At 66.6% G+C, this 56,675-nt stretch carries 51 protein-coding genes, 1 tRNA gene and 1 pseudogene (2 of these 53 only partly in view); 23 read left to right on the top strand and 30 right to left on the bottom strand.

The annotated features are described in order from the left end of the window. A protein-coding gene (locus tag G6N43_RS30215; protein ID WP_234810113.1) for a DUF3159 domain-containing protein crosses the window boundary here: on the top strand, window positions 1–719 show its 3' portion. 109 nt of this gene lie to the left of the window's left edge; only the last 719 of its 828 coding nucleotides appear in the window; the start codon falls outside the window, past its left edge; its stop codon occupies window positions 717–719. Window positions 720–723: 4 nt separating this feature from the next. On the opposite strand, the gene G6N43_RS30210 is transcribed toward G6N43_RS30215, so the two are convergent. Beyond that, a complete protein-coding gene (locus G6N43_RS30210; RefSeq protein WP_083152740.1) occupies window positions 724–1,143 on the bottom strand; it encodes a hypothetical protein in 420 nt (139 codons plus the stop codon). Window positions 1,144–1,274: 131 nt separating this feature from the next. Here G6N43_RS30210 and G6N43_RS30205 point away from each other — a divergent pair. Beyond that, window positions 1,275–2,704 (top strand): annotated as a pseudogene (locus tag G6N43_RS30205) (serine hydrolase domain-containing protein). A gap of 24 nt (window positions 2,705–2,728) precedes the next feature. Here the strand turns inward: G6N43_RS30205 and G6N43_RS30200 are convergent. Next, window positions 2,729–2,926 carry a hypothetical protein gene (locus G6N43_RS30200; RefSeq protein ID WP_110810414.1) on the bottom strand — a complete coding sequence of 66 codons (198 nt, stop codon included), beginning with the start codon at window positions 2,924–2,926 and terminating at the stop codon, window positions 2,729–2,731. A gap of 260 nt (window positions 2,927–3,186) precedes the next feature. On the opposite strand from G6N43_RS30200, the gene G6N43_RS30195 reads away from it, so the two are divergent. Then, window positions 3,187–4,380, top strand: a complete 1,194-nt coding sequence (locus tag G6N43_RS30195; RefSeq protein WP_083152742.1) for a glycosyltransferase family 4 protein — start codon at window positions 3,187–3,189, stop codon at window positions 4,378–4,380. Then, entirely contained in the window at window positions 4,377–6,497 is a 2,121-nt protein-coding gene (locus G6N43_RS30190; RefSeq protein ID WP_083152806.1) for an amylo-alpha-1,6-glucosidase, read from the top strand. Before G6N43_RS30195 ends, G6N43_RS30190 begins: the two co-directional genes overlap by 4 nt. Before the next feature lie 6 nt (window positions 6,498–6,503). On the opposite strand, the gene G6N43_RS30185 is transcribed toward G6N43_RS30190, so the two are convergent. Beyond that, window positions 6,504–7,520 carry an AbrB family protein gene (locus tag G6N43_RS30185; protein ID WP_083152743.1) on the bottom strand — a complete coding sequence of 339 codons (1,017 nt, stop codon included), beginning with the start codon at window positions 7,518–7,520 and terminating at the stop codon, window positions 6,504–6,506. 175 nt (window positions 7,521–7,695) lie between these two features. Here G6N43_RS30185 and G6N43_RS30180 point away from each other — a divergent pair, with 175 nt between their 5' ends. Then, the gene (locus G6N43_RS30180; RefSeq protein ID WP_163658276.1) at window positions 7,696–8,625 is read left to right on the top strand and encodes a TauD/TfdA family dioxygenase; all 930 of its coding nucleotides are present in this window, start codon (window positions 7,696–7,698) and stop codon (window positions 8,623–8,625) included. Between the two features lie 27 nt (window positions 8,626–8,652). Here G6N43_RS30180 and G6N43_RS30175 read toward each other — a convergent pair whose 3' ends face one another. The 6 genes from G6N43_RS30175 to G6N43_RS30155 all read right to left on the bottom strand — a co-directional run bounded on the left by G6N43_RS30175 (window position 8,653) and on the right by G6N43_RS30155 (window position 13,594). Beyond that, window positions 8,653–9,060, bottom strand: a complete 408-nt coding sequence (locus tag G6N43_RS30175; protein ID WP_083152744.1) for a hypothetical protein — start codon at window positions 9,058–9,060, stop codon at window positions 8,653–8,655. 102 nt (window positions 9,061–9,162) lie between these two features. Next, window positions 9,163–10,308 (bottom strand): BTAD domain-containing putative transcriptional regulator, encoded by a 1,146-nt coding sequence (locus tag G6N43_RS30170; protein ID WP_083152745.1) that lies wholly within the window; start codon window positions 10,306–10,308, stop codon window positions 9,163–9,165. Window positions 10,309–10,315: 7 nt separating this feature from the next. Further along, window positions 10,316–11,182, bottom strand: a complete 867-nt coding sequence (locus G6N43_RS30810) for an NHL repeat-containing protein (RefSeq protein WP_234810114.1) — start codon at window positions 11,180–11,182, stop codon at window positions 10,316–10,318. 161 nt (window positions 11,183–11,343) lie between these two features. Continuing rightward, the gene (locus G6N43_RS30805; protein WP_234810115.1) at window positions 11,344–12,156 is read right to left on the bottom strand and encodes a serine/threonine-protein kinase; all 813 of its coding nucleotides are present in this window, start codon (window positions 12,154–12,156) and stop codon (window positions 11,344–11,346) included. 235 nt (window positions 12,157–12,391) lie between these two features. Further along, window positions 12,392–12,934 (bottom strand): cupin domain-containing protein, encoded by a 543-nt coding sequence (locus G6N43_RS30160; RefSeq protein WP_083152746.1) that lies wholly within the window; start codon window positions 12,932–12,934, stop codon window positions 12,392–12,394. A 9-nt stretch (window positions 12,935–12,943) separates the two neighbouring features. Beyond that, on the bottom strand, window positions 12,944–13,594 hold the full coding sequence (locus G6N43_RS30155) for an HD domain-containing protein (protein WP_083152747.1): 651 nt from the start codon (window positions 13,592–13,594) through the stop codon (window positions 12,944–12,946). 87 nt (window positions 13,595–13,681) lie between these two features. On the opposite strand from G6N43_RS30155, the gene G6N43_RS30150 reads away from it, so the two are divergent. Beyond that, the gene (locus G6N43_RS30150) at window positions 13,682–14,668 is read left to right on the top strand and encodes a GlxA family transcriptional regulator (RefSeq protein WP_179967946.1); all 987 of its coding nucleotides are present in this window, start codon (window positions 13,682–13,684) and stop codon (window positions 14,666–14,668) included. Window positions 14,669–14,698: 30 nt separating this feature from the next. On the opposite strand, the gene G6N43_RS30145 is transcribed toward G6N43_RS30150, so the two are convergent. Further along, window positions 14,699–14,769, bottom strand: a tRNA-Gly gene (locus G6N43_RS30145). Window positions 14,770–14,826: 57 nt separating this feature from the next. Here G6N43_RS30145 and dcd point away from each other — a divergent pair. The 4 genes from dcd to G6N43_RS30125 all read left to right on the top strand — a co-directional run bounded on the left by dcd (window position 14,827) and on the right by G6N43_RS30125 (window position 20,280). Continuing rightward, on the top strand, window positions 14,827–15,399 hold the full coding sequence (gene dcd / locus G6N43_RS30140; RefSeq protein ID WP_083152748.1) for a dCTP deaminase: 573 nt from the start codon (window positions 14,827–14,829) through the stop codon (window positions 15,397–15,399). A 179-nt stretch (window positions 15,400–15,578) separates the two neighbouring features. Further along, complete coding sequence (locus tag G6N43_RS30135; RefSeq protein WP_083152749.1) at window positions 15,579–16,940, top strand: ammonium transporter; 1,362 nt, start codon at window positions 15,579–15,581, stop codon at window positions 16,938–16,940. A 244-nt stretch (window positions 16,941–17,184) separates the two neighbouring features. After that, window positions 17,185–18,831 carry a DUF7159 family protein gene (locus G6N43_RS30130; protein WP_083152750.1) on the top strand — a complete coding sequence of 549 codons (1,647 nt, stop codon included), beginning with the start codon at window positions 17,185–17,187 and terminating at the stop codon, window positions 18,829–18,831. Window positions 18,832–18,930: 99 nt separating this feature from the next. Next, window positions 18,931–20,280, top strand: coding sequence for a UDP-glucose dehydrogenase family protein (locus G6N43_RS30125; RefSeq protein ID WP_083152751.1), 1,350 nt, complete (start codon window positions 18,931–18,933; stop codon window positions 20,278–20,280). On the opposite strand, the gene G6N43_RS30120 is transcribed toward G6N43_RS30125, so the two are convergent. Continuing rightward, complete coding sequence (locus tag G6N43_RS30120; protein ID WP_083152752.1) at window positions 20,258–20,878, bottom strand: TetR/AcrR family transcriptional regulator; 621 nt, start codon at window positions 20,876–20,878, stop codon at window positions 20,258–20,260. The two genes, G6N43_RS30125 and G6N43_RS30120, sit on opposite strands and share 23 nt — an antisense overlap. An 87-nt stretch (window positions 20,879–20,965) precedes the next feature. On the opposite strand from G6N43_RS30120, the gene G6N43_RS30115 reads away from it, so the two are divergent. The 4 genes from G6N43_RS30115 to rfbA are packed head-to-tail and all read left to right on the top strand — an operon-like array spanning window position 20,966 to window position 24,291. Next, window positions 20,966–22,288, top strand: a complete 1,323-nt coding sequence (locus tag G6N43_RS30115) for a cytochrome P450 (RefSeq protein WP_083152753.1) — start codon at window positions 20,966–20,968, stop codon at window positions 22,286–22,288. A gap of 4 nt (window positions 22,289–22,292) precedes the next feature. Further along, a complete protein-coding gene (locus G6N43_RS30110; RefSeq protein WP_083152754.1) occupies window positions 22,293–23,045 on the top strand; it encodes a maleylpyruvate isomerase family mycothiol-dependent enzyme in 753 nt (250 codons plus the stop codon). 35 nt (window positions 23,046–23,080) lie between these two features. After that, entirely contained in the window at window positions 23,081–23,428 is a 348-nt protein-coding gene (locus G6N43_RS30105; RefSeq protein ID WP_083152809.1) for a hypothetical protein, read from the top strand. Continuing rightward, window positions 23,428–24,291, top strand: a complete 864-nt coding sequence (rfbA, locus tag G6N43_RS30100; protein WP_083152755.1) for a glucose-1-phosphate thymidylyltransferase RfbA — start codon at window positions 23,428–23,430, stop codon at window positions 24,289–24,291. The genes G6N43_RS30105 and rfbA overlap by 1 nt, the downstream gene beginning before the upstream one ends. On the opposite strand, the gene G6N43_RS30095 is transcribed toward rfbA, so the two are convergent. The 8 genes from G6N43_RS30095 to G6N43_RS30060 form a co-directional block, all read right to left on the bottom strand. Next, entirely contained in the window at window positions 24,245–25,501 is a 1,257-nt protein-coding gene (locus G6N43_RS30095) for a YibE/F family protein (protein ID WP_179967945.1), read from the bottom strand. The genes rfbA and G6N43_RS30095 overlap by 47 nt on opposite strands. A 21-nt stretch (window positions 25,502–25,522) precedes the next feature. Continuing rightward, a complete protein-coding gene (locus tag G6N43_RS30090; protein ID WP_083152757.1) occupies window positions 25,523–25,942 on the bottom strand; it encodes a DUF4383 domain-containing protein in 420 nt (139 codons plus the stop codon). Between the two features lie 384 nt (window positions 25,943–26,326). Continuing rightward, the gene (locus G6N43_RS30085; protein ID WP_083152758.1) at window positions 26,327–27,001 is read right to left on the bottom strand and encodes an IF2 family translation initiation factor; all 675 of its coding nucleotides are present in this window, start codon (window positions 26,999–27,001) and stop codon (window positions 26,327–26,329) included. 26 nt (window positions 27,002–27,027) lie between these two features. Beyond that, complete coding sequence (locus G6N43_RS30080) at window positions 27,028–27,585, bottom strand: CsbD family protein (RefSeq protein WP_083152759.1); 558 nt, start codon at window positions 27,583–27,585, stop codon at window positions 27,028–27,030. A gap of 188 nt (window positions 27,586–27,773) precedes the next feature. Next, complete coding sequence (locus tag G6N43_RS30075; RefSeq protein WP_179967944.1) at window positions 27,774–29,048, bottom strand: pyridoxal phosphate-dependent aminotransferase; 1,275 nt, start codon at window positions 29,046–29,048, stop codon at window positions 27,774–27,776. A gap of 38 nt (window positions 29,049–29,086) precedes the next feature. Next, a complete protein-coding gene (locus tag G6N43_RS30070; protein ID WP_083152760.1) occupies window positions 29,087–32,032 on the bottom strand; it encodes a (Fe-S)-binding protein in 2,946 nt (981 codons plus the stop codon). Between the two features lie 139 nt (window positions 32,033–32,171). After that, window positions 32,172–34,697, bottom strand: coding sequence for an isoniazid response ATPase/transcriptional regulator IniR (gene iniR / locus G6N43_RS30065; RefSeq protein WP_083152761.1), 2,526 nt, complete (start codon window positions 34,695–34,697; stop codon window positions 32,172–32,174). A gap of 3 nt (window positions 34,698–34,700) precedes the next feature. Beyond that, window positions 34,701–36,506 carry an Hsp70 family protein gene (locus G6N43_RS30060; RefSeq protein ID WP_083152762.1) on the bottom strand — a complete coding sequence of 602 codons (1,806 nt, stop codon included), beginning with the start codon at window positions 36,504–36,506 and terminating at the stop codon, window positions 34,701–34,703. Window positions 36,507–36,737: 231 nt separating this feature from the next. Between G6N43_RS30060 and G6N43_RS30055 the strand changes: the two genes are divergently transcribed. The 4 genes from G6N43_RS30055 to G6N43_RS30040 all read left to right on the top strand — a co-directional run bounded on the left by G6N43_RS30055 (window position 36,738) and on the right by G6N43_RS30040 (window position 41,985). Then, window positions 36,738–37,259, top strand: coding sequence for an Rv0340 family IniB-related protein (locus G6N43_RS30055; RefSeq protein ID WP_083152763.1), 522 nt, complete (start codon window positions 36,738–36,740; stop codon window positions 37,257–37,259). Window positions 37,260–37,512: 253 nt separating this feature from the next. Then, entirely contained in the window at window positions 37,513–38,508 is a 996-nt protein-coding gene (locus G6N43_RS30050; protein WP_083152764.1) for an IniB N-terminal domain-containing protein, read from the top strand. Window positions 38,509–38,619: 111 nt separating this feature from the next. After that, window positions 38,620–40,464, top strand: a complete 1,845-nt coding sequence (locus tag G6N43_RS30045) for a dynamin family protein (protein WP_083152765.1) — start codon at window positions 38,620–38,622, stop codon at window positions 40,462–40,464. Window positions 40,465–40,491: 27 nt separating this feature from the next. After that, window positions 40,492–41,985 (top strand): dynamin family protein, encoded by a 1,494-nt coding sequence (locus tag G6N43_RS30040; protein WP_083152766.1) that lies wholly within the window; start codon window positions 40,492–40,494, stop codon window positions 41,983–41,985. A gap of 60 nt (window positions 41,986–42,045) precedes the next feature. Here G6N43_RS30040 and G6N43_RS30035 read toward each other — a convergent pair whose 3' ends face one another. From G6N43_RS30035 to G6N43_RS30005, 7 genes are all read right to left on the bottom strand, one after another. Continuing rightward, window positions 42,046–42,516: a hypothetical protein gene (locus G6N43_RS30035; RefSeq protein ID WP_083152767.1), complete on the bottom strand. Its 471-nt coding sequence runs from the start codon at window positions 42,514–42,516 to the stop codon at window positions 42,046–42,048. Between the two features lie 19 nt (window positions 42,517–42,535). Next, window positions 42,536–42,979, bottom strand: coding sequence for a hypothetical protein (locus G6N43_RS30030; RefSeq protein ID WP_308206531.1), 444 nt, complete (start codon window positions 42,977–42,979; stop codon window positions 42,536–42,538). Between the two features lie 38 nt (window positions 42,980–43,017). Continuing rightward, entirely contained in the window at window positions 43,018–43,962 is a 945-nt protein-coding gene (locus tag G6N43_RS30025; protein ID WP_083152768.1) for an LLM class F420-dependent oxidoreductase, read from the bottom strand. A gap of 28 nt (window positions 43,963–43,990) precedes the next feature. After that, window positions 43,991–44,542: a hypothetical protein gene (locus G6N43_RS30020; protein WP_083152769.1), complete on the bottom strand. Its 552-nt coding sequence runs from the start codon at window positions 44,540–44,542 to the stop codon at window positions 43,991–43,993. Between the two features lie 23 nt (window positions 44,543–44,565). Continuing rightward, window positions 44,566–45,186: a TIGR03085 family metal-binding protein gene (locus tag G6N43_RS30015; RefSeq protein WP_083152770.1), complete on the bottom strand. Its 621-nt coding sequence runs from the start codon at window positions 45,184–45,186 to the stop codon at window positions 44,566–44,568. Between the two features lie 49 nt (window positions 45,187–45,235). After that, window positions 45,236–45,574 (bottom strand): hypothetical protein, encoded by a 339-nt coding sequence (locus G6N43_RS30010; protein WP_110810416.1) that lies wholly within the window; start codon window positions 45,572–45,574, stop codon window positions 45,236–45,238. A gap of 175 nt (window positions 45,575–45,749) precedes the next feature. Beyond that, window positions 45,750–48,107: a heavy metal translocating P-type ATPase gene (locus tag G6N43_RS30005; RefSeq protein ID WP_234810117.1), complete on the bottom strand. Its 2,358-nt coding sequence runs from the start codon at window positions 48,105–48,107 to the stop codon at window positions 45,750–45,752. A 369-nt stretch (window positions 48,108–48,476) separates the two neighbouring features. Between G6N43_RS30005 and dnaK the strand changes: the two genes are divergently transcribed. From dnaK to G6N43_RS29985, 4 genes are read left to right on the top strand one after another with little or no spacing between them, the layout of a single operon-like run. Then, the gene (gene dnaK, locus G6N43_RS30000) at window positions 48,477–50,342 is read left to right on the top strand and encodes a molecular chaperone DnaK (protein WP_083152772.1); all 1,866 of its coding nucleotides are present in this window, start codon (window positions 48,477–48,479) and stop codon (window positions 50,340–50,342) included. Continuing rightward, window positions 50,339–50,944: a nucleotide exchange factor GrpE gene (gene grpE / locus G6N43_RS29995; RefSeq protein ID WP_083152773.1), complete on the top strand. Its 606-nt coding sequence runs from the start codon at window positions 50,339–50,341 to the stop codon at window positions 50,942–50,944. Before dnaK ends, grpE begins: the two co-directional genes overlap by 4 nt. 26 nt (window positions 50,945–50,970) lie before the next feature. After that, complete coding sequence (gene dnaJ / locus G6N43_RS29990) at window positions 50,971–52,149, top strand: molecular chaperone DnaJ (RefSeq protein ID WP_083152774.1); 1,179 nt, start codon at window positions 50,971–50,973, stop codon at window positions 52,147–52,149. Between the two features lie 6 nt (window positions 52,150–52,155). Beyond that, complete coding sequence (locus G6N43_RS29985) at window positions 52,156–52,539, top strand: heat shock protein transcriptional repressor HspR (protein WP_083152775.1); 384 nt, start codon at window positions 52,156–52,158, stop codon at window positions 52,537–52,539. Window positions 52,540–52,544: 5 nt separating this feature from the next. Here G6N43_RS29985 and G6N43_RS29980 read toward each other — a convergent pair whose 3' ends face one another. Continuing rightward, entirely contained in the window at window positions 52,545–53,447 is a 903-nt protein-coding gene (locus G6N43_RS29980; protein ID WP_083152776.1) for an aldose 1-epimerase, read from the bottom strand. 38 nt (window positions 53,448–53,485) lie between these two features. Here G6N43_RS29980 and G6N43_RS29975 point away from each other — a divergent pair, with 38 nt between their 5' ends. Next, entirely contained in the window at window positions 53,486–53,923 is a 438-nt protein-coding gene (locus tag G6N43_RS29975) for a nuclear transport factor 2 family protein (RefSeq protein WP_083152777.1), read from the top strand. Here the strand turns inward: G6N43_RS29975 and G6N43_RS29970 are convergent. The 3 genes in view from G6N43_RS29970 to G6N43_RS29960 are tightly spaced (at most 52 nt apart) and all read right to left on the bottom strand, a layout consistent with a single transcriptional unit that may run on beyond the window. Then, complete coding sequence (locus tag G6N43_RS29970; RefSeq protein ID WP_234810118.1) at window positions 53,914–54,975, bottom strand: NAD(P)-dependent alcohol dehydrogenase; 1,062 nt, start codon at window positions 54,973–54,975, stop codon at window positions 53,914–53,916. The genes G6N43_RS29975 and G6N43_RS29970 overlap by 10 nt on opposite strands. 52 nt (window positions 54,976–55,027) lie before the next feature. Next, complete coding sequence (locus G6N43_RS29965) at window positions 55,028–56,194, bottom strand: FAD-binding oxidoreductase (RefSeq protein ID WP_083152778.1); 1,167 nt, start codon at window positions 56,192–56,194, stop codon at window positions 55,028–55,030. 16 nt (window positions 56,195–56,210) lie between these two features. Further along, a protein-coding gene (locus tag G6N43_RS29960; RefSeq protein ID WP_083152779.1) for a hypothetical protein crosses the window boundary here: on the bottom strand, window positions 56,211–56,675 show its 3' end. It continues 543 nt past the right edge of the window; 465 of the gene's 1,008 nt are visible here — the last part of the coding sequence; its start codon lies off the right edge, out of view; its stop codon occupies window positions 56,211–56,213.

Here is a 56,675-nt window from a genome sequence, read left to right as displayed (position 1 = left end):
CGGTCCTGTCCGGGCCGGGTCATTTCAGTCAGGCCGTGCTCGCCGCGGTCGGCCTCTCGGTGGTGGTTCTACTTATCAGCTGGGCCCGGAGCATCAAGGTTCACTCGCTTGAAGTGTTCGGTCTGGTCTTCTTCGCCGGACTGGCCGCGGTCGGTCTGCTCGCCAACGACAACGTGATCCGGTTTCTCGAGGTGTGGGCGGGGGAGCTGACCAACATCTCGCTGGCCTGCTTCGCCTGGCTGACCCTGCTGGTTCGTCGGCCGTTCACCATCGCATACGCGAAAGACACCACGCCGCAGGAATACTGGGACAGCCCGCTGTTCATCCGAACCAACAACGTGATCACGGCTGTTTGGGCGGGCGCCTTCACGTTCGCCGCTGCCGTCGGCTTCGTCGGGGACTACGTACTCCACGACGCCGGGAACTTCTGGACCGGATGGATCCTGCAGCTGGCCGCGATCTTCTTCGCAATCTCGTTCAGCGAGTTCTACCCCGACTACGCCGCGGCCCGATTCGATCGGGCCAACGGGGAGGCTGCGCAACTGCCGTCGGTGCTGGGGGCCGTCGAGTGGCTGCCCACCTTCGTGATCGTCACCGGTGTTGCGGGATTAGTCACCGGCGCAATCGATTTCGGCGTAGGAGTCGCTCTGATCGTCGCCGGGAGTGTGGCATCGGGCCTACTGGCCAAGGTCACCGGGTCGTCCGGGCAAGACGGGTGACGGCTCAGCTGATCTTCTGCAGTTGGAACGGGCTCTGTGTCACGACGCCGCCCGCACACCCGTAGTTCGAATCAGACGACAGGATGCCGGCCAGCGTTGTCGGGTCGACCGCCATCGACACCACGGCAGGTTCGTAGTGCCCGTCGTCGCAGGTGAGCCCGCCCGGCTTCGAGACGGTGAAGATCCAGCGGCCGCCCGACAGCGTCGTCGGCACCTGCCAGCCCTGGTTGCTCGTAACCGTGCCGGTGCAACCGGCGGCTCCGCACTTCGTCACGAAGGTCCAGACGTTGTAGGGGTCCCCGTCAGCTGAGCTGTAGGTGCCATTGAGCAGCGGAGGGTCGGCAAGCGCGGGGGCAGCGATCGCCATGCCGGCGATTGTCGGCGCGGCGAAGGCGGTGGCCAATACGTGCAAGACCTTAGTCATAGTGATCAGGAATTTAACGGCCGTGTCAGGCCGATCGACGCAGGCGGGGCCGTACGAATTCCAGTTTGTGTCCATCGCGTGGCCGAATCGAAATCTGGGGAACGACCACGGATCCGCTATATCGTGCCCGGATGGTCCTTTCGGAGCACCCCGCCACTGACCTTGATGCGGCGTTCGAGGAACTCGACGCCAAGATCGAAGCGGGTATGAAGGCCCACGGCATACCGGGTGTCGCGGTCGCCGTCTGGGTCGGGGGCCAGGAACGCGTAAAGGGTTACGGCGTCACCAATATCGACCATCCGACCCCGGTGGACGGCGACACCATCTTCCGGATCGGATCCACCACCAAGACGTTCACCGGAACGGTCCTGATGCGGTTGGCGGAGCAAGGCAAGGTCGACTTGGACGCACCCGTGCGCCGTTATCTTCCCGACTTCTCGGTGGCCGACGGTGCCGCCAGCGCGGCCGTCACCGTGCGCCAGCTGCTCAATCACACTCCGGGTTGGATGGGTGATGATGTCCAGGACTTCGGTCGCGGTGAGGACGCGATCGCCCGTTATGTCGCGTCGATGACGCAGTTGCCTCAGGTGAGTGTGCCGGGAACCGTGTTCGCCTACAACAACGCAGGTTTGGTGGTGGCCGGGCGGATCATCGAGGTCGTCACCGGCATGGCCTACGAGGCCGCGGTGCAGGACCTGCTCCTCGATCCGCTGCAATTGCGCTCTACCCGCTACTTCGCCGACCAGGTAATCGGATTGAATGTCGCGGCTTCGCACGACGTCGTTGACGGCAACCCGGTGGTCGACACCAAATTCTGGAGCTTCCCGCGAAGCTGCAATCCCACCGGTGGACTGCTGTCAGATGCGCGAGATCAGTTGCGTTACGCGCGGTTTCACCTCGGTGACGGCACAGCAGCCGACGGTTCGCGTCTGCTGAGCCCGCAATCGCTGGAGGCCATGCGATCGGATCCAGGCGTCGGAGGCACGCTGCTGGTCGAACTACCGGCATCGGTGTGACCTGGATGCTGCGGCCTTCCGCGGAGGACGTGACGATCGTCCAGCACGGCGGGTCCTGGGCCGGCCAGCACTCGGGGTTCGTGATGGTGCCCGAGCGCAACTTCGTCATGACCGTTCTGACCAACTCCCAGGGCGGATCCCATTTGCACAGTGACCTTTTCGCCGACGACTGGGCGTTGCGCCGTTTCGCCGGAGTCTCGAACACACCGGCCGTACCCCAACCGCTGGAGACGGCGGATCTGGCGCCATACGCCGGGCGTTACGTCATCGACGACATCGCGGTATCGGGAATCCACGGGCGCACGATCATCGAGCTTCGAGCCGGTGACGGTCAGCTCGACGGCACTGTGTTCACCGTCGATACCGACGGGCGCCCGGATGAGAAGTCCCGCACCCGAATCGGTCTCGTCTTCTACCGTCACGACTACGGCCTCGATCTCGGGCCCGACGGCAAGCCCCTTCACACGCGGTCCGACTTCGTGCGCGGTCCCGACGGTCGGATTGTCTGGTTCCGCAGCAACGGCCGCCTCTTCCGGCGCCAGTAGGGTTGGGCGTTTAGCGGGGTCCGGTCAGCGCTCGCCGTGCCTGCCGTGGATGGGCTCGGGGACGTCCACGGTGGCGCTCAGGGCGGCGTCGGCGCTGGCGATGGGCATTCCGCTGAGGGCGGCCAGGCCGAAGGTGATCAGGGCGGCGGTGGTGGCGATGGGGATCCCGCCGAGGGCGGCCAAGCCGAAGCTGATCAGGGTGGCGATGGAGTTCTTGATCATCGGGGTTCCTTTCTCGTGGCCATGTGGTGTGGCTGGTTGAGAAAGAATCGAGCCGGGACCTCAACAGAACCTCAATGCGCCGCCCGCGGCGCAGACACGGGCGGCCCGTCCTCAGGCTTGCGGGGGCGACGAGCGGAACCGACTGTCGGACAACCACTTGCGTATCAGTGGGCGGGGTTGCGGCATTTCGTCGCGTCGCCATAATTAGCACTTGATGGGTGAGAGTGCTAACGCTGCTTGCTTGGTGGGAAGGAGAGACTGTGAGCGGCACCGATTACGTCAAGAACGGATTCGTCAAGGACTCAGAACTGAAGCCCCTGCGCATCGCCCTTGTTGCGCCCCCGTATTTCGATGTGCCGCCGCAGGGATACGGCGGAACGGAAGCCGTCGTCGCTGATCTGGCCGATGCCCTGGTCGCCCGAGGTCACCACGTGACCCTGGTCGGCGCAGGTAAACCCGGCACCGCCGCCCACTTCATGCCGGTCTGGGACGACATCCAGAGCGACCGCCTCGGCCAGCCATATCCCGAGGTCATGCACGCTCTGAAGACGCGCCGGGCGATCGAAGACCTCGCGAGCACCGAAGGCGTCGATATCGTCCACGAGCACACCATGGCCGGACCCCTCAATGCCGCGCTCTACGCCGGCCTCGGCCTGCCCACCGTCGTCACGGTGCACGGCCCACTCGACGATGACCTGCTGCCCTTCTACCAGGCACTCGGCACAGATGCCGGGCTGATCGCGATCAGCGACCGCCAGCGCGAGCTGGCCCCGGACCTCAACTGGGTCGGCCGGGTGCACAACGCCCTGCGAATCGAGGACTGGCCCTTCAAACAGGACAAACAGGACTATGCGCTGTTCCTCGGCCGCTATGCGCCGTACAAGGGAGCCCACCTGGCGCTGGAGGCCGCCCACCGTGCCGGCGTGCCGCTGGTGCTGGCCGGCAAGTGCGACGAACCGGCCGAGAAGGCCTACTTCGAGGAATTCGTCGCACCGCTGCTGACCGACTCCGACACGGTCTTCGGCGAGGCCGACGCCACCAGCAAGCGGCGCCTGCTGGCCAACGCCCGCTGCGTGCTGTTCCCGGTGCAGTGGGAAGAGCCGTTCGGCATGGTCATGATCGAGGCCATGGCCTGCGGCACCCCTGTGGTCGCGTTGCGCGGGGGCGCCGTGCCGGAGGTGATCAACGACGGCGTCACCGGGATCATCTGCGACCATCCCGACGAACTGCCCGCCGCGATCGAGAAGTCCAGCGACATCGACCCGGCGGCGTGCCGGCACCACATCGCGTCGAACTTCACTGTGGCGCAGTTCGGCTCGGGATATGAGCAGATCTACTACGAGGTGTTCGGCCGCAGTGCCGCCCGTCGGCCCGCATCGTGGCTGCGCCGCCGCACGGCCCCGGCGTCACCTGCCATCACGAAACCCGTCACGCGTTCGAAGGCATCGGCATGATCCCTGGCTCGGGTGTGCTCAACGCCGGCGAGCCGGCCAATGCGGCGGCGGGTGACACCGTCACGCTGGTCGAGGGCGGCACATTCTGCCTCTCCGACCGGCACGGGGACATCACCCCGGCCCGCTCCCACGGCCTGTTCTTCCGGGATGCGCGGATACTGTCGCGCTGGGAGCTGACCGTCGACGGCGTCACACCCGAGCCACTATCCGCGCAGACGCCGGAAGCCTTCACCGGACAGTTCGTCTCACGACGGGCACCGGGCGCGGGCCGGGCCGACAGCACGCTGCTGTTGACCCGCGAGCGCTTGGTCGCCGACGGTATGCGGGAGATCGTCACCCTGCACAACCTCGACCGCGAGTCGACCGTCGTCACCCTGGTGCTGCACGTCGACGGCGACTTCGCCGACCTGTTCGCCGTCAAGGAGGGCAGGGCTGTCGCCAGCAATGCCGAAATCGCCGTGATCGACGGTGAATTGGTCCTGCGGGAGCGCAGCGAGTCGGTCCGCGGCGTGACGGTCTCCGCCTCTGGTAACCCCATCGTCGCGGCAGGCGCTCTGACATGGCGCATCGTCATCGAACCCCGTCAGCAGTGGCAGACCGAGATCGTCGCGCAGCCGACGTGGGGTAATCGCAAGCTGTCCACGCGCTTTCAGCGTGGGCAGCGCCCCGAGCGCAGCGGTCCCGGTCGCAAGATCGCGCGGTGGCGCAAGAGTTCCACCAATATCGACACCGACCTGCCCGCACTCACCGCGGTGCTGCGGCAGACCGAAAGCGATATCGGTGCGCTGCTGATGCACGACGAGCGTCGGCCGGGACGCTCGTTCGTCGCTGCCGGTGCGCCGTGGTTCATGACGTTGTTCGGCCGCGACAGTCTCCTCACGGCGTGGATGGCGTTGCCCTTGGAGGTCGCGCTGTCGCTGGGCACGCTGCAGCAGCTGGCCGAGACGCAGGGCAGACGCGTCGACCCGATCACCGAGGAGCAGCCCGGACGCATCATGCACGAGATCAGGCGTGGCCCCGACAGCGGTGATGTCCTCGGCGGCAACGTCTATTACGGCTCGGTCGACGCCACGCCGCTGTTCGTGATGCTTCTCGCCGAAAGCTGGCGGTGGGGCGCCGCCAAGGACAAGATCGTCGCGCTGTTGCCGGCTGCCGACGCCGCGCTGAGGTGGGCGCGCGAGTACGGCGACCGGGACGGCGACGGCTTCATCGAGTACCGGCGGGCAACCGACCGCGGGTTGGTCAACCAGGGCTGGAAGGACAGCTTCGACGGCATCAACGATGCGGCCGGCCGACTGGCCAACCCACCCATCGCGCTGTGCGAGGTGCAGGCGTATCACTACGCCGCGCTTCGGGCACGCGCAGATCTCGCCGAGGGTCTCGGCGACACCGCCACCGCCGGGCGACTCCGCGAGGAGGCAGAGTCCTTCCGCGACAAGTTCAGTCAGCGATTCTGGCTGCCTGACCGCGGCTACTACGCCGTCGCCCTCGACGGCGAGAAGCGGGTCGTCGACGCACTGACCAGCAACGTGGGGCACTGTCTGTGGGCCGGCATCGCCACCGACGAACATGCCACGTCGATCATCGAGCGCCTCGCCGACTCGACGATGGACACCGGCTTCGGGCTGCGAACCCTGGCCAGCGACATGGGCGCGTACAACCCGATGAGCTACCACAACGGTTCGGTCTGGCCGCATGACACCGCGATCGCGGTCGCCGGCCTGCTGCGGTACCGGCACCTACCGGGCGCGGTGGAGCTCGCAGAACGGCTGGCCAACGGAATCATCGACGCCGCAGCCGCTTTCGGCGGTCGGCTGCCCGAGCTGTACTGCGGCTTCCCGCGCACGCAATTTCCTACCCCGCTGCCGTATCCGACGTCGTGTTCACCGCAGGCGTGGGCGAGTGCCGCGCCGCTGCTGCTGGTGCGCAGCTTCCTGGGACTACAGCTGGACGTGCCCAACCGGCGGCTCACCGTCTCACCGCGTCTGCCCAGCAACTGGGGTCGGATCACGTTGACCGACTTGACGTTCGGCGATACCACCGTCTGCATCGACGCAGAAGGCGAGTCCGCTAAGGTGACCGGTCTGCCCGATACGTGGTCGTTGACGTTGGACTGACAGCACTCAGGCGGTGGCGGTGGCAAGCTGCCGCTTCACCTCGGCGCTGCGAGGTGTGAACCGCAGGAACAACTTTGCGACAAAGGGCGCAGCGGCCAGCATCAGCACGATGCGCACCACTTGCGACGTCATGACGAACGCGACGTCGGAGTGGGAGCCGAGTGTCGTGCCGAGCACCGCGTAGATACCGCCGGGGCTGGTCGCGAGGTATCCGTCGAGCTGGCTGAGGCCGGCGACGTTGGCCAGCACCACACCGGAGCCGGCCACGATCAGGTTGAGCACCACGATCAACGTCAACGCCGTGGGCAGGATCCGGCGTATCGCGCGGATCGATTCACGATTGAGGTCCAACACGGTCTGCCACACGATCAGCAGAGCCGCTGACTGGACCAGCAAGACCGGGACGTCCAGACCCGCCAGCAGCCCGCTCAACTCCAGGGCGATGGTGATCGCCATTGGGCCCAGCAGCCCGGCGCCGGGCAGTCGCACCGCATGGCCGGCAGCCGCGCCGATGATGACGATCACCGCGATAAGCGGCAGGCCGAAAAGCAACGGCGGGGAGGTCGCGGCCTCGGGCGACGTGTCGGGGGCGGTGCCGCCGTAGACGACCGCGACGACGAAGGGCATGGCCGCGGTGATGAGGGCTACTCGTAGATACTGCACGGCCGCGACGACGCGATCGTCGCCACCGAGTTCACGGGCGATGGACACCACCCCGGACGAACCACCTGCGACGAGCGACAGCGCTCCCGTCAGCGGGCTGATGCCGCGGTGCATGCTCAGCAGCGCGCCGCCGGCGATGCACACGGCCAGCGTGCCGACGGCGACGGCGAGGACCGCGACCCAGTCCGACGCGTCGAGCGCGGACGACGAGATCTCGCGGACCAGGATTCCGGTCGCCACCCCGAGCACACCCTGGGCTGCCAGGGTCGACACGCGTACCGCCTTGGGTGCGTGACGCGCCAGGCTCCAGGCCAGGATGCCGCTGGCCAGGGCCACTGCGACCAGCTCGATGGTGTTCATGGCGCCTAGGGTGCGACCTCGTTCTTGGCGATTCCTAAAAGCCGCGGGACGCACGGTTCCAAGAAAGTTCAAAGAATCAGCCGCCAATCTCAGGTCACGCATCACGGCGACACAAGAAAGGAGACCGCAGATGCAGACGTTGACGACGACAAAACGGATCCGTACGCGCCGGCCGATGACCGGACCCCAGGTATGGGATCGCGCCACCATCGACGACATGTCCTACCTGGTCACGCTCGAGCCGCACCAAGCCGACGCCTTCCTGCGGATCCGGGCTGACCTGCGACGAGGCGGTAAGCGGATCGACACCGTCGAGGCAGCCGACTTCACCGATCCCGCGCTGGCCGAGGTGGCCGACGCCATCAGCACGCATGTGCACTCCGGCCCCGGGTTCATCGTGCTGCGCGGACTGCCGTTCGACGGCTGGACCGACGAGGAAGCCTCGATGCTGTATTGGGGCATCGGCACCCATCTGGGCCGCCCGCTGCCGCAGAACCGGGCGGGCGAACGCGTCTATCTGGTTCAGGACACCGGCGCGACCCTCATGGAGGCACGCGGGTCGAAGACGAATCTCGGGATGATCTACCACACCGACTCGGCGGCCGCCTTCGTCGGCAGCCGTCCCGACATCCTCGCGCTGATGTGCCTACGCAAGGCGGTCTCGGGTGGGGAGTCGCTGATGGTCAGCGGTCACACCGCCTACAACACCCTGTTGGCCACGCGGGCGGATCTCGTCGACGTGCTCTACGGTGAGTTCCTTTTCGATCGGTCGAAGGACACGGCGGAAGGGGAGGATCCGGTGTCGCGCGGCGCGGTGTTCACCGACACTGCAGAAGGCGTTCAGATCCGCTACAACCGCTTACACATCGAACTGGGCCACCATCTTTCGGGCAATCCGCTGACGACTCTGCAGCGCGAGGCGCTCGATGCATTCGACGCGATCCTCAACGAGCCGGCGAACTCGATCGACTTCACGATGGAGCCCGGCGATGTGTTCTTCGCCGACAACGCCACGATGCTCCATAACCGGAATGCGTTCACTGACGCAGACGAGGTCGAGAAGCGGCGCTGCCTGGTGCGGCTCTGGCTGGCAACCGATCGTTAGACGTGTGGGTGGCGTATCGCCGCTCGGTCAGCGCCCGCTGTTGCTACGGCCGTGAATGGGCTCGGGAACGGGCACGATGGCATCGGGGAAGCGGGGGTGGGGTTGTTCGTTAGAGCCCTTGTGTCCCTGGCCGTTGTGCTCGCTGTGCGGGGCAGCACTGTATGGGAACAGGACGTGCATCTGCGTGGCCGCGCTGCCGGGGGTGGACACCGGCGCGACGTTGGGGCCCCTGGTCGTGGCTGCCAGCTCCTCGGGAACCTTGCGGGCGTCATCGACGGCCTCGCCGGCGGTGCCGCTCATGGCGGTGCCGTCCACAGTGGCACTGGGGGCGGCGTCGGCGTTGGCCGGTGCGGCGATGGTGACGACGAGGCTGCCCATGGAGGCCAGGCCGAAGGTGAAGAGTGCTGCGGTGGTGGCGAAGCGGGTCTTGATCATCGGAGTTCCTTTTTCTCGTAGCCACGTGGTGTGGCTGGTCGAGAAAAGAATCGAGCCGGGTCCTCAAGAGAACCTCAATGCCGCGTGCGTGCTGCCGGGCGGTCAGGAGGCAGGCGGGATCTCGAACGTGAAGTGGTATCCGGCGATGGAGATGACATCGCCGTCGGTGAGTGTCGTGCTGCCGCGAATGCGCTGGCCGCCCACCTTTACTCCGTTGGCCGAGCGCAGGTCGTTGATCACGAAGTTGGCGCCGGTGTCGATGATCGTGGCGTGGTATCGGCTCACCTTGGGGTCGTCGAGCACCACGCCGTTGTCGTCGCGGCGACCGATGCTCGTGGTCACGGTCTCCAGTGGGTAGCAGCGGCCAGCGGCGTCACGCAGCTGCGCGCGGCTCGTGCCTGCCGCGGTGAAACTCATCGTGTGCTGCGTGAGCATGGTGACAATGCCGGACGCGTCGTCCTGGGCGATCTGCTGGACGTCCAACCGCTCCTGGCGCAGGATCCGTTGCTCGAGTGTGCGCAGCGTCGGCCCGGGGTCGACGCCCAGCTCTTCGGACAACACGGATTTCACCCGGCGGAAGGCGTCCAAGGCCTCGGTCTGCCGCTCGGCCACGTAGTACGCAGTGATCAGCTGGGCCCACAGGGGTTCTCGATACGGGTGCTCGCCGACGAGTTCTTCGAGTTCGCTGATCACTGAATCGCCACGGCCGCAGGCGATTTCGGACTCCGCGCGCACCACTTGGGCCACCACCTTGTCCTCGATGAGTGCCGTGGCGAACGATTCGACGAAGCGGAACTCGCGCAGGTCCTCGAGTACGGGAGCGCGCCATTGCGCGAGAGCGGCAGCGAGTCGATCGCCGGCTTGCTTGAACCGACCAGCGGCGGCCGCTTGCACGCCGGCGGCCTTCTCGGTGGCGAACCGTCCGAGGTCACAGGAGGCGTCGGGCACGTTGAGCTGATAGCCGGGCCTGGCACTGGCCAGCACCGTCTTCGGGTCGACTCCGCCGGAGCCGAGGAGCTTACGCAGGTTCGCGATGTAGACGTGCAGGTTGTGGATGGCGTCCGCTTCCGGCGAATCCTCGTCCCATATCGCGGTGATGATCGAGTCTCGCGGGACCGGACGGTTGCGGTTGATCAGCAGCAGCGCCAACACCGCGCATTGCTTCGGCGTGCCCAATGGGACCGGCTGGCCGTTCACGGTGACCTGTAGCGGACCCAGCACGCCGAAATCCAGACCCTGCAGGACCACGACGCCCCTAGTCGACTCGGAGTTTCACCACCGGCGTGACGCCGGCATCGGTGACGTACACGTCGCCCGATGCGTCCACGGCTACACCCTGCGGATCGTTGAGGCCCGTGAAGGGCAGCGGTATCGCCTCGGTAGCGCCCGACCGCAATTGAAGCACTCCGGCGTTACCCCGGTCGGTGATGTAGATGTTGTGGTCGGCGTCAACCGCGATCCCGTGAGGATCGTTGAGGCCGGTAATGGGTAGCTCGGTCGCGGCAGGTGCACCGACCTCCAGTTTCAGCACTCGGTCGTTGTAGCCGTCGGTGACGAAGACGTCGCCGTGCGGGTCAACGGCCACGCCTCGGGGATCGTTGAGACCGGGCAACTGAAGCGGTGTCGCAGCGGGCGCGTCGACTGCCAGATGAAGCACGCGATCGTTTCCGCGGTCGATGACGTATACGTCGCCTGCTGCGCCGACTCCCACCCCGCGTGGATCGTTGAGACCACTGAACGGCAGTGGTATCGCCGCGGGCGCGCCCGCAGGCAGCCGCAGGATCCGATCATTACCCGAGTCGGCGACGTAGACGTCACCCTTGGCGTCGACCGCCACATCTTGGGGGTTCTTCAGGCCGCTGAAGGGCAACGGTGTCGCCGAAGTACCGCCCGCCGGGAGAACCACCACCCGATCGGTACCGATGTCGGTGACGTACGTGTTGCCTTCGCGGTCCACCGCTACCCCGGTGGCGAGTCGCACGTCTGAGAACGGCAACGGAATCTGCGATGAGTAACCTTGGTCGTCGGCGACAGAGGCGCCGCTCTCGTCCGATGACTGCCGCCCGATGATCATGACTGCCGCGACGGCGACTACCACGACTGCGACCGCAGCGGCAGTCACACCGATCGCCTTGCGCGACAAGCGAACTTGTTTTCTCCGGCGAGCTATCGCGATTTCGGCGGTGGGATCCGTCGGATTGCCTAACGCAGCGCGGGCCGCCACGGCCAGCTCCTGAGCGGACTCATACCGATCGCCGGGATCCTTCGCCATCCCTTTGGCGATCACCGCATCGAAGCCACCGGAACATTGGTATCGCTGGCGCTGGGTTGCGGCGGTGGGGTGTGCAGGTGGTGGGCGATCAAACCCTGCACGCCCATGTCACTGCTGAACGGTGGCCTGCCGGTGAGGCACTCGTACAGCACGCATGTCAGCGCGTACACATCGACGCGGGAGTGGGTTTTCACGGCGGCGCCGATCGCCTCCGGAGCCATATAGGCCGCGGTCCCGATGGTTTCACCGGCCTTGGTCAGCGTCGCGTCCCCGGACGCGTGGGCGATGCCGAAGTCGATCAGATAGGCGAAGTCGTTGGCGCACACCAGGATGTTGGAGGGTTTGACGTCGCGGTGCACCAGCCCGACATCGTGTGCGGCCTGAAGTGCGCCGGCCACCTGGGTGATGATGGCCACCGCACGCCCCGGCGTCAGCGCCCCCTCCTGTTTGATCAGCGAGCGCAGATCCGTACCGTCGACAAGTCGCATGTTCAGAAACAGCTGGCCGTCGACGTCGCCGAAATCGTGGATCGGGATGATGTGTGGCTCGGTCAGCTGTGCCACCGCCTCGCACTCTCGCCGGAACCGTTCGCGCGACTCGGCGTCGTCGGCGGAGTTCTCGGGCAACACCTTCAGCGCGACCACCCGATTGGTCTGCGAGTCGCGTGCCCGCCACACCTGGCCCATGCCGCCCGCGCCGAGCATCGACAGCAGCCCGTAACGTCCGAAGGACTTGACCGGCTGTTGGTCTTCTGTGGCGTCGCCACCGTCTCCGTCTGATGCTGAGCCGTTGGGGTCGCCGCTGTCGATGACCGTGTCATCCATGGCGGTGATAACCCCGTCCCTGTATGGCTGACGCCAATGTGTGTTCATTCAACCAGGCAGTACATCAATTCGGCGGCGGTTGCGCAGACGTTGTGCTGGGGACGCCGTGGTTGCTGGTCAGGGAGAAAGGTACGGCTGGGGCGAGGGTTTGACATCCTGTGAAAGATGCATCTTCGTGAGTGCATCTGGTGCAAATGATGTAGACGGGCTCGGCGGCTAGCTGGGTCCTGGACCGTCAATGCGTCGGGGGTGCCAAACCGTATCGCCGCGCGACGTCGTCGAGCCAGTCAGGCGTTCCGTAGGTCAAGCCGTACTTGTTCGCCAGCTCGGTGAACTCGGCCGAGCCATGAAGAGGCGCATCGGGTTTCGCGACAGCTGATTCGGACATCAGGAGCTCGCCCAGCTCGCGGAAGTAGTTCTCGAAACCGTTTCCGGGAGTGATGACCTCGATGATCCGGCCCGGCTCGGTCCCCGCGTTCCACATGGCGTGCATCTGGCCGCGCGGTTTGGTGATGTAGCCGCCCGGCCCCAGCACCACCTCGTTGTCGTCGGACCGGAAGCCGATCTCGCCCGCAAGCACGTATGAATGCTCGTCCTCGCGGGTATGACGATGCGCCGCGGTGAGCGTGCCGACGGGGAACGGATGCTCGACGATCGACACGAGGCCGCCGGTGGTTCGGCTGATGAGCTTGAAGACCGCCCCGAAACCCGGGATGGGGACGACGTCACCGTCGCCGGGCTGCACCACCTTCAACTGCGCACCGGTTGTCACAGACATGCGGGTCTCCTACTCGGGCCAGGCGTTGTTCAGGATGAGCTCGACGAAGTCCTCTCGCTGGAACGTCGGGTCGAAGTGGGCCAGCACGTCGTCGTTCATGGTTCCGAACGTGGTGTCCGGCCGGTGTTTCATGCCGTCGTTGAAGGCGGCGAGGATGCGGTTCTTGAAATCGGGACGTGGGTGCGCAGCAGTCACCGCAGCGACGGCTTCCGGCGAGAGCGCATCGCGACCGATGCCGAGCACGTCGGTCTCGACTCCGGCGATGACCAGGGCGGTCTCGGGATCGAGGAACTGCGGCACTCCGGGCGTGGTGTGCAATGCGATGCCCAGCCACACCTTTCGCGCGTCGGCGGCATCGACGCCGCGCTGCAGCAGGAAGTCCTGTGCCGCGTTGGCGCCGTCGACCTCGAAGCGCAGGCTCGACGTGCGGTAGCGCTCGGTGAGGCCCAAATCGTGGAACATCGCGGCGACGTAGAGCAGTTCGAGATCCGGTTGCAGGCCAAGGCGGCGACCCTGCAGCGCGGCGAACAGAAACACCCTGCGCGAATGGTCGAAGAGCAGGTCGTTTTCGGCCTCGCGAATGAAATCGGTCGCCTCGCGCACCAATGCGGTGTCGGGGATGGTGATCTCGGCGATCGATTGCAGCGACTGTGTTCCCATGGTCTACCTCCTCAGTTGGACTACTAATCGAGTCAACGCAGGTGGCGGGACGTTCACATACGGCCTTTGAGCCGTTCGTCGCACAGAATGCGACACAATGACGCGGTGGTGGCAGCGACTGCTCGCGCCCGGGTGGTGGTGATCGTCGTCTTCGACGACGTGACGATGCTCGATGTCGCAGGGGCGGGCGAGGTCTTCGCCGAAGCCAACCGATTCGGCGGCGACTATCAAATCAAGATCGCATCGGTGGACGGGCGCGATGTGACCACATCGATCGGAATCCGGCTGGGCGTCACCGACAGCGTCGGGTCCATCGAATCCGCTGACACCGTCCTGGTCGCCGGCAGCGACAACATTCCGGCGCGGCCGATTGACCCGGCACTCGTCGAGGCCGTGAAGTCGGTGGCGGGTCGGACTCGGCGACTGGGGTCCATCTGCACCGGGTCGTTCATCCTCGCGCAGGCCGGCCTGCTCAATGGTCGGCGCGCGACCACGCACTGGCACAACATCCGATCGTTCACCCGCGCTTTTCCCGACATCATCGTCGAACCGGACGCGATCTTCGTCCGGGACGGCGACGTCTTCACGTCGGCGGGTATCTCAGCGGGCATCGATCTCGCGCTCGCACTGGTCGAACAGGACTACGGCGCTGACCTCGTTCGCGATGTGGCTCGCTGGTTGGTCGTCTATCTCAAGCGCGCCGGCGGCCAGTCGCAATTCTCGTCGCTGATCGAGGCCAGCCCGCCGCCGCAGTCCGCGCTGCGGGCGGTCACCGACGCGATCGCGGCCGAGCCGCATGCGGACCACAGCGTGAAAACCCTTGCGGCGCGCGCCTCTCTGAGCACGCGACAGCTGACCCGGTTGTTCCGATCCGAACTCGGGACGACGCCTGCGGATTACGTGGAGATGGTCCGCATCGACGTCGCCCGCGCCGCCCTTGATGCCGGCCGCACCGTGACCGAGTCCGCAGGCCTGGCGGGATTCGGTAGCACCGAGACTCTGCGGCGCGCATTCGTCGAACACCTAGGCGTCTCACCGAAGGCCTACCGGGACAGATTCCGCACGGCCATCTGAGGATGGGCCGAACGTCACCCGAAGCATCGGAGCCGGTGACGGGAATCGAACCCGCGTTCTCAGCTTGGGAAGCTGATGTTCTGCCATTGAACTACACCGGCACGCTGGCCTGAGCCAGTGATCACGAAGGCTAACACTCGAGCGGCTACGCTCGTCGCGTGCTGCTCTCCGATCGCGACATCAGGTCCGAAATCGCCGCCGGTCGGCTGGGCATCGACCCGTTCGAAGAGAACCTCATCCAGCCGTCGAGCGTCGACGTGCGGCTGGACAACCTGTTCCGGGTGTTCAACAACACCCGCTACACCCACATCGACCCGGCGCTGCGTCAGGACGACCTCACGACGCTGGTCGAGCCCAAGGAAGGCGAGCCCTTCGTCCTTCATCCCGGCGAGTTCGTCCTCGGATCGACGCTGGAACGGTGCTCGCTGCCCAACGACCTCGCGGGCCGGCTCGAAGGCAAGTCGTCGCTCGGCCGACTCGGCCTACTGACCCACTCCACCGCGGGCTTCATCGACCCCGGGTTCAGCGGGCACATCACGCTGGAACTGTCCAACGTCGCGAACCTGCCGATCACGCTGTGGCCGGGCATGAAGATCGGCCAGCTCTGCCTGCTGCGGCTGACCAGTCCCGCCGAGCACCCGTACGGCAGCTCGCAGGCGGGCTCCAAGTATCAGGGCCAGCGCGGGCCCACGCCCTCGCGCTCGTATCTGAACTTCATCAAGTCCAGCTGAGCGCGCGTTGACTTTCCCAGCTGCGCGTTGACTCTGCGCTGACGGCGCTCTTCAGGTGGACTCTTGCGCCGTGGGCGCAGAGTGAACGAGCTTCGCCGACCGTGAGGTTTCGGTAATCCAGACGAAACACGAAACATGCCGGAAACATCGCTGCCGCGTGGCTGAAACCTGGGGTCGAAATGCTTCGTCGGAACTTCGCCAAAGGAGCCGACGTGCCAGAGATCGATCCCGCCGCGACCGCCTGGTTGTTGGCCGCCACCGCGATGGTCCTGCTGATGACACCGGGACTCGCCATCTTCTACGGCGGCATGGTCCGCACCACCGGCGTGCTCAACATGATCATGATGTGCTTCATCTCGATCCCGGCCTGCACGATCGCATGGCTGTTGGTCGGCTACACCGTCGCGTTCTCCGAGGACGCCGGTAAGGGACTGATCGGCAACCTCTCCCACTTCGGCATGCTCGGTATCGATCCGACGACCGTGCGCGGCACGGTGCCCGAGCTCCTGTTCGCCACTTTCCAACTGACCTTCGCGATCGTCACCGCCGCGCTCGTCAGCGGCGCGATCGCCGACCGCGCGCGATTCTCGGCGTGGGTGGTCTTCGTCCCGGTGTGGACCGTCGCGGTCTACGCCGTCGTGGCGCACTGGGTCTGGGGGCCCGACGGCTGGCTGTCCAACCTCGGGGTGCTGGATTATGCCGGCGGCCTGGTGGTCGAGATCGTCTCCGGCGCTTCGGCATTGGCGCTCGCACTGGTGCTCGGTCCGCGCATCGGCTTCAAGAAGGACGCCATGCGCCCGCATAACCTGCCGTTCGTTCTGCTCGGTGCGGGTCTGCTGTGGTTCGGCTGGTTCGGTTTCAACGCCGGCTCTGCACTGGCGGCCAACGGCACGGCGGCAGCCGTTTTTCTCAACACCCTGGTGGCCGGTTGTTTGGGCATGCTGGGCTGGATCACCGTCGAGCGCTTCCGTGACGGCAAGCCGACGACGTTCGGCGCCGCATCGGGTGTGGTCGCCGGCCTGGTCGCGATCACACCGTCGTGCGGGACGGTCAACACCCTCGGCGCATTCGTCGTCGGCCTGGCCGCAGGCGTCATCTGCTCATACGCCGTCGGGTTGAAGTTCCGCTGGAACTACGACGACTCGCTGGACGTGGTCGGCGTGCACTACGTCGGCGGACTCGTCGGCGTCCTACTCATCGGATTCCTCGCGGCAGAGGTGATGACCGCAGGCCCGGAGGGCCTGTTCTACGGCGGCGGCCTCGCCCAGCTCGGCAAGCAGGCGTTAGCCGCGCTGGTGGTCAGCATCTACGCGTTCGCCATGTCGTTCGCGTTGGCCAAGATCATCGATCGCGTCCTCGGATTCCGCGTCAGCGCCGAGGATGAGACGGCTGGCGTCGACTTCACCCAACACGCCGAGACCGCCTATGCCGAGGGTGTGCACGGGCATCAGCCGGTGCGCCGGCCGACCCTCGGGGGTTCCGCTACCTTGCAGCAGCGGGCCGATGCCGCCGAGGACACCGAGTCAACGAGCCTGGACTGAACTCGGCTGCCGCGGTTTTTGACCGGCCGGAAGCGTTCGGCCGTTGACCCGAGTAGGGTCGAGGTACCGGCGTTGTCGGGGCGCCGGAGCTGCCCGATGTCGGACCGGACTTGATCGGCTGCAGCAAACGCGTTCGGGAGTAACGCCCATGCTGAGCGAGTCGATTAAGTACTAGTTGTCGGCCGGTGCGGAGTGCGAGGCCCATCAGCGAACTAGATAGCGTAGCAAACTTTTGGAGGGGCTAGTGGACATCGTGCTGGGTGTGTCGACCACACCTACGACGGTCCGCATGGTGCTGGTCGAGGGGGAGATGGCCGACGGAGTGACCGTCGACCATGATTCGTTTGACGTCACCACGAACGAAGGCTCAGCAAACTCTGCGGCGGAGCAGGTCGTCGAGGCGATCCTGGGCACCCAGGAGAGCGCGACCGCCGGCGGTCATCACCTGAGGGCCGTCGGCATCACCTGGAGTCAGCACTCCGAGGGCGCCGCACTGCGCGACGCCCTGGCGGTCAGGAGCCTCGATGACGTGATGTTGGTGTCCGCGGGCCACGCCGCCGCGGAGCTTGCCCAGGCCGCAGGTCGTGCGGTCGGGTACGACACGACCGCGCTGTTGTTCGTCGACCGCGACACCGCCACCCTGTCGGTCGTTCAGACCGACGACGGGTCGGTGGTCAAGGTGCTCAGCCGCAGCCTGCACGGCGGGGATGCGATGGGGATCCTGACCGAGATGGCCGCCGCCGTCGACGCGCAGGACGCGCGCCCGCAGGGCATGTTCGTCGTCGGCTCGGGCGTCGACGTGTCCTCGGTGAAGGAACACCTACAGCATCTGGTCAGCCTCCCGGTCAGCGCGCCGGACGAACCCGAACTGGCACTGGCTCGCGGCGCCGCGCTGGCGGCCGCCAACGCCCCGGCGCTGGAGTCGTCCACGGTCGGCCTTGCCTACTCGCAGGATCCCGACGGCCCGACGGCCGGTTCGGCTCTCGCGGGCCTGGCCGGCGCCGAGACACAGCTGGCTGCGGTCGGCTCCGATGGTGCATCCCTCGACGACTACGACCCCCAGACGGAACTTCAGCTGCCCGGGGAGCGCAAGCCGTTCCTGCTCGTCGGCAGTGCGCTGACGTCTATCTTCGTCGTCGGCGTTGTGGCACTGGTCATTTCGCTGGCTGTGAGTATCCGCCCGACGGCCGACCAGCGGCCCAGCCCTGGCCAGAACGCCCTCGTACCCACAGTCGCGCCAGCGGCTCCGGCGCCGGCACCTACTCCGGAAGCAAAGCCGGCCGAGGCGCCGCCTCCTGCGCCGCCGCCGGCCGCCGAGACGATCAAGCCGCCGGTGCCCGTGGCGCAGCAGGTTCCGCAGGCGCCACCTCGCACGGTCTACGTCGAGGCCCCGCCGCCGGCTGCGCCGCCACCCGCGGCCGCCCCGGCGCCTGCACCTCCGCCCGCCGCGCCGGCACCCGCGCCGGCTCCGGTCTACATCCCGCCGCCCGTGTACAACCCGCCGCCGATCTACCGGCCGTGGAATCCGCCGTGGCGGCCGCACTATCTGCCGCCGAAGCCGTGGCAACCACCGCAGTGGAATCCACCGTGGGAGGACGAACCGGAGGAGGAGCCGCAGATCCCGCAGAACCCTCAGCTGCCGCAGACCCCGCAGCTGCCGCAGACCCCGCAACTGCCGCAGACCCCGCAGCAGCCTCAGGTTCCGCAGGCGCCGCAGTCGCCGTCCCTGGGCTCGGGTCCTCGGGGCTCAGGCCCCGGGTCGGGCTCAAACGGGCCCGGCTCGAGTCGCAGCCCGTACAACCCCGGTTCGCAATACCCGGGATCGGGATCGTTCGGCCGCGGTGGTGGCGGTGGAGGTAGCTGCTTCCTGATCTTCTGCAGCGGGGGCTGAGAACACCTCTAGGCCGCCGCGTTCATTCGTAACCCACCGTTGGTGTGCCGCTAAGTGTCGCGTAGCGATCAGCTCATCGCGGTTGCCTAAAGAGGTGGTATGCGATGTTCAGTCTTCGGCACGGGTTATCTCGGTGCGACGCACGCCGCCGGAATGGCCGAACTCGGGCACGACGTGATCGGTGTCGACATCGACCCAGGGAAAGTCGCCAAGCTCGCCTCCGGCGACGTCCCGTTCTACGAACCGGGTCTGCGGAAAATGTTGAGCGACAACATCGCTGCTGGCCGTCTGCGCTTCACCACCGACTACGACGCCGCCGCCCAATTCGCCGACGTGCACTTCCTCGGCGTCGGAACTCCGCAGAAGAAGGGCGAATACGGGGCTGACCTCCGCCACGTACACGCGGTCATCGACAGGTTGGTCCCGCTGCTCACGCGATCAGCCGTCGTCGTCGGAAAGTCGACGGTCCCGGTCGGGACGGCAGTCGAACTCGGCGAACGCGCGCGGTCGTTGGCAGCCGACGGCATCGATATCGAGGTGGCGTGGAATCCTGAATTCCTGCGCGAGGGCTTCGCCGTCCACGACACGCTGCATCCGGACCGCATCGTGCTTGGCGTGCCCAGCAATTCGGTAACGGCGGAAGCGGCCATCCGCGAGCTCTACGCACCGCTCCTCGCCGAGGGCGTGCCGTTCCTCGTCACCGACCTGCAGACCGCCGAATTGGTCAAGGTGTCCGCCAACGCATTTCTGGCCACGAAGATCTCCTTCATCAATGCGATCTCGGAGGTGTGCGAGGCGGTCGATGCCGACGTCACGATGCTCGCCGACGCGCTGGGTCACGACCCACGCATCGGGCGGCGATTCCTCAACGCGGGCCTCGGATTCGGCGGCGGCTGCCTGCCGAAGGACATCCGCGCGTTCATGGCCCGCGCCGGCGAGCTCGGCGCCAACCACGCGCTGACGTTCCTGCGCGAGGTGGACAGCATCAACATGCGCCGTCGCACCCGGATGGTGGAGTTGGCCACGACCGCTTGCGGCGGTTCGCTTCTCGGCGCCAACATCGCGGTTCTCGGCGCGGCGTTCAAACCCGAGTCCGACGACGTGCGCGACTCGCCGGCGCTCAATGTCGCAGGCATGCTGCAGCTCAACGGCGCCACGGTCAACGTTTACGACCCCCAGGCGATCGAGAACTCGCAGCGTTTGTTTCCGACGCTGAACTACTCCACGTCGGTGGTGGAGGCCTGCGAGCGCGCCGACGCGGTGCTGGTGCTGACCGAATGGCGCGAGTTCGTCGAGCTCGACCCTGACGATCTCGCCGATACCGTGCGCGCGAAAGTCGTTGTCGACGGCCGTAATTGCCTCGATACCGACCGCTGGTCCACGTCGGGCTGGCGGGTGTACTGCCTAGGCAGAAGCCCGCGCCGGGTCACTCCGTCGTCGCTTGTCTGAGCATCCCTTCGAAACCCTGCCACAACAGCCTGACAACGAGCTCGACGACGAGGTCTCTTGGTGTATCGCGGTTCTCGTACCACCATCTGGCCACGCCGTCGGCCGCCGACTGTGTTGCGCGGGCGAGGATCCAGGCGGCCTCGTCGAGGGTGATGCCGTTCAGCTGCGTCCGATCGCCCGCGCCGAACCGGATCAGATCGGCGATGCTCGCGGTCCCGCGATCGGCGATCTCCCGACACGCCGCGGCGATCTCCGGATCGGCATGCATGTCCTGGTGCAGCACGCGCCAGAAGAACGGATCCTCCTCGATGAACGTGAAGTAGCTCGAAATGCTGGCGCGGACCATCTCCTCGACCGAGCCTCCTTCGAGGCGGCGCAGCGAGCGCTCGCGCAACTGCGCGGAGTGCACCTCCAGAAGCGTGATGTGCAGTTCGCGCTTGGAGCCGAAGTGGTCGTACAAGACCGAGGGGACGACGCCGGCCCGCGCGGCGATGTCGGCCATCTTCGTGGCGGTGTATCCGTGCTCGGCGAACACCTCCACGGCTGCGTCGAGGATGCGAACCCGGCGCTCTTCGGCGGACATCCGCTTCCTTGCCATACCGAATGATAATTCGGTAAGCTCGGATCCCATAACCGAATTACAATTCGGTTAATCGCGGAAGCACCGTTCCAGGGCGGGAGGGGCATGACTCAAGGCCCGATCAAGCAGCGGATTCACTGGCTTGCCCTGCACGGCCTGATTCGCGGAGTCTCGAAGTTCTTCGCCCGTAGGGGTGATCCGCAGGGCCGGCTGCTCGCCGACCCGGCCGTGCGAGCCGACCCCGTCGCATTCATCGACGAAGTGCGGGCGATGGGCCCGATCGTCAAGTGCCGGGCCGCGTATCTCACCGTCGACCACAAGATCGCCAACGACCTGTTGCGCTCCGATGATTTCGCGGTCTTCGGTATCGGATCCAATCTGCCCAAAGCGGCGCAGTGGGTGGCGGACCGCACGCGGTCCGATCTCATGCACCCGATTCGGCCGCCTTCGATGCTGTCGGTTGAGCCGCCGCAGCACACCCGCTACCGCAAGCTGGTGTCGTCGGTATTCACCCCACGCGCGGTCGCCGCACTGCGCGACCGCGTCCAGGAATCGGCCAACGAAATTCTCGAGGGGCTCACCGACGCCGGCACCACCGACATCGTCGACCGGTACTGCTCGCAACTTCCCGTCACGGTCATCGGCGACATCCTCGGCGTGCCGGAGGACGCGCGACCGCGGATCCTCGAGTTCGGTGAACTCGGGGCGCCGAGCCTCGACATCGGGTTGACGTGGCGGCAGTACCAGACGGTCAACCGGGGCATCGAGGGCTTCAGCGACTGGCTGACGAACCACCTTCGAACGTTGCACCGCAATCCCGGCGATGACTTGATGAGCCAGATCATCTTGGCCTCCGAGGACGCCGACGGGGGTCCCCTCACGGAGCGGGAGCTGTTGGCGACCGCGGGGCTGGTGCTGGCGGCGGGTTTCGAGACCACGGTCAACCTGCTGGGCAACGGAATTCGGATGCTGCTGGAGACCCCCGAGCATCTCGAGACCCTGGCGGCCCGTCCCGAATTGTGGCCCACGGCGGTCGAGGAGATTCTGCGGCTGGACTCGCCGGTGCAACTGAGTGCGCGTATTGCGACAAAGGACAGCGACGTGGCCGGTGTGACGGTGCGGCGCGGCAAGGCCGTGATCATCTATCTCGCGGGTGCCAACCGCGATCCCAAGGTCTTCGACGATCCGCACAGGTTCGACATCGAACGTCAGAATGCGGGCAAGCACCTTTCGTTCTCGGGCGGCAGGCACTTCTGCCTCGGCGCCGCGCTGGCGCGTGCCGAAGGTGAAGTCGGGCTGCGTACCTTCTTCGAGCGCTTCCCGGACGCACGGCTGGCCGGTGGTGGCAGCCGTCGCCAAACCCGGGTGTTGCGTGGCTGGTCGTCGCTTCCGATCACGCTCGGGAAGGCCCGCACCGCTGTAAGTTAGTGATGTGGACTTACGAGCGGCGCTGCTCGACCAAACCCAGGCATTCGGCGAATTGGTCCGCGGCGCAGACCCTTTGACGCCGATCCCGACCTGTCCCGACTGGACCCTCAAACAGTTGTTCCGCCATGTCGGACGGGGCACGCGATGGGCCGCGCAGATCATCGCCGAGCGCCGCAACGAACCGGTCAACCCGCGCGAAGCACGCAACGGCAAGCCGCCGGACGATCCCGACGCCGCGATCGACTGGCTCAACGGCGGGGCCCGTGCGGCGATCGCCGCAGTCGAACAGGTCGGCTCCGACGCCCGGGTCTGGACCGCTGCGGGCATGCGGCCCGCGGGATGGTGGATACGCCGGCTTCTGCACGACGTGGCGGTGCACCGCGCCGATGCCGCCCTCGCGCTCGGGGCCGACTACGACCTGTCGCCGGAGCTGGCGGCCGACGCCATCAACGAGTGGATCGAGCTCATGGTGCTCCAAGGGGCTCGGATGGCCACGCCGCCGGTGGAGCGCGGCCGCACGCTGCATCTGCACGCCACCGACGCCGGGCTCGGGCCGACCGGGGAATGGTCTATCGCGCATGACGACGGTGGCCTGACCTGGACTCATGAGCACGGTAAGGGGGACGTCGCGCTACGCGGGCCGGCCAGGGATCTGCTGCTCGCGATCGCGCGCAGGCGGCCGGTGGCCGAGCTCGATATCGAGGTTTTCGGCGACTCCGCCGTATGGGACGGGTGGCTCGAGCGCACCCCGTTCTGACCGGCGCCTGCACACCGGTTGGTACCTTCACGACCATGACCACTTCGGAGATCGCGACCGTGCTGGCATGGCATGACGCGCTCAAAGACCAGGACCTCGACACCCTGATCCAGGTCTCCAGCGACGACATCGAGTTCGGCGAGGCCGGTGGCGCAGGCCAGGGACACGCCGCCCTGCGCGACTGGGCCAAGACGGTGGCGCCCGCGGCCGCCGTGCCGGGGCGGATGTATGTGCGCGACGGCGTGGTGGTCGCCGAGGAGGAGGACGGCAGAGCGTCGGCGTTCCGGGTCGTGCGCGATCACGTCACGTCGGTGTTCCGTCACGACGACCTCGCGTCGGCCCTGGCGGCCACCGAGCTGACCGAGAAGGATCTGGTGAGCTGATGAAGGGGATCATTCTCGCAGGCGGATCGGGGACACGGCTCTATCCGATCACCATGGGGGTCAGCAAGCAGCTGGTGCCGGTCTACGACAAGCCGATGATCTACTACCCGCTGTCCACGCTCATCATGGCGGGCATCCGCGACATCCAGGTGATCACCACGGGTGATGATGCACCCGCGTTCCACCGATTGCTCGGCGACGGCTCGCATTTCGGCATCAACCTCACCTATGCCGTACAGGATCGGCCCGACGGTCTGGCGCAGGCGTTCATCATCGGTGCCGACCATATCGGAAACGACTCGGCGGCATTGGTGTTGGGCGACAACATCTTCTATGGCCCGAGCCTGGGCACCAGCCTGACGCGGTTTCAAAACATCGACGGTGGTGCGATTTTCGCGTATTGGGTGGCCAATCCATCCGCCTACGGTGTGGTTGAGTTCAGCGACGACGGCATCGCGCTGTCCCTGGAGGAGAAGCCCGCAACTCCGAAGTCGCACTACGCGGTCCCCGGCCTGTACTTCTACGACAACGACGTCATTGAGATCGCGCGCTCGATAAAGCCCTCGGCCCGAGGAGAATACGAGATCACCGACGTCAACCGGACGTACCTGAACCAGGGTCGCCTTGCGGTCGAGGTCCTCGCCCGTGGAACCGCATGGCTGGACACCGGAACATTCGACTCGCTGCTGGACGCCAGCGATTACGTGCGCACCATCGAACGCCGACAGGGCCTGAAGATCGGTGCCCCCGAGGAAGTCGCCTGGCGCGCCGGATTCATCGACGACGACCAGTTGGCCACCCGCGCAAAGGAATTGCTCAAGTCCGGATACGGGGCGTATCTACTGGGGTTGTTGGAGCGCTAGTCGTCGCGAGCATCGCCGCGATCGCAGTCGTCAACGGTACCGACAGCGCCAACGCGATACCGCCGACCGCTGAGCGTGCGATCTCGATGGCCACGCTCTCGCTGGTCAGTACATCGCCAAGCGACCGGTTGGCCACGCTGAACAACAACAGCAGCGGCAGCGCGCTACCCGCGTACGCGAGCACCAGCGTGTAGACGGTGCTGGCGATGTGGTCGCGCCCCACCCGCATGGCGCCGACGAACACCGCACGGCGCGAGGCGCCCTCCATCGCAGCCAACTCGAAGGCCGTCGACGCCTGGGTGACGGTGACGTCGTTGAGGACACCGAGCGAGCCGACGATGAATCCGGCCAGCAGCAGGCCGGTGATCGACACGTTGCCCAAATACGTCTCGACCGCGTTGTTCTCCTCTTCGGAGAGACCGGTCAAGTGCGTCAACGCGATTGCGGCCCAGGACAGTAGCGCGGCCAACGACAACGAGGCGAGCGTGCCCAGCAGCGCCGCACTGGTGCGCAGGCTCACGCCGTGTGCCAGGTAGATGACCGCATAGAGGATCAGCGACGACGCCACCAACGCGACGGGGATGGCCGCGGCGCCGTCACGCAGGGCGGGCAGCATGAACACGACGAGCACCACGAAGGCGACGACGATGCCGACCAGCGCCCGCAATCCGCGCCACCGGGCCACTGCGACGACCACCAGGGCGAACGTCACCGCCAGCCCTATCAACGGCCACGCTCGCTCATAGTCGTAGAAGGAATACGTCGTGGTGCCGGCCGGGTCGACCTGACGGGTTATCCGGATCTGGTCACCGACCGCGAGCTGGGGCTGCCCGGCTCCGCCGCTGAACTCCAGCAGCGTGTTCGCGCCTTCGTTCGGCCCGGAGTCGATCGCGACGAACGCCTGCACGCAGTTGAGGTCGCCCTGCGCGGGCGCCGGAGGGGCGGTCAGCACCGCGCCCACCGACTGGTACCCGCACGGCGCGGCGCTGGTCGACGCCACATGGCCCGCCTCGGTGGTGACTGCACCACCCGCCGCGTTCTGGAACGGCAGCGGGATGTCGACCTTCTGCTTACTCGGCCACAGCCAGGCGGCCCCGGCCAGCGTCACGACGCCGATGGCGATCAGCAGGCCGACGACAACCTTGGCGACGAGCGGTCCGAAGGGGGTTGGGCCCTGCAGGGAATGCGAATGCGCGTGCGAGTGCGTCACCCGCAACAGGGTAGAGGTTGCTCAACGGGGTCCAGGGCGACCGAGATCCGCACCTGTACCGACAGGCCTGTCACTGCGAGTACGGCCGAGAGCGGCGCCGAGGGCGACCATCCCGACGCCAAGCACGAGATGCAGCCAATTGTCGGCATCGTTGACGGGCACGAAGTTCGCTGCGCTGTGGTGATCGATCACGAGCCCGTAGACGAAGAGCACCAGGTACACGATGCCGCCGCCGATGAGGAACATGCGGGCGCCGTTGAGGGTGCGGGCCAAGGCAACGCCTGCGATGCCGAATGCCAAGTGCACCAGGTTGTGCAGGATCGACACGTTGAATATCCCGAGCAGTGCCGCTTCCGATTGATGGCCCGCAAAGCTGAGCTGGTCGTAGTTCGTCGTGATGCCCGGGATGAAGCCGAGTACGCCGACAGCTAGGAAGACCACGCCGACAACGAGGGCGGCCTTCTGTACTGGTGTCGCGAAGGTGGTGCGGGCTGGATGAGCTGTAGTCGTGTTTTATCGCCTCGAGTTGTTGGTGTACGGGTACGGACTCCCTCGGCTGGAAGCGAACGCCTCCGTGTGATACCCGGGCCTCGCTGTGGCAAACGCGTTGCGTATCTTCGTTGTTCGGCTAGTCGCGAAGTGTTTGGACGTGCTCTCACTTCGGGCAACGATTCGGCATGCGCGCCGACCACCGCCACCGGCGGACTGCTGGGCCATGATCAACATCCCCCGGCCTAGTTGTATGCGAAGGGTCGACAGGAACTAGCGGCCTATCCAGACTGGAAGCCGTGGAGCGTGACGGGTGCTCGTCGAGGCGCCCCTGCGCTACCCGCCTTGAGGCGAGGTCTGGCGCTTGCGCTTCTCGGCGTCGGCCAGATCCTCGATCTGATCGGCCTGCGCGCGCTTGGCATCGGCCTCTGCGCGCTCCTCGGCCGCATCCTCGAGCTTCGACGCCGCGGCCTTGGCCGCCGCCTGCTCGTTGGCACCAATCTTGGCGTGCTCCTCGCGCTTTGCCGCTTCCGCCGCCTTGGTGCGCTGTGCCGCAACTTCGTCGGCCTGCTTCTTCGCGGCGGCGGTGCGCTGGGCGCTCGCCACCGACGCCTCGCGCTTCTGCTCATCGGCCGAGGCGCGGGCGTCATCGATCTTGTCCTGCGCGGTGGCGCGTGCGTCCTGTTGCTCTTTGCTGGCCTTGTTGCTCGTGGCCTTCAGGCCGGCGCGTGATTGCTGCTGGGCCCGATCGGCGGCCGCATCCAGCCGCGCTGCTCGGCCGAGCGCATCGCTGCGTTGGGCGAGCACAGTGCCTCTATCTGCAAGTTCCTTGTCGCCCAACGCATTCCCGACCGTGGAATCAAGCAGGCCGAACGACCGTTCGTAAAACAAGCGCGCGGGTGCCTCCGAGTCCATGCGGCTGAAGACATGCTGCTCGATCAACTCGAGAGGGAATCGTGCGATTCGGTATTGAAGGCGCAAGACGGCCAGTGGGGCCTCGACGATATTCATTCAAACTCCTGTAAGTGTGCCGGCGCTCAGGGCAGGTCGGCTTGGTTGGTCATCTGGTCAGCTTGCCGTCTGATGCGGTCAGCCTCGGCCTTCGCGGTCGACGCGGCTCGCGTCGTGGAAAGATGGTCATCGACTGCATCGGTCACTTCTTCAGCAGCGGACTCGACGTCTTCACGCTCCTCCGCTTTGGCCTGTGCGATGTTGGCGTGTGCATCGAGCTCGGCCTGGGTCTTCTCGCGGGCAGCCCGCTGCTGCTCGGACTTCTCCGCTGCGTGCTTCAGGCTTTCCTGCTGGTGATGCGCTGACCTCTCCGCCGCGGCGGTTTTCGCGTTCACCGCAGCTCTGGCCTGTGCGCTTTCGGCCCTGGCGTCGGCTGCCTGCTCCCGGGCCTTGGCGGCCTCGGCGTCGGCGACAGCCTCGACGTTGTTGGCCTCTTTGCGCTCCTTGGCCTGCGCCTGTTCAAGCTGGCCCTCCGCGGTCAACGAATCGTTGCCGGTCACCGCGCCGGCGACTTCCTTGACCTTTCCCTTCACGGAGTCGAGTAGTCCCTTGCGGGCTTCGTCGGCCTTCTTGTGCTCAGTCATCTGGCCCTTTCCTGGCGGGTCGACGCCGCATGAAGCGGCGGTATGCGCAGTAACCCGCGCCATGTTTCTTGATTTGGACTGCGCTCCATCCAGTCGAAATGGATACATTCCGACCGTGAAATCGCGGACCGGTTGCTCCGTCCGCAGGGCAGTGGTTACCCGACGCCGTAGGTGGTAAACCTGCCCGGCTACTGCCGGTAGCTCACCAGGAAGTTGCCCAGTCGCTCAATCGCGTTGGCCAGATCACGAGCCCACGGCAGCGTCACGATGCGCAGATGATCGGGTGTCGGCCAGTTGAAGCCGGTGCCCTGGGTGACCAGGATCTTCTCCTGCAGCAGCAGGTCGAGAACCAGCTGTTCATCGTCGACGATGTCGTACACCTCGGGGTCCAGCCGAGGGAATGCATAAAGCGCGCCTTGGGGTTTCACGCACGAGACCCCGGGGATCTCGTTGAGCTTCGACCATGCGACGTCGCGCTGTTCGAGCAGGCGTCCGCCAGGCAACACCAGGTCCTCGATGCTCTGATATCCGCCCAGCGCAACCTGAATCGCGTACTGCGCAGGCACATTCGGGCACAGCCGCATGTTGGCCAACAGGCTGATGCCCTCGAGGAAACTGGCCGCATGTTCCTTGGGGCCGGTGATCACCAGCCAGCCCGAGCGGTATCCGGCCACGCGATACGCCTTGGACAAACCGTTGAACGTCAGCGTGAGCAGATCCGGCGCCAGCGTGGCCAGGCAGATGTGCTGAGCGTCGTCGTAGAGAATCTTGTCGTAGATCTCGTCGGCGAGCAGCAGCAGTTGATGCTTGCGCGCCAATTCGACCATCTGCTCGAGGATTTCGGCGCTGTACACCGCACCGGTCGGGTTGTTCGGATTGATCACCACCAGCGCCTTGGTGCGGTCGGTGATCTTGGCTTCCAGATCGGCGATGTCGGGCTGCCAGCCTTGGGTCTCGTCGCACAGGTAGTGCACCGGCGTGCCGCCGGCCAGCGAGGTCGACGCGGTCCACAGCGGATAGTCCGGCGCCGGGATGAGCACCTGGTCGCCGTTGTCCAGCAGCGCCTGCAGTGTCATCGTGATCAGCTCGGAGACCCCGTTGCCGAGGTACACATCGTCGATGTCGAACTTCGGAAAGTTCTCGATCAGCTCGTAGCGGGTGAAGACCGCGCGCCGGGCGGGTTGGATGCCCTTGGAATCGGAGTAACCCTGCGCATACGGCAGCGCCTGGATCATGTCGCGCATGATGACGTCGGGCGCCTCGAACCCGAACGGGGCCGGGTTGCCGATGTTCAGCTTGAGGATGCGGTGGCCCTCGGCCTCCAGTCGCGACGCGTGCTCGTGTACCGGTCCGCGGATCTCGTAGAGAACGTCCTGCAGCTTGGATGACTGCGTGAACGTGCGCTGGCGCGGGTGATGGCCCGCGTTATGCAGGGGCACGTGGTGCGTCGTCACACCCACCATGGTCTCATTACCGTCCAGCAAATATCGAAAAACCCGGTTCAGTGTTTGCCAGGCGGCCGGGCACCCTTGGCGATACCTAGGCCTTTGACCGGAGGAGCGGCCTTTTCGCTGTTGCTGTCACCCGCGGGCTCGGGCTCCGGTTCGGCCGCGGCAGGCTGTGGTTCCGAGTCCGCGGGCTTCGGTGCGGCCGCCGTCGGCGCCGCCTTCTTGGCGCCGGGACGGCGCGCACCGGGTGCGATGCCGAGGCCCTTGACCTCGGGTTCTGGCTTCGCGGGCGCTTCCGGTTCGGGCGCTTCCGGTTCGGCCTTGGCCTCGGGTGCAGCCGCCGGTGCCGCCGCGGCAGGTGCCGCCTTCTTGGCGCCGGGACGCCGCGCACCCGCCGCGATGCCGAGACCCTTGACCTCGGCTTCCGGCTCGGCTGCGGGTGCGGCTGCCGCCTTTTTCGCACCCGGACGCTTGGCGCCCGTAGCGATGCCGAGGCCCTTGACCTCGGGCTCCGCCTTCGCCGGGGCTTCGGCGGTGGGGGCCGCGGCGGCAGGGGCGGCCTTCTTGGCTCCTGGGCGCTTCGCCCCACCTGCGATGCCGAGGCCCGTCACGGGCTTCGTGTCAGCGGGCGCGGCAGAAGCCGCCGGCGCCGCCGGTTCCGGTTTGGCCTCCTCGGCCTCGGCCGGTGCCGCCTCTTCGGTGGGGGCGGACGCCGCGATGCGCGCGGCGCGCTCCTCGGCCTCCTTGGCCGCGGTTCCCTTCTCGGGCAGCGTGACCGAGCTCTTGTCGATCGAGCCCAGCAGCAGCTGCGCCACGTCCATCACTTCGGCCTTCGGCACATCGTTGGCCGCTGCGACGTCGTCGACGCCGTCGGTGATCATCACGCGGCAGAACGGGCAGCCGGTGGCGATCGTCGACGCGGTGTCCATCGCCTCTTCGGTGCGTTCGACGTTGACGCGCTTGCCGATGTGCTCTTCCATCCACATCCGCGCGCCGCCGGCGCCGCAGCACAGGCCGCGGTCCGCGTGGCGCGGCATCTCCGTCAGCTTCGCCCCGGATGCGCCGATGAGCTCACGCGGCGCCTCGTAGACCTTGTTGTGCCGACCGAGGTAGCAGGGGTCGTGGTAGGTGATGTCGATTCCGCCGTCCGCGGGCTTCACCGGCACCAGCTTCTTGTCGCGGATCAGCCGGTTCAGCAGCTGGGTGTGGTGCAGCACGGTGTAGTTGCCGCCCACTTGCGGATACTCCCGGCCCAGCGTGTTGAAGCAGTGCGGGCAGGTGACGACGATCTTGCGGTCCACGCGTTCGACGCCCTCGAAGAGCTCGTTGAGCGTCTCGACGTTCTGGGCGGCCAACTGCTGGAAGAGGAACTCGTTGCCGGAGCGGCGGGCCGAGTCGCCGTTACAGGTTTCACCCTCGCCGAGCACCAGATACTTCACGCCCGCGGTCGCCAGCAGTTCGGCGACGGCCTTGGTGGTCTTCTTGGCCCGGTCCTCGTAGGCGCCTGCGCACCCAACCCAGAACAGGTACTCGTAGCCGTCGAACGACTCGACGTCCTTGCCGTAGACCGGCACGTCGAATTCGACCTCGTCGATCCAGTTGGTGCGATCCTTGGCGTTCTGTCCCCACGGATTGCCCTTGGTCTCAAGGTTTTTGAACAGCACGCCGAGTTCGCCGGGGAACTCCGACTCCATCATCACCTGATAGCGGCGCATGTCGACGATGTGGTCGATGTGTTCGATGTCGACCGGGCACTGCTCGACGCACGCACCGCACGTCGTGCACGACCACAACACGTCCGGATCGATGACGCCACCCTGTTCGAGGGTGCCCACCAGGGGGCGGGTCGCCTGCTCCGGACCCGAGCCCAGGATGCGCTCGAAGCCCGACTCGGGCACGTGGTGTTCCTCGTCGTGCTTCTCCCCGCGGAGTTCTTCGCCGAGCCCACCTTCGGGGGTGTTCTCCAGCGGCCGTTCCTTCTCACCGAGGATGTAGGGCGCCTTGGCGAACAGGTGATCGCGCAGGTTCATGATCACGAGCTTGGGAGACAGCGGCTTTCCGGTGTTCCACGCGGGGCACTGCGACTGGCACCGCCCGCACTCGGTACAGGTCGTGAAGTCCAGGTAGGCCTTCCAGGTGAAGTCCTCGATCTTGCCGCGGCCCAGGATCGCGTCCTCGGCGGGATCCTCGAAGTCGATGCGCTCGCCGTTGTACTCGACGGGCAGCAGCGGTCCCAGTGCGTTGGGCATGCGCTTGAAGGTGACGTTGACCGGCGCCAGACCGATGTGCAGGTGCTTGGAGTGCAGCACGATCAGCAGGAAGATCAGCATGACGGCGATGTGGCCGATCAGTGCCAGCGTCTCGATCCACTCGTTGGCGGTCTCGCCGAGCGGATGCAGCACCCAGCCCATGAACTGCGAGAAGAACGCGCCGTTGCCGTAGGGCAGGGCGTGGGTGTTGGCACCGGCGCCGCGGACCAGGGCGTAGGTCCAGATGACGTTGAAGATCATGAAGAGGATCAGCCAGGCGCCGCCGGTGTGGGAGCCGTAGAAGCGGGAGTCGCGGCCGTGCTTCTTGGGCTCGCGGACGATGCGGATGATCGCGAACGTGATGATGCCGAGCAGCACCGCGACGGCGAAGAAGTCCTGCAGGAAGCCGAGGGCGTCCCACCGGCCGATCAACGGGATGTGGAAGTCGTGGTCGACTACCTGACCGAACGCCTCGAGGTAGACCGTGGCGAGGATGAAGAAGCCCCACATCGTGAAGAAGTGGGCGATGCCGGGGATCGACCAACGGAGCAGTCGGGTTTGCCCGAAGACCTCCTCGATCTGCGTGGTGATGCGCTTGCCGAGGTTGTCCTTGCGGTTGTTCTCGACGCTCGTCTTCGCGCCTGAGCGGATGAGGTTCGTCAGGAACAGGACGCGCTTCAGGGCGAACACACCCACGACCGCGACCATCAGGACCACTACGACGATCCTGATCAGCATCTGGGTTTCCATCGCACGCCCTCCCGTTCCAAGTTACTCAAGGGTAACTTCGCCTATGTTACCCGTCAGTAACTTACGCACAGTGCCTGCTCATAGTTGCACCTTCGCAGGAAAGCGCGCTACGCAGGCTTACCTAACTAGGCCCGAGGCCTCAGTTCCGCGGGCTGAGCATCGCGCGCAGCATTGACAGCATCTCCGAGCGCGATTCAGCGCCCAACCGTCTGCGAATCCGCGCGACGTGATGCTCGACGGTCTTTGCCGAAATGAACAACTGCGTGCCGATGTCGCGGTACGGCATGCCGAGGAGCAACAGTTCGGCGACCTCGCGCTCCCGGTCGGACAGTCGCGTCGAGGCCGGCCGGGTGGGACCCGGAGGTGCGTCGCCCGCTGTGGACGCGTCGACGTCCGGCGCGGCGTCAACCAGACTGGTCTGTTTGAGGTCGCGTGCGAGTTGCAGCATCGCCCCGGACACCCGTCCGTCGGGAGTCTGCAGTGCGGCCTGACTGGCCAGCCGGGTGGCGTCCCAGGTGAGGCCGAACTGCGACAGCGTCCGCGCCGCCGCGCTGACTTCGTCGGTGTCGACGTGATTGGCGAGCACCCGCAGCCAGGTGCGGCCCGCCTGTGCCAGCGCCTTGGCGAATGCGCTCTGGCCGGCCGCTGCGGTCAGCGCCTGACCGTGCGGCGCCACCGCCTCGGGGGAATTGGCCAGGATCCCCGCGTGCACACCCGCCCAGTGCAGCGGCACCGACCACAGCAGCGGCTTACCGAGCGACTCGAGCAGGGCGAACGCCTCGTCGAGGGTGTGCTGCAGTCGGTCGACCTGCCGCATGCGGGCCGCGGCCACCCACAGCTCACCCAGCGGCAGCAGCGAGAAGAGATCCATCGAATATTCGGCGAGCACCTCCATCGCCGTGTACCAATGCTTCTGCACCGCACCGGTGTCGCCGCTGCGGCGGGCGATCGCGGTCTGCAGCGCCGCCGCCCACAGCGCATCTCGCCGATGCAGCGGGCCGTCGGCGGCCACGGCCGTGACATCGGCGGTTGCCGGCGGCAGTTGGCCGTCGAGCATCTTCACCCAGCCGAGGAGCAGTCGGTGCCTGCGCGCGACGAACGCCACACTCTCCGGGTCGTCGTGTGGCGCGGCACGCACGGCGCGGCCGATCACGCTGCGGGCGCGCACCGGGTCGCCGCCGTGCAGTGCGGCGAGCGTGACGAGTGCAGCGGACGTATCGGGCGCCACCCCGGTCGGCTGGGGGTCGGCGACGATCGCCTGGCCGAGCCGAGCGACGGCCGCGGGATATGGCACCTCGAGGGACAACAGCAGACCCTCGGCGAGGTTGCGGGCGGCGCGTGAGGTCGACGTCGGCGGGCCGGCGTTCTCGACGCTGAGCACCGCGCGCGCCGTCGGCAGGTCCCCGACGGCGAGGGAGACGACGGCGCCGGCCGCGCTCACGAATGCGTCGGGATAGGGGCCGAGCCAACGGAACAAGTCGGCGGCCTGCGCGGAACTTCCGTCGTGCGCGGCGATACTGGCCGCGATGCGGACCGCCGCCGCGCGTTCGGCCGGGTCGTTCGAGCCGAGCAGATCATCGGCGATTCGGCCGGCGGCCGTACAGTCACCGGTCAGGGCAAGCGCATCAGCCAGCCGCGAGTTCAACTTCGTCGCCCCTGCATCCGTGGCCGCACGGTAGAGCCTCGCCGCCCTTGCGGGTCGGTCCTGGTTCTCGGCTGCGAGCTCCGCCAACGCGTTGGCCAGCCGGTCGTCACGCAGGCCGTGTTCGGCCAGCCGCAGAGCGAGATCGGCTGACAGCGTTGATGATTCGATCTGCGAGACGAGCAGCGCGATCTCGATGTCGTGATGCCTTGCCGCGCCGATGATCTGGGCGATGGAGCTGTGCACGGAAAGCAGGAACGTGGGGCTGTGTGACGGTTCGAGCAGTCCGCTGGCGCGGGCGCTGTCCACCAGCGTCTGCGCGTTCCGGGCTTCGATCCGCAACGTCGCCGCGACGTCGTCCGGTCCGAGGTCGGGACTCAGCGACATCACAAGCACGGTGTCGAGCACCGGCTCCTCCAGTCGGCGCAGTCGCTCCATCAGTGCGAACCCGGCGGCCTCTGCGGCCCGTGCTTCCCCTTCGCGGGAGGATGCGGCGGCGATCGCCGGCTGCAGAAGAAAGGGAAGCCCGGCCGTAGTCGTCATGAGTGCCCGGACGAACTCGGATGTCGGTGGGGCGTCGAAGGTTTCGGTGCAGATACGCGTGACGTCGGCCGGGCTCAGCGCGCCGACCGAGACGACGGGGTTCTCGCGTTCGATCGCGGTGGTCAGGGCACGTAGCGCCGGACGGTGTGCGAGTGGTTCGGTCGCGACGACGACCGTGGAGGCCGGATCGGAGACCAGGTCGACGAGTTGCGCGAGCTCGTCGTCGTCGAGCAGATGCACGTCGTCGATCACCACGGCGGCTTTGGGATCGTCTCCACTGCGGGGCGGTCGGGTCAGCACCGGCACACCCGCGGTCCGCAATACGGCGCGCACCGCGGCGAGCACGGAACTCTTACCGCTGCCGATGCCGCCGGACACCAGCATCTTCACCGGGTCGCCCGGTGCAGCGGTCAGCGCCGCGACGGCGTCACGCGCGGGCGGCGGAATTTCGGCCGCATGCTCGGGCGCCGGCTTCGGCATGGATCACGTTCCGTCGTCGTCAGGAATCACCACATCGGCTGTGGTGGTGATCGGCTCTTCGGTCGTCGTCGGGGCTTCGGTGGTGGTGGGTTGCGTGGTGGTCGGCTGAGTGGTCGTGGGTTGTGTCGTCGTCGTTGTCGGTGTGGTCGTTGTCGTGGTGGTGGTCGTTGTCGTGGTGGTGGTCGTTGTTGTCGTCGTGCTCGAGGTGGTCGACGGTGTCGTCGTCGCCGTGGTGGTCGTCGTCGGCGGAGGCGGCACCACTGTGGTGCTCGGGCGGCCGTCGGACCCCGTGACGGTGATGGTCTCGGAGGTGGCGGGTGGACCCGCGGGCGAGGGACCGGTCTCGACGGTCGTCGCCGTCTCGGTCACCGGACCCGTGCTGCCCGTCGTGCTCGTCAACGTGACCGCGAGGCCGCCGATGGCCAACAGCACTGCGGCTGCTGCCGCCCCGAACAACAGAGTCGGGCGCTTGTACCAGGGCAGTGGCCCGGGTTCTGGTGTGAAGCCTTCCTCTTCGTGGCTGAACTCCATCGGCGGGCGGGCCGCGCCGGTGGTCGACGGGTCGAAGGTGTAGTCCTCGCCGGTATAGGGCACCGGTTCGCCCGCGGGGGCGTCGTCCTGCGACCAGGCGAGCGCGCGGAACGTCGACGACGCCGGGGAGTCGGAAGCCGCATCGGCGGCCGCTGCGCCTGCCGCTGCTGCACCGGCCCAGCCCATGGTCGGGGCCAGCCCCGTCGGGGCGTCGGCAGCGGTCGCCATTCCGGTCGCCGCGTCGGCACTGGCTGCCAGCACCGCCGCGCCTGCGGCCACGTTCAGCTGCGCTTGCGGTGTCGTGACGACGGGCGCGCGTAAGCGGGTCGACAGCTGCTGGGTGACCAGTGGGATGTTCGCTCCACCACCGACGGTGGCGACCGCCGAGATGTCGGAGATCCCAACGTTGTTGCGCTGCAACGCTTCTTCAACCTTGTCCAGCAGGCCGTTCAGCGGCCCGGCGATCAGCTGTTCCAGCTCGGTGCGCGTCACGCGGACATCGGAGGCGAAGCCGGGCAGTTCGGCGTGCACGGCTGCCGCTGTCTCCGCGGACAGCCGCTCCTTGGCCACGCGGCAGTCGTTTCGCAGCCGGGCCAACGAGCCCACCGCCGCCGTGCTCGCGGGATCGGAGGCGTTAGCCTCCGCGATACCGGTCAGTACATGGTTGAGCAGGGCCTGATCGATCTGGTCACCGGAGAAGTCGGGATAGCGGACCGTCTCGCCGATGGTGTCGAAGTTGGCGCCCGCGTTGGCCAGCGTGATGCTGGTGCCGCTGCCGCCGAAATCGCACAGCACCACCACGCCGCTGGGCGGCAGCCCCGGCGCCGATTGCAGTGCAGACAGCGCGGCAACGGAATCCGGGACCAGTGCGGGAATCACGCCGTCGGGTGCCAGGCTCGTCCTGCCGCGCAATGCACCGCGCAGCGCGCCCACGGTGGCGGCGCTCCAATGCGCGGGCACCGCGATCGCGATGGGTGCGCCCCCTCCCACGGTGCGTGCCATCGCATCGAGGGCTTCGACGAGCACCTGTTCTCCGCGGTGCGCCGAACCGTCGGCCGCGACCAGCGGCACCGGGTCGCCCACTCGCTCGACGAACCCCGTCAGGACCAGGCCCTGTTGGGGCACCGACGGGTCCGCCGCGAACTCCGACGGCAGGCCCACTTCCGGCGGGCGATCGTCGAACACGGTGAGCACCGATCGCCGCATGACTGGGGGCCGGCCCATGCGGGCCGCCACCAGATTGGTCATCCCAATCGACAACCCGAGAGAGTCGCTCATCTTTTCCTCTACGTTTCGGCCGAACCTCACGATAGCGGCTCAGTACGCCAATCCACGGCATATCCCCCTATGCCGTCGAAACCCCTAACGCCGGGCCCCCTAATGCCCCAGCTTCGGAGGTGGGTTTCACACCGATCTCCGCGGCACCGGCCGTCGCTAACATCGTTGGCAAGCCATCAGGCTCGCTATCTGTACTGCCGCATACATCTGAATTGGGAGGGAGGGTGTTTCATGGCCAACGAGTTGCTCGACTTCGTGTTGTCTCTCGTGCGCGATCCCGACGCCGCAGCACGCTACGCCGAAAACCCGGACCAGGCCATCCTCGACGCCAACCTCACCAACGTGACCAGTGCTGACGTCAACAACCTGATCCCGGTCGTCACCGAGTCGCTGGGTGCTGCCGTGCCGGCTGTAGGCACCGAGAGCGTCACCAACGTCACAGACAACATCTGGGCGAGTGGTGCCGCGACGGCTGCATTCGACGCGTTCGACGATCAAGTGCCAGTTCAGGCTGTTGATGACGGGCATGCGGCGATCGTCGACCACGTCGATGCGCCCGACCAGCTGCTGGACGGTCTCGGCGACTCCGGCATACCGGGCGTCGTCGGCTCCGACGACGGCGGGCTGCAGTTCGACCAGCCCACGCTCGATGATCTGCCGGAGGTCGACCTGCCGACCGGCAGCGATGTCGGCGCCACCGTCATCGAGGTCGCCGACATGGACTCCGACCCGTCAGGATTCGACATCTTCTAGTCGTTTCGTCCCAGCACCACCAAAGCTGCGCGGCCCACCGGGGCCGCGCAGTTTCGCTTTGTGCGGCCTTCGACGGCTACCCCCTAACCATCCCCTAATCCCCTAACGCGGGCACTGTCGTAACCCGAGCCGTACCGCTCGAGCGAGGGGATTCGGCCCCGTTTCCCGGGGGCCGTGCCGTCCATAGCGTGGTCATCAGTTCGCCGGACAGCCCGGCGACCAGACCCCGACAGACACGACCAAAGGACGCGAAATGACGAACATCATCGACTGGATCCTGGACCTCTTCCGTGACCCGGTGCGGGCCCAGGAGTTCATCACCGACCCGAGCCGCTCCATGGCCGCGGCCAACGTCTCCAACGTGAGTGCGGCCCAGGTGCAGGCAGTCGCTGCCACGATGGCACCCGCCGCGGTCCTGCACGGCGGTGGCGACCCGGTCCTCGGTCTGCAGCAGGCGGTGGCCCAGACCCACGGCATCGCCTTCACGCCGCAGCGCCAGACCGAGGTGCTGTCGAACAACGACACGCTGAGCCACAACGACACCCGCTTCATGAGCCCCGAGACCCACGTCGCCAACACGGCGGGCGAGGACCAGCAGCAGGGCGTCGGCAACTTCAGCCTGGACTTCGGCGACATCACCTTCGGTGACAAGACCACCAACACCGCCAACAACGGTGGCGTCGTCAACACCGGTACCGCAGGCGATATCGACGCGACCAACGTCGACGGCGACGGAAACGTGGTCGGCGACGACAACGAGAACGTCAACACCGGCGACATCGACGACTCCAACGTCAACATCGGTGAGGACAACGAGATCGACGACAGCGGTGACCAGACCGCGGGCGGCGACATCATCTCCGGCAACGACGGGCCCGTCATCAACGACGTCGACATGAGCGGCGGCCACGGCGGTGGCGCGGTTGGTGGAAACGGCGGCGGTGGCCTGATCGGCATCGGCAACGACGGCGGTGACGCCTCCGGCGGTGCCGGCGGATCGGGTGGCGTCATCGTCATCAACGACAACGACACCACCACTGTTGGCGGGAACCAGACCACGGTCAGCGACGCCGAGGTGCTGGGCGGTGTCTCCGGTGGCGTCAGCTCCAGGGACAGCTCGGTGGACAACTCCATCGACTCCCTCGACGCCACGGTGGACAACTCCAGCCAGGTCGCGTCCGTCGACAATTCGGGCCAGGTGAACACGACCCTCGACGTCGACAACACGGTCGACGCCGGGCTGTTCTGACCCGGAAGACGAAAAACGCCGCTGGCGGGGATCGAAAGACGGTCCCCGCCAGTTGGCACATCTACCGTGGGTACGAAGCGTCTCGCGGCGACGCCGACAAGTAGGGACTTCATGACGCAACCAACTACGGCCAGACCGGTGAAGGTCATCGTCGAGCTGATCGAGCACACCAGCAAGATCGCGGAGGCGAACCAGCGCGGTGATCTGGTCGACCGGCTGGCCAGGGCCAAGTCCCGGATCACCGATCCGCAGATCCGGGTGGTGATCGCCGGCCAACTCAAGCAGGGCAAGAGCCAACTGCTCAATTCGCTGCTGAATGTGCCTGTCTCGCGCGTCGGCGATGACGAGAGCACCGTGCTGCCGACGGTCGTGTCCTACGGCGAACAAGCGGCCGCGAAACTGATCGTTGCGCGGCCCGACGGTGCCGAGCCAGACGTCATCGACATCGCGATGGACGACATCAAGACCGATCTGCGCCGCGCACCGCAGGCCGGCGGGCGTGAGGTGCTACGCGTCGAGGTCACCGCCGCCAGTCCGCTCCTGAAGAACGGTTTGACATTCGTGGACACCCCGGGTGTCGGTGGTCACGGTCAGCAGCACCTGTCGGCGACGCTAGGGCTGTTGCCCGACGCGGCCGCGGTGTTGATGTGTAGCGACACCAGCCAGGAGTTCACCGAACCCGAACTGACCTTCATCCGGCAGGCATTCGAAATCTGCCGGGTCGCAACGATCGTCGCCACCAAGACCGATCTGTATCCGCACTGGCGCAAGATCGTCGAGACCAACAGGGGCCACCTGGACCGGGCGGGCCTGTCGATCCCGATCATCCCGTCGTCGGCGCTGCTGCGCAGTCACGCGATCCAGCTCAACGACAAGGAACTCAACGAGGAGTCCAACTTCCCGGCGATCGTCAAGTTCCTCAGCGAGCAGGTGCTGTCACGGCACAACGACCACATTCGCGATCAGGTCGTCGCCGAGATCCGGTCGGCCGCCGAGCATCTGGCGATGACGGTCAACACCGAGCTGGCGGCGCTGAACGATCCGGAGATCCGCGACCGGCTGACGGAGGATATCGAGCGGCGCAAGGAGGAGGCCGCCGACGCACTGCAACAGACCGCGCTGTGGCAGCAGGTCCTCAACGACGGAATCGCCGATCTCACCGCCGATGTCGACCACGATCTGCGTGGCCGCTTCCGCGTCATCGGTCAGCACATCGAGAAGGAGATCGACTCCTGCGACCCGACCCAGCACTGGGCCGAGATCGGTGCCGAGCTGGAGAACGCGATCGCCACCGCGGTCGGGGACAACTTCGTCTGGGCATACCAGCGTGCGCAGGCGCTCGCCGAGGAGGTTGGTCGCACGTTCACCGAGGCCGGGCTCGAGGCGGTCAAGATGCCACGGATCGATGCCCGTGAGATGGGCGCCAGCCTCGGCGAGATCAAGTCGCTGGCCAATCTCGAGGCCAAGCCGGTCGGCAAGGCCCGCAGGGTCACGATGGGAATGCAGGGGTCCTACGGCGGCGTGCTGATGTTCGGGATGATGACGTCGTTCGCCGGTCTGGGCATGTTCAACCCGCTGTCCATCGGCGCGGGGCTGCTGATGGGACGCAGCGCGTACCGGGAGAACATGGACAACCGGATGATGCGCGTGCGCAACGAGGCGAAGCTGAACGTCCGCCGCTTCATCGATGACGTCTCGTTCGTCGTGAACAAGGAATCGCGCGACCGGCTCAAGGGCATTCAGCGGCAACTGCGCGACCACTACCGCGCCATCGCCAACCAGACCACCCGCTCACTCAACGAATCACTGCAGGCGACCATTGCCGCGGCGAAACTCGAGGAGAACGAACGCAATACCCGCGTCAAGGAACTCGAGCGTCAGCTCAATATCCTCAACCAGGTGCTCGATCACGCAGGGAAGCTGGCGGCCGAGGCACACCCTTCGGGGGTCGCCTGACATCGCGGTGCCTAAGCTGGACTGTCGATGAGCACAAGTGATCAGGTGCGCGCCATCCTGGACGGAACCATCCAGGCGTACCGATCCGACCCCGCCTACGCGCAACGGTCCGACATTCACAACGAACTGGACCGGATCGGCCGCCGACTGAACCAGCCGATCCGTATCGCCCTGGCAGGCACGCTCAAGGCGGGCAAATCGACGCTTTTGAATGCGCTTGTGGGAGAAGACATTGCGCCCACGGATGCCACCGAAGCCACCCGTATCGTGACCTGGTTCCGGCACGGGCCGACGCCGAAGGTGACCGCAAACCACCGGGGCGGCAGGCGATCCAACGTGCCGATCGGCCGCGACCCCGTGAAGGGCGGGCTCACATTCGATTTCGCCACGCTCGATCCCGATGATGTCGTCGACCTGGATGTCGAGTGGCCCGCCGCGGAATTGATCGACACCACGATCGTCGACACCCCCGGCACGTCGTCGTTGTCCCGGGACGTCTCCCAGCGCACCTTGCAGCTGCTGGTGCCGGATGACGGCGTTCCGCGAGTCGATGCCGTGGTGTTCCTGCTGCGCACCCTCAACGCCGCCGATATCGCGTTGCTCAAGCAGATCGGCGAATTGGTGGGGGGATCCACGGGAGCGCTCGGGGTGATCGGGGTCGCTTCCCGGGCCGACGAGATCGGCGCGGGCCGCATCGACGCGATGCTGTCGGCCAAGGATGTTGCGGCCCGGTTCACCACCGAGTTGGAGCGAACCGGGATCTGCCAGGCGGTGGTGCCGGTATCGGGGCTGCTTGCGCTGACTGCGCGCACCCTGCGGCAGAGCGAGTTCGTCGCGCTGGAAAAGCTGGCCGGGGTCGACGCGGCGGAGCTGACGAAGGCGATGCTGTCGGTGGACCGGTTCGTCCGCGAGGACAGCCAGCTGCCCGTCGACGCCGCCACTCGGGCCGCGTTGCTCGACCGGTTTGGCATGTTCGGGATCAGGATCTCGATCGCCGTGCTGCGCGCCGGGGTCAGTGACTCCCTGGCCCTGGCGGACGAGCTGCTGGAACGCAGCGGTCTGGTCGCGCTGCGCGACGTGATCGATCAACAGTTCGCGCAGCGCTCCGATCTACTCAAGGCGCACACCGCCCTGATGTCGCTGCGACGGTTCGTGCAGAACAACCCCATCTACGCGAGCAACTACATCATCGCCGACATCGACCCGTTGCTCGCCGACACCCACGCGTTCGAGGAGCTGCGCCTGCTCAGTCAATTGCGTTCCCGCCCAACCACATTGAACGACGACGAGATCGCGTCGCTGCGGCGCATCATCGGCGGCTCCGGCACCGACGCCGCGAGCAGGCTGGGGCTGTCACCCGATGCCCCGTACGACGGTCCCCGCGCCGCGTTCGCCGCCGCCCAGCGATGGCGTCGGCGCGCCGAACATCCGCTCAACGATCCGTTCACGACGCGCGCCTGCCGGGCGGCGGTGCGAAGCGCGGAGGCGCTGGTGGCGCAGTACGCGGCGAAGGGCCGCTGAGCGGCCAATCCAGCCTGGGCCGCTGAGCGGCCAATCCAGCCTGGCCGATAGGCCGCTAGCTCACGGGGCAGGCTCCGTCACCGTTTCGGTTTCGGTGACGGTGCTGGTCTCCGTGCTCGTGCTGACGCTGGTGCTGACACTCGGCGACGTTGTCGTGGTGGTGGTCGGAGGTGTCGTCGTCGTGGTCGTTGTCGTTGTGGTCGTCGGCTCGGTCGTCGTCGGAATGACGGTCTCCGTGACGGTCTCGGGCGCCGACGTCGCCGTTGTGGTGGTCGGCGCCACTGACCTCGACGTCGTGGTGAGCGGTGTCAACGGGGTCTGGTCGGCGGGCTCGTCACCGCCGGTGATGAGCTTGGCCAACCCGAACACGATGAGTGCGACCACCACCGCGCCGAGGGCACCCAACCCGACCAGCGCGGCGGGCCGGCGGTACCACGGATCCGGATCGCCGGGCGGCTGGTTGTAGTCCGCGTAGACGGTCGGGGAGTCGTCGGGGTAGTTCGGGTCGTCGGGAGTTCCGTATCGCGCCACGGGCACCGATAGTAGGCGCTCACGGGAAGGGATTGAGCGTACGCGTCACATTGGTGCGTGGTCGTTGCCGCGTTGTTCTGGTCGAGTCATCGTCCTGGCGTGGAGTACGGACGGTCGTCCGTTCGGTTGTCGTTGTGGTCGACGACGTGGTCTCCGAGGACGTGGTCTCCGACGGCGAGGTCTCCGACGTCGAAGACGGATTGATGTCGGTGGTCTCGGGGGGACTGGTACTCGTGATCGTCTGGGTGGTGGTGGTCGCCGACTCCGACGCGGTCGCGGAGAACGTCGGCTCGACGAAGTCGATCGGGGCCTGCTCTGGTTGGCCGAACTGACGGGACAACGCCATCGCCACAGAGATCAGGATGCCGACCACCACGAGGGCCAAGAGGCTGGCCCCGACCACCGCCGGGGTGCGGTTGTGCCAGGGCTGCCCGTTGTCGTCCTCGTCAAACCGGCCGGCCACGGGCAGATAGTAGCGGCGACCTGCACCTCCACGCCTGTTCAGACGAGCTGGGGGAGCACCTCCGCGGCGAAGAAGTCCAGGTGGTCGAGGTCCGACATGTCCAGTAGCTGCAGGTAAACCCGCTGCACACCGATCTCCAGGTAGGGGCCGAGCTTGTCGAGGATCTCTGTGGGCGTCCCCACGAGCGGGGAGTTGCTGCGCATCTCGTCGACCTCGCGACCGATCGCCGCGGCCCGCCGCGCGATCTCCTGCTCGTCGCGGCCGGCACACACCACGAAGGCGGCGGAGTACGTCAGTGAGTCGGCCGCACGTCCCGCGTCCGTCAGCGCCGTTGCGACCCGTTCGTACTGGGTCTTGGCCACGTCGACCGGTGCGAACGGAATGTTGAACTCGGAGGCGTACGCCGCCGCCAGCGCCGGCGTGCGCTTGGCGCCGCCACCTCCGATGATGATCGGCGGATGGGGACTCTGAACGGGTTTCGGCAGGGCGGGGGAGTCAGCGACGGTGTAGTGGGTCCCGGAGAAGTCGAACGTCTCGCCCGACGGGGTCGTCCAGAGACCCGTGATGATGCTGAGCTGCTCGGTCAGCCGGTCGAACCGCTCGCCCAGCGGCGGGAACGGAATGGCGTACGCCTTGTGCTCGGCCTCGAACCAGCCGGCGCCCAAGCCCAATTCGACGCGGCCGCGGCTCATCTCGTCGACCTGCGCCACGGCGATCGCGAGGGGGCCGGGATAGCGGAACGTCGCCGAGGTGACCAGCGTGCCGAGCCGGATCGACGCCGTCTCCCGTGCGATCGCGCCCAGTGTGACCCACGAGTCGGTGGGCCCGGGCAAGCCGTCGCCGCTCATCGCGGTGTAGTGGTCGGAGCGGAAGAACGCCGAATACCCGGCGGCCTCGGCCGCACGGGCGACCGCCAGTTGGTCGCTGTAGGTGGCGCCCTGCTGCGGTTCGACGAAGACCCGGAAGTCGAGTGGCGAATTCATGGGGCCAGCGTAGGCGCCGAGCCTGGGCTCAGAAGACCTCGACGCCTGAGGTGTTGATGAACATGCCGTGGCCGGTGCCGTCGTTGGTGAACCGGGTGCCGTCGCTGGTCGCCTCGATCGTCCAGCCGAGCGCGTGATAGGTCTGGTAATCGAGCGTGACGGCCGGGATGTTGCCCAGGTTGCCCACGACCCATTCCATACTCCCGCCGGCGGTGACGCGCACGCCGTTGGCGGGCATGCCGTGCACTTCTATTGCGTTGTTGAAGTCCGACTCGCAGCCGACCTCCTCGCGGGAGATCTGGCAGCGCGTCTTGCCCGACTTGGTTTCGATGAACACGTAGCCGGACTCGTCGGGTGGCAGCGTCTCCCCGCCGGGGTGTGTGCCGGTCGGCGGCGTGGATGGCGTTGTACCGGTGGACGGGGGCGTTCGGGTCGGCCGCGTCGTCGGGAAGCTGGGCTCGTTTGCCGAGGTGTCGGAGGCGACGGGGTTGCCGTCGATGGTCGTGGAGCAGCCGACGCCGACCAGCGCGACGGACAGCAGAAATCCAACGGCGAGGCCGACTTTCGCCCGGTGCGACATGGGGTCAGGCTACGCGCCCGACGTCACAAACCCCGGCGCGCAGCGCGGACGGCCTGGGCAACCTGCGCGTCGGAGAAGATCAGCCGGGCCTCATCGCGGCCCGCGACGAACATGGTGAGTTCCCCGATGTCGCCGGTGACCGTGAGATCGGGACCACGCCCGACCGTTGCCACCGGCTGGCCGTCGGGCGTGGACAGAGTGACGCGGGCAGGCACCTTGGCCATCGTCAGCCGGGCCATGACGGCCAGCGGGCGCCGCAACGCGACGATGGTATCGGCGTCGAGAGTGCGTGGCTCCCAACCGGATTGGGCTCGGCGCACATCTTCGTGGTGGATGAACATCTCATCCATGTTCGCGACCGCGTCAACGAGTTTGAACGGCGACAACAGCGGCGGCCCGGATGCGACCTTGTCGACCAACTCATCCCAGCCGGTGGATGCGGCGGTCTGCCGTTGCACCCGGTCGGTGTAGCCGGCGAGAGCCGGGATCGCGATGCCGGGTGCCGCGTCAAGCCTGCGCTCCCGCACGACGAGATGGGCCGCAAGGTCGCGGGTGGTCCATCCCTCGCACAAGGTCGGCGAGTCGGGTCCGATTTCGTTCATGGTCGCCACCAGGGCAGCGCGCTCGCGCTGGGCTGCAGTCATGCCTAACCCTAGGACAGCCGAAGACATGTCCCAGTGCAAATGCGGACGGCTACGGCGTAGCCGTGGTCGTCGGAGGCGGCGGTGAGTTGGGAACGCGCGAGGAAGGCCCCATTTGTCCGGGTGGCCATGGGCCCATCGGCCCGGTGCCCGGCCCCATCATTCCGGGCCCCATCATCCCCGGTCCCATCATGCCGGGGCCGGGTCCCCCGTGGTGTCGCCCGGGATAGCCGGCGCCGTCGGTAGCGCGGCCGATGAAGAATCCCGAGAAGAACACCACCGCAACGATGAACACTGTCGCGGCGGCGATGCCCGCCCACACCAGGACCTGGACTGCGGCGCCGCCCTCACGGCGCGCGGGGCCAGGCGTCGGCTCCACTTGTTCAGTCATCGTGCGGCCTCCTTCGTCAGCCGAACAGCTGACTCAGGTTCAGGATGCGCCCCCGACGGCCTCGCCGACTAGGGCCGATGGTCCACGCCGCGACCCCCCAAAGCCCCCGAATCGCAGTCGGACGGGTGTGCTGTTGGAGCAGCGTGCATAGAGCAAGAGCGGTGTCAGCGCAGAACTACGTCGGTGCTGCGAAACCTGGGGACGCCTTTCGATCCTGCGATTCATCATCGGCGAGAGTGAAGTAGTTTTCCTCTTCCTGCAAGAAGTGCAGCCGCAGCACCGCGTGCAGTCCGTACAGGCAGGCGAGTAGGTCATCGACTTGGTCAGGCTGTATGCCGCCGCTCGCCTGCGCTACCGCGAGGTGGGCCCCGATCCGGTCGGACAGTCGGCGGATCTCTGCGTGCGTGCGACTCATCGTGGCAGTTGCTTCTCCGCCGCCGAGAGGCTGAGCCAGAGCGGGATAGAGGCGACTCTCCTCGGCCTGTTCGTGCGGCAGGATGCGCTCGGTGAGAAAGCCGTGCGCAAGGATGAGCGAATCCAGGGCGGCCTGATCCGTACCGGCGACCAAACGGTCGGCGGCATCACGAAGCACGTCGATGGTGTCGCGCAGTTCGTCGTGCTCGGATGCGAAGCGCTGCAACATGTCTTCTGTCTCGGCGGGCAGGTCGATCTTGGTCGTTGGGTTGGCTCCCAAGGCACGAAGTGCGTTGAGGATGACGGCGATATCGATGCCCTCCTGCAGCAGCGCACCCGCCGCGGGAGGCAGCCAGCCAAGCGCAGCGACCGCCATCGCCGCCAAGGACAACGACATGCCGACAACGGCGCTCTGTATGGCGATCCGGCGCGACCACCTGGCGATGTCCATCGCGTCGGCGAGGCGGTCCAGACGATCGGTCGTCAAGATGATGTCGGCGGCTTCCGAGGACGCGGTCGCGCCACGAGCACCCATCGCGACACCGACTGTAGCGGCAGCCAAGGCGGGGGCGTCATTTACGCCGTCACCCACCATCACGGTCACCGCGCGCTCCCTCTCGGCGCGCACCGCGGCCACCTTGTCGGCCGGACTCTGTTGTGCATACACCTCGTCCAGTCCGAGAATCGTCCCGACTTCACGCGCAGGTTCGGCGCGATCGCCCGTCAACATGACCAGCCGGTTGAGGCCCGCGGAACGCAGACGCCGCACTGTGCGCGGTGCATCGCGGCGCAACGGATCGTGCAACAGCACTGCGCCCGCCAACTCCTCGCCGACACTCACCCACGCGATCGCGGCTGAATCCAGCCGGGCGCGGTTTATCGCAGCGCGGGCCCAATCTGGTTGGCTACCTTCGACGTTCAGCTTGCCCACTCTGACGTGACGTCCATCGACAGTCCCGGTCACCCCGCGTCCGGGCTCCTCAACGACTTGTTCGGGCAGCGACAACTGGTAGCTGCGCCTTGCGGCCTCGGTCACGATCGCCTCGGCCAGTACGTGTGGCGACACCCGGTCCACCGACGCCGCCATCCGGAGAATCTCGGCGGCATCATTGCCCGGTGCTGCCAGTACATCCACGACGGCCGGGCGTCCCATTGTGAGCGTTCCGGTCTTGTCCATCACCAAAGTGGTTGCGCTTCCGAGACTTTCCAATGCGCCACCACTGCGGATGACGACTCCGTGGCGGGAGGCACGCGACAGTCCGGATACGATTGCAACCGGCGCGGCGAGCAGCAATGGGCACGGTGTGGCCACGACCAATACGGCGACCGCGCGCACTGCGGACCCACTCGCCAGCCAAGCTGCACCGGCAACAAGAAGCGTCAGCGGTAAGAACCACGCCGCGTAGCGGTCGGCCAATCTCACGATCGCAGCGCTTTCCGCACCAGCCTGCTGGGCCAGTCGGACGACGCCCGCGTAGGTGCTGTCCTGCGCGGTCGCCGTGGCCAGCAGCTCGAACGCGCCACCCGCGTTCATCACGCCGCTGCGGACCGGTTCCCCTGGGGCGCGTTCCACCTGCAGGGATTCGCCGGTGAGCACCGACTCGTCCAATACGGCCTCCGCGCCGACGACGCGCCCGTCGACAGGCACGATCTCGCCGGGCCCGACCACCAGCACATCGTCGACGGCTACATCGGCGATCGGTATGACGCTGACGTCGGATCCGACCCGCCGTCGCGCGAACCGGGGAGCGTGCTCGAGCAGCGATCGCAGATCGTGTGAAGCTCGACGTTCTGCGGCGGCTTCGAGGGCACGTCCGCCGGCGAGCATGACCGCAATGAGTGCGCCTGCCAGGTACTCGCCCACCAGCAGTGTGCCGATAAGGGACAGGACCGCGATCAGGTCGACGCCCACCCGTCCGCGTCGTAGAGCCGCGATGACCCACACGACCGCCGGCACCACGGCAATCGAGGTGCCGACGATCCAGCAGACGTCCGCCGCGTCGGGCTTGCCGAGCAGCCACAGCACGCCGCCGACCGCCAACGCGCCGACCGTGATCACCACCAGGGCCAACTCGCCCTTCAGTCGCCAGCGTGCGTTGAATGCAGGTTTATCCGCCACGACGTCAACACTCCCGTCCTCGACCGCCGCGCCACAGCGGATTCGGCCATCATGGGTATGGCCAAAAGCCCCCATAGATCCAGTTCAAAGGGCTCTACGGCCGTCCAGTCACGCCGCCGCGATAGATGTCCGTCCCGATTTGGTCGACGGTGGTCTGCATGGGGCTATCGTCCGCCTCCGAGCAGCACCGGAAAACAAGCCGGGCAAAGTTCTGCGGAATCGGGAACAAACCCGACGAAGCTGCCGTTGACCCGTCTGACAGTTGAGCGCAACAGACTCAAGTCTGGGTTGACAGGATAAGGTCGACCGGAGCAGTCTTGAGTGCGGTGCACTCAGATCCATCGCAGGACTAATTCAGGAGGAACAACCATGGCTCGTGCGGTCGGAATCGACCTCGGGACCACCAACTCCGTCGTCGCAGTACTGGAGGGTGGCGACCCAGTCGTCGTAGCCAATTCCGAAGGCTCCCGCACCACGCCGTCCGTCGTCGCGTTCGCACGTAACGGCGAGGTGCTGGTCGGTCAGCCCGCCAAGAACCAGGCGGTGACCAACGTCGACCGGACCATCCGTTCGGTCAAGCGTGAAATGGGCAGCGACTGGACCGTCGAGATCGACGGCAAGAAATACACCCCCCAGGAGATCAGCGCACGCGTGCTGATGAAGCTGAAGCGTGACGCGGAGGCCTACCTGGGTGAGGACATCACCGATGCGGTGATCACGGTGCCCGCGTACTTCAACGACGCCCAGCGCCAGGCCACCAAGGAGGCCGGCCAGATCGCAGGCCTCAACGTGCTGCGCATCGTCAACGAGCCGACCGCGGCCGCTCTGGCCTACGGCTTGGACAAGGGTGAGAAGGAACAGACCATCCTGGTCTTCGACCTCGGTGGCGGCACGTTCGACGTCTCCCTGCTGGAGATCGGCGAGGGCGTTGTCGAGGTCCGCGCCACCTCGGGTGACAACCACCTCGGCGGCGACGACTGGGACGACCGGATCGTCGAATGGCTCGTTGACAAGTTCAAGGGCACGTCGGGTATCGACTTGACGAAGGACAAGATGGCCATGCAGCGGCTGCGTGAAGCCGCCGAGAAGGCCAAGATCGAGCTCTCGAGTTCGCAGAGCACCTCGATCAACCTGCCCTACATCACCGTCGACGCGGACAAGAACCCGCTGTTCCTCGACGAGCAGCTGACCCGTGCCGAATTCCAGCGCATCACACAGGATCTGCTGGACCGCACCCGCAAGCCGTTCCAGTCGGTGATCGCCGACGCCGGTATCTCGGTGTCCGACATCGACCACGTCGTGCTGGTCGGTGGCTCGACCCGGATGCCCGCGGTGACCGACCTGGTCAAGGAACTCACCGGCGGCAAGGAGCCCAACAAGGGCGTCAACCCGGACGAGGTTGTCGCGGTGGGCGCCGCGCTGCAGGCCGGTGTGCTCAAGGGTGAGGTGAAAGACGTTCTGCTGCTTGACGTCACACCGCTGTCCCTCGGTATCGAAACCAAGGGTGGCGTGATGACGAAGCTGATCGAGCGCAACACCACGATCCCGACCAAGAGGTCCGAGACCTTCACCACGGCCGACGACAACCAGCCGTCGGTGCAGATCCAGGTCTATCAGGGTGAGCGTGAAATCGCCGCGCACAACAAGCTGCTCGGCAGCTTCGAGCTGACCGGTATCCCGCCGGCTCCGCGCGGTGTGCCCCAGATCGAGGTCACCTTCGACATCGACGCCAACGGCATCGTGCACGTGACCGCGAAGGACAAGGGCACCGGCAAGGAGAACACGATCCGAATCCAGGAGGGCTCAGGCCTTTCCAAGGAGGAGATCGACCGGATGATCAAGGACGCCGAGGCGCACGCCGAGGAGGACCGCAAGCGTCGCGAGGAGGCCGACGTCCGCAACCAGGCGGAGTCGCTGGTCTACCAGACCGAGAAGATCGTCTCCGAACAGCGCGAAGCCGAGGGCGGATCGAAGATCCCCACGGAGACGCTGGACAAGGTCGATGCCGCGGTCGCCGAGGCCAAGTCGGCGCTCGAGGGCACCGACATCACGGCCATCAAGTCGGCGATGGAGAAGCTCGGAGTGGAGGCTCAGGGCTTGGGCCAGGCGATCTACGAGGCCACCCAGGCTGAGCAGGCCGCCGGTGGTGGTGCCGCAGGCGCGTCGCCGAACGGTTCGGCCGACGACAACGTGGTGGACGCCGAGGTCGTTGATGATGACGAGGAGCGCAAGTGAGCCAGAACGATTCGCACGAGCCGGTGACTGTCACCGACAAACGGCGCATCGATCCGGACACCGGCGAACTCCGTGAGCCCGCGACCGGGCCGGCCCCAAGCGGGTCGGCCCCGGCCGCGAGCCCGGAAAACAACGAAGAGGTCGATGAGCTGAAGGCCACCCTGCAGCGGGTGAAGGCGGAGTACGACAACTACCGCCGACGGGCGCTGCGCGATCAGCAACTCATCGCTGAACGCACGAAGGCCACCGTCGTCACCCAGTTGCTTCCGGTGCTCGACGATCTCGAACGGGCCCGCAGCCACGGTGATCTCGACAGCGGACCGCTGAAGTCGGTCGCCGACAAGCTGGCGACCGTCCTTGAGGGCCTCGGCCTTTCGGCCTTCGGTGACGAGGGTGACGACTTCGACCCCGAACTGCACGAAGCCGTGCAGCACGAGGGCGACGGCACGCACCCGATCATCGGGACCGTCATGCGCCGCGGCTACAAGGTCGGCGATCAGGTGGTTCGGCACGCCCTGGTCGGCGTGGTCGACACGGTGCCCGATGACGCCGATAACACCGGCTCCGACGCGCAAGAGACCGCAGAATCAGAAGACAACTAGGGACTCAGGTGAGGAGGTGACGCGGTATGGCCCAGCGTGAATGGGTCGAAAAAGACTTCTACAAGGAGCTCGGCGTCTCCTCCGACGCCAGCGAGCAGGAGATCAAGCGAGCCGCCCGAAAGCTGCTCGCGGAAAACCATCCCGACCGCAACCCGGGAAATCAGGCGGCCGAAGAGCGGTACAAAGCCGTTTCGGAGGCCAAGGAAGTACTGTCGGACCCCGCCAAGCGTAAGGAATACGACGAAACGCGAAGGCTTTTCGCCAACGGCGGGTTCGGTCGTGGTCGCTTCGGCGGCGGAGGCGGCAACTTCGGTGGATTCGGTGGCGACGGCGTCGAGTTCAACCTGAACGATCTGTTCGACGCCGCGGGCCAGACCGGCGGCGCGAACATCGGCGATCTGTTCGGCGGCCTGTTCGGGCGCGGGGCCCAGCAGCCACGGCCGTCGCGGCCGCGGCGGGGCAACGACCTCGAAACCGAGACCGAGTTGTCCTTCCTGGAGGCCACCAAGGGCGTGATGATGCCGTTGCGGCTCACCAGCCCTGCTCCGTGCACGAACTGCCACGGCAGCGGTGCCCGGCCGGGTACCAGTCCGAAGGTGTGCCCGAACTGCAACGGCTCCGGCGTGATCAACCGCAATCAGGGCGCCTTCGGGTTCTCTGAACCGTGCACCGAGTGCCGGGGCAGCGGTTCGATCATCGAGAACCCGTGCGACGAATGTAAGGGCACCGGGGTGACCACCAGGACGCGCACCATCAACGTGCGGATCCCACCTGGCGTCGAGGACGGTCAGCGTATCCGGCTGCCCGGTCAGGGCGAGGCGGGTCTACGCGGCGCTCCGTCGGGTGACCTGTACGTGACCGTGCATGTCAAGCCGGACAAGGTGTTCGGACGCAGTGGTGACGACCTCACGGTCACCGTCCCCGTCAGCTTCCACGAATTGGCACTTGGCACAACGCTTTCGGTGCCCACGCTTGAGGGCAAGGTCGGCGTGCGGGTGCCCAAGGGCACCTCCGACGGCCGGATCCTGCGCGTGCGTGGCCGAGGTGTCCCGAAGCGGTCGGGCGGACATGGCGATCTGCTCGTCACCGTCAAGGTGGCGGTGCCACCGAACCTGGAGGGTGAGGCCGCAGAAGCGTTGGAGGCCTACGCGAAAGCCGAACGGGCCAGCGGGTTCGACCCGCGGGCGAATTGGGCAGGGGCGTGATCACCGATGGCGAAGCGATCCAACAACGACGCTCATACCTTCCTGATCTCGGTCGCTGCTGAGCTGGCCGGCATGCATGCGCAGACGCTGCGCACGTACGACCGGCTCGGACTGGTCAGCCCGCAGCGCACCTCCGGCGGGGGTAGGCGCTACTCGCTGCACGACGTCGAACTGCTGCGCGAGGTCCAGCGGCTGTCCCAAGACGAAGGTGTCAACCTTGCTGGCATCAAACGGATCATCGAGCTGACCAATCAGGTCGAGGCCTTGCAGAACCGGGTCCAGGAACTGACTCGCGAACTCGAGGAGTTGCGGTCGGCGCCGAGGTCCAAGAGCACCGCGCTGGTGGTCTGGCAACCCGGCGCCGCCCGACGGCGACGTCAGTCCGAGTAACAGCCCTAGGTCACGGTGATCGAGAACCGTGCGGTCGCCGGCCGGCCGGGGGCCGCACTGCGATAGTCGCCGCGGCGTAGCGAGTCCGTCGGCGCGGCCATGGGCTCGATCGCGATGATGTCGTCAGAGCCCGGGGCGAAGAGTTGCGCTGCGGGATAACCCGTTTCGAACGCCACCTCGATGCGGCGGTCGCCGCCCGTGAGAGTGAACAACGCGCCGTCGGGTAACTCGTCGAAGCCGTCGTCGTAGGTCGCGGATGCCAGCGGCTCGCTGGTTCCGGGCCACGGCGCGTGCTCTCCGGTCGGGATGCCCCGGCCGTCCAGCGCCAGATGCCGCATCGTCGGGGTGGTGAGCCGCCACTGATCGCGCGGTACTTCGGGAATCGTGAAGTACGGGTGGTAGCCGAAGCACCGCGGCACCGCGGTCTGTGTCGTCGGGGTCACGGTGGTTTCGATCGTGAGCGTGCGATCGTTGAGCGTGATGCTCTGCGTGAGCAGATGGGGGAACGGGAACGACGCGAGCAGCGCCGGTTCCGCCCCGAAGTCAACTGTGGCGGTGAGGGTGTTCTCGGAGCATGCCGTCACCTGCCAACCCGGGTAGGCGGCCAGCACACCGTGGATGGGTAGACCGTTCTCGTCGGCGCGCACGCCGCCAACTCCAGGGGTCAATGTGACCACGGTGCCAGTGCTCTCATACTCGCTGGCGCTCAACCGGTTTGCCCACGGGTAGAGGATCGGGATGCCCATCGTCTTGCCGTTGGTCACATAAGCGTCTAGTCCGCGGCGCTGGCCAAGGAATTCGTCATCACCGTCGGCGAGCGACGTACCGATCATGCCTGCGGACGGGACGAACGTCGCCGTAAGTGAGGACGACGGATCAGCGAGGATGACGCTCTCGAAGTCAGCCATGTCTGTCGATCCTGCCACCGCTGCGATTAAATGAAGCGATGACGGCATTTTCTGGGCAGTACAACGACATCGAGGCACGCAACCTGGCCACGGTGCGTGCCGGATTCGAGGCGTGGGCCACTGGGACTGGAAGCCCGCTGCAGGCGCTCGCGGACGACGCGACTTGGGAGATCACCGGGAACTCGGTGGCGGCCCGCGTCTACACCAGCAAGGAAGACTTCATGAGCAACGTCATCCTGCCCTTCAACGCGCGGATGACCGTCCCTCTCAAGCCGACGATCCGGGAGATCTATGCCGACGGCGACACGGTGATCGTGTACTTCGACGGTGAGGCCACGGCCCGCGACGGGGTGGCCTATCGCAACACGTATGCGTGGTTCCTGACGTTTTCGGGCAACCGAATTATCAAGGGGACAGCCTTCTTCGACAGCGTCGCATTCAACGACCTGTGGCAGCGGGTATCCCCTCAGTCGTAGACGATCACCGCGCGTCCGACGAAGTCGCCGCGGCCGAGTGCATCGATGTGGTCGTTGACGTCCTCGAAGTTGACCGGCGTGACCGAGTCCTTGATCTTGCCGGCCTCGGCCAGCGCGACCACCTCGGTGAGGTCGTTGTAGTTGCCCCAGAACGATCCGAACAGGGTGTACTCGCGGCTCACCAACGGAAACAGCGAGATGTCCACCCGGTTGCCGACCAACCCGACCGAAGCGACGGCGCCCTCGGTCGCCAGCAGTGAGAAGGCCAGCCGGATGCTCTCCTCGGCGCCCGCGCATTCGATGACGGCGTCGAACTCGCGTCGGCCCGTCGCCTCTTCGAGCGCATCGCGCACCTCGTCGTCGGTCTTGTTCCCGATGCTGACGGTGTGATCGGCGCCGTTTTCGGTTGCCAGCGCCAGCTTTTCAGGGTTGCGCGCCAGCGCGACGACCGTTGCCCCGCCACCGAGCAGCTTCGCGTACTGCACGCCGTACGCGCCGAGGCCGCCGATGCCCATCACCGCAAGCGTCGTTCCCGGGCCCAGCGCCCCGGCGGCCTGCAACTTCTTCAGCCCGCGGTACGGGGTGAGGCCCGCATCGGTCAGCGGTGCCAGCGAAAGCGGCGACAGGCTTCCGCTGACCTTGATCAACTGTTGGTAGGCGACGGGAACGTACTCCTGATAGCCGCCGTGAGGTCCGAAGCCGATCCAGTGCCCCTGGTTGCAGATCTGTTCGTTACCGCGGTGGCACTGCCGGCACGAGCCGTCACCGAGCGGACCGAACACCACCACCGGATCCCCTTCGGACAGGCGCGCCGCGGCGGGGACGTCCGCACCGATACGGTCGACAGTGCCGGCGATCTCATGCCCCGGGGTGGCCGGTAGCGGCATATCTGTGCCGAAGTAGCCGTCGATGAGTTGAAAGTCCGTGCGGCACATGCCCGCACCACCGACTTTGACCAACACCTCGGTGGGGCCGATGTCGGGGATCGGAATCTCTTCGAGTGTCAGCGGCTGCTGGTAGGCGTGCATGCGTGCGGCGCGCATCGTCGGCATGGCGGCTCCTCGCCCGGCAGGGAATGATCTTGATCAGTGTAGGGTGAGAGCCTCAGGGCGTCAGTGGATCGTGCTGGATCCGTTCGGCCGGAGCACCTTTCGCGAGCAACGCCGCCTTCGTGGCCTCGACCATATGCGGGTTGCCGCAGATCAGAATCTGGCGATCACCCCAGCCGCCGTAACTGGTGACCACGTCGGCGAGTATCCCGGTCTGACGGACGTGCAGCCCGCGCGGCGGCGACACATCGGGATAGTCGGCGGCCCACGGCGGGTCGGTGTTGAACTCCGAAACCGGCGTCACCGACAGCCACGGGTTCTGCGCTGCGATCTGCCACAGGGTGCGCAGATCGTAGAGCTCGCACGGATAGCGGGCCCCGTAGAACAGATGCACACGCGGGTTGACGGCCTTTCGGGTGAGATCCATGATCAGGGTCCGCAGCGGGGCCAGGCCCGTGCTGCCCGCGACCATCAGGACGTCGCCGCCGTCACGGTCGATGTGCATCCCGCCGTGCGGATTGGACACCCGCCACCGGTCGCCCGGTTTCGTCTCGCTGACGATCGCGGGGCTCACCATGCCGCCGGGCACCGAACGGACGTGGAACTCGATGGCGCCGCTGCGTTCGGCGGGGATCGACGGGCTCAGGTAGCGCCACCGCCGCGGCCACTGCGGCACCTGGACCGTGACGTACTGGCCCGGGTGGTAGTACAGCGGCTGATCCAGCTGCAGCCGGATCACCGCGACGTCTCGGGTGGCTCGGATGTGTTCGATCACCGTGCCGTCGCAGTAGGGCGGGCCCTTCTCGGCGTCGGCGGCGCCGCGCATCACCCCGACCAGCAATGCGACCGCGTCATGGGCCGCCTCTGCGAGCCGGTCGTCCCACCGCTCGATCAGCTGCGAGCGCAGCGTGGTCAGCAGCGCATCCTGCATGCTGTCGTAATGGCGTTGCGTCACACCGTATTTGCGATGGTCGCGACCGAGCTGCGCAAGGAAGGCCACCGGCTCCTGGGCCCGTTGATCGGCGAGTTGGCCGAACAGCCACGTCACCGCCTGCGCGAACGCGTGCCGCTGCGCAGCCATCTCTGGTGGGAACAGATCGCGGACCGACATGTCGATGGCGAACCACCGGGTGTAGAACCGCCGGATCAGTTCGTCGGAGCCGAGCGCGGGATCGACGGCGTCGCGCAGTACGCGCAACGCCTCGCTGTCGTCGAGTCCCACGCCGTTCGATGCTAAGTCACGCGGCTGAGAACCTCCGCTGCCGTAGCGCCGCCGTGACGACCAGCGCCACGCCGAGAAGTGACCAGCAGGTCAGCACCACGATCGGCAATAGTCCGCCGGCGCCGTCGAAGAACGCCGCCGAGCGCAGCAGCGTGGCGGTCGCGCCCTGCGGCAGCCATTGCCCCAGTTGACCCCAGCGGGCGGGCAACATCTCCGGTGCGCTGGTCAGCCCCGACAGTGGGTTGCCGATCAGCAATGCGGCGGCGGCGCCCACTGCCAGGCCGGCCCGGCCGAACAGCGAACCGAGACCCAGCATGGCCAGTCCGGCAGCCAGGATGCCCAGCGTCAGAGCTCCTGCCACGCCCCAGAAGTTCGTGTCGATCGAACCGAGGACGAACCGCAGCAGCGCGGCGATGGACACGCCCGCCACGCCGGCGAACACGACCACGGAGGTGAACCGGGTCCAGGCCTCGCGCTTGAG

Source organism: Mycolicibacterium moriokaense (genome assembly GCF_010726085.1).
GTDB classification, from domain to species: domain Bacteria; phylum Actinomycetota; class Actinomycetes; order Mycobacteriales; family Mycobacteriaceae; genus Mycobacterium; species Mycobacterium moriokaense.
Note: the sequence above shows the minus strand (reverse complement) of the source record. Positions and strands in the feature narration are given on the sequence as shown.

Excerpts from the sequence above, each read along its gene's own strand:
- dnaJ (WP_083152774.1), top strand. The coding sequence starts at position 50,971 with ATGGCCCAGCGTGAATGGGTCGAAAAAGACTTCTACAAGGAGCTCGGC.
- G6N43_RS30060 (WP_083152762.1), bottom strand. The coding sequence starts at position 36,506 with ATGAGCGACTCTCTCGGGTTGTCGATTGGGATGACCAATCTGGTGGCG.
- iniR (WP_083152761.1), bottom strand. The coding sequence starts at position 34,697 with ATGCCGAAGCCGGCGCCCGAGCATGCGGCCGAAATTCCGCCGCCCGCG.
- G6N43_RS30190 (WP_083152806.1), top strand. The coding sequence starts at position 4,377 with ATGATCCCTGGCTCGGGTGTGCTCAACGCCGGCGAGCCGGCCAATGCG.
- G6N43_RS30185 (WP_083152743.1), bottom strand. The coding sequence starts at position 7,520 with ATGAACACCATCGAGCTGGTCGCAGTGGCCCTGGCCAGCGGCATCCTG.
- G6N43_RS30200 (WP_110810414.1), bottom strand. The coding sequence starts at position 2,926 with ATGATCAAGAACTCCATCGCCACCCTGATCAGCTTCGGCTTGGCCGCC.
- G6N43_RS30070 (WP_083152760.1), bottom strand. The coding sequence starts at position 32,032 with ATGGAAACCCAGATGCTGATCAGGATCGTCGTAGTGGTCCTGATGGTC.
- dnaK (WP_083152772.1), top strand. The coding sequence starts at position 48,477 with ATGGCTCGTGCGGTCGGAATCGACCTCGGGACCACCAACTCCGTCGTC.
- rfbA (WP_083152755.1), top strand. The coding sequence starts at position 23,428 with ATGAAGGGGATCATTCTCGCAGGCGGATCGGGGACACGGCTCTATCCG.
- G6N43_RS30135 (WP_083152749.1), top strand. The coding sequence starts at position 15,579 with ATGCTTCGTCGGAACTTCGCCAAAGGAGCCGACGTGCCAGAGATCGAT.
- G6N43_RS30155 (WP_083152747.1), bottom strand. The coding sequence starts at position 13,594 with ATGGGAACACAGTCGCTGCAATCGATCGCCGAGATCACCATCCCCGAC.
- G6N43_RS30055 (WP_083152763.1), top strand. The coding sequence starts at position 36,738 with ATGGCCAACGAGTTGCTCGACTTCGTGTTGTCTCTCGTGCGCGATCCC.
- G6N43_RS30020 (WP_083152769.1), bottom strand. The coding sequence starts at position 44,542 with ATGTCGCACCGGGCGAAAGTCGGCCTCGCCGTTGGATTTCTGCTGTCC.
- G6N43_RS30210 (WP_083152740.1), bottom strand. The coding sequence starts at position 1,143 with ATGACTAAGGTCTTGCACGTATTGGCCACCGCCTTCGCCGCGCCGACA.
- G6N43_RS30045 (WP_083152765.1), top strand. The coding sequence starts at position 38,620 with ATGACGCAACCAACTACGGCCAGACCGGTGAAGGTCATCGTCGAGCTG.
- G6N43_RS30115 (WP_083152753.1), top strand. The coding sequence starts at position 20,966 with ATGACTCAAGGCCCGATCAAGCAGCGGATTCACTGGCTTGCCCTGCAC.
- G6N43_RS30125 (WP_083152751.1), top strand. The coding sequence starts at position 18,931 with ATGCGATGTTCAGTCTTCGGCACGGGTTATCTCGGTGCGACGCACGCC.
- G6N43_RS30180 (WP_163658276.1), top strand. The coding sequence starts at position 7,696 with ATGACCGGACCCCAGGTATGGGATCGCGCCACCATCGACGACATGTCC.
- G6N43_RS30075 (WP_179967944.1), bottom strand. The coding sequence starts at position 29,048 with ATGGTGGGTGTGACGACGCACCACGTGCCCCTGCATAACGCGGGCCAT.
- G6N43_RS30040 (WP_083152766.1), top strand. The coding sequence starts at position 40,492 with ATGAGCACAAGTGATCAGGTGCGCGCCATCCTGGACGGAACCATCCAG.
- G6N43_RS30160 (WP_083152746.1), bottom strand. The coding sequence starts at position 12,934 with ATGTCTGTGACAACCGGTGCGCAGTTGAAGGTGGTGCAGCCCGGCGAC.
- G6N43_RS30015 (WP_083152770.1), bottom strand. The coding sequence starts at position 45,186 with ATGACTGCAGCCCAGCGCGAGCGCGCTGCCCTGGTGGCGACCATGAAC.
- G6N43_RS30080 (WP_083152759.1), bottom strand. The coding sequence starts at position 27,585 with ATGACTGAGCACAAGAAGGCCGACGAAGCCCGCAAGGGACTACTCGAC.
- G6N43_RS30105 (WP_083152809.1), top strand. The coding sequence starts at position 23,081 with ATGACCACTTCGGAGATCGCGACCGTGCTGGCATGGCATGACGCGCTC.
- G6N43_RS30050 (WP_083152764.1), top strand. The coding sequence starts at position 37,513 with ATGACGAACATCATCGACTGGATCCTGGACCTCTTCCGTGACCCGGTG.
- G6N43_RS29975 (WP_083152777.1), top strand. The coding sequence starts at position 53,486 with ATGACGGCATTTTCTGGGCAGTACAACGACATCGAGGCACGCAACCTG.
- G6N43_RS29985 (WP_083152775.1), top strand. The coding sequence starts at position 52,156 with ATGGCGAAGCGATCCAACAACGACGCTCATACCTTCCTGATCTCGGTC.
- G6N43_RS30805 (WP_234810115.1), bottom strand. The coding sequence starts at position 12,156 with ATGGATGACACGGTCATCGACAGCGGCGACCCCAACGGCTCAGCATCA.
- G6N43_RS30010 (WP_110810416.1), bottom strand. The coding sequence starts at position 45,574 with ATGACTGAACAAGTGGAGCCGACGCCTGGCCCCGCGCGCCGTGAGGGC.
- G6N43_RS30175 (WP_083152744.1), bottom strand. The coding sequence starts at position 9,060 with ATGATCAAGACCCGCTTCGCCACCACCGCAGCACTCTTCACCTTCGGC.
- G6N43_RS29970 (WP_234810118.1), bottom strand. The coding sequence starts at position 54,975 with ATGCCGACGATGCGCGCCGCACGCATGCACGCCTACCAGCAGCCGCTG.
- G6N43_RS30025 (WP_083152768.1), bottom strand. The coding sequence starts at position 43,962 with ATGAATTCGCCACTCGACTTCCGGGTCTTCGTCGAACCGCAGCAGGGC.
- G6N43_RS30120 (WP_083152752.1), bottom strand. The coding sequence starts at position 20,878 with ATGGCAAGGAAGCGGATGTCCGCCGAAGAGCGCCGGGTTCGCATCCTC.
- G6N43_RS29980 (WP_083152776.1), bottom strand. The coding sequence starts at position 53,447 with ATGGCTGACTTCGAGAGCGTCATCCTCGCTGATCCGTCGTCCTCACTT.
- G6N43_RS30150 (WP_179967946.1), top strand. The coding sequence starts at position 13,682 with ATGCGACACAATGACGCGGTGGTGGCAGCGACTGCTCGCGCCCGGGTG.
- G6N43_RS30085 (WP_083152758.1), bottom strand. The coding sequence starts at position 27,001 with ATGAATATCGTCGAGGCCCCACTGGCCGTCTTGCGCCTTCAATACCGA.